This window comes from Lentzea sp. NPDC042327 (assembly GCF_040647275.1).
Classification (GTDB): domain Bacteria; phylum Actinomycetota; class Actinomycetes; order Mycobacteriales; family Pseudonocardiaceae; genus Lentzea.
In genome coordinates this window covers 632084-689754 of sequence record NZ_JBEZBX010000003.1, presented here as the reverse complement: position 1 = coordinate 689754, position 57671 = coordinate 632084, and the positions used below count along the sequence as shown (strand labels likewise).

General features: G+C 71.5%; 14 protein-coding genes (1 of these 14 cut by a window edge). 1 reads left to right on the top strand and 13 read right to left on the bottom strand.

Going from position 1 to position 57671, the window contains the following annotated elements:
• The 10 genes from AB0A63_RS10905 to AB0A63_RS10860 all read right to left on the bottom strand — a co-directional run.
• Positions 1-426, bottom strand: partial view of a hypothetical protein gene (locus AB0A63_RS10905; protein ID WP_360388242.1) — the 5' portion only. The gene continues 3564 nt to the left of window position 1, outside the view; only the first 426 of its 3990 coding nucleotides appear in the window; its start codon is at positions 424-426; its stop codon lies beyond the left edge, outside the window.
• An 89-nt stretch (positions 427-515) separates the two neighbouring features.
• Positions 516-1112 (bottom strand): hypothetical protein, encoded by a 597-nt coding sequence (locus AB0A63_RS10900; RefSeq protein WP_360388239.1) that lies wholly within the window; start codon positions 1110-1112, stop codon positions 516-518.
• A 78-nt stretch (positions 1113-1190) separates the two neighbouring features.
• Positions 1191-1493: a WXG100 family type VII secretion target gene (locus tag AB0A63_RS10895; RefSeq protein ID WP_143091682.1), complete on the bottom strand. Its 303-nt coding sequence runs from the start codon at positions 1491-1493 to the stop codon at positions 1191-1193.
• Between the two features lie 45 nt (positions 1494-1538).
• Complete coding sequence (locus tag AB0A63_RS10890; protein ID WP_360388235.1) at positions 1539-1859, bottom strand: WXG100 family type VII secretion target; 321 nt, start codon at positions 1857-1859, stop codon at positions 1539-1541.
• 367 nt (positions 1860-2226) lie between these two features.
• Complete coding sequence (locus AB0A63_RS10885) at positions 2227-2877, bottom strand: ESX secretion-associated protein EspG (protein ID WP_360388232.1); 651 nt, start codon at positions 2875-2877, stop codon at positions 2227-2229.
• A gap of 105 nt (positions 2878-2982) precedes the next feature.
• Complete coding sequence (locus AB0A63_RS10880; protein WP_360388229.1) at positions 2983-5214, bottom strand: NB-ARC domain-containing protein; 2232 nt, start codon at positions 5212-5214, stop codon at positions 2983-2985.
• Positions 5215-5264: 50 nt separating this feature from the next.
• A complete protein-coding gene (locus tag AB0A63_RS10875; RefSeq protein WP_360388226.1) occupies positions 5265-7559 on the bottom strand; it encodes an NB-ARC domain-containing protein in 2295 nt (764 codons plus the stop codon).
• Between the two features lie 271 nt (positions 7560-7830).
• On the bottom strand, positions 7831-19041 hold the full coding sequence (locus AB0A63_RS10870; RefSeq protein WP_360388223.1) for a protein-glutamine glutaminase family protein: 11211 nt from the start codon (positions 19039-19041) through the stop codon (positions 7831-7833).
• 49 nt (positions 19042-19090) lie between these two features.
• Entirely contained in the window at positions 19091-19558 is a 468-nt protein-coding gene (locus tag AB0A63_RS10865; RefSeq protein WP_360388220.1) for a hypothetical protein, read from the bottom strand.
• A 5-nt stretch (positions 19559-19563) separates the two neighbouring features.
• Complete coding sequence (locus AB0A63_RS10860) at positions 19564-19977, bottom strand: YbaB/EbfC family nucleoid-associated protein (protein ID WP_360388218.1); 414 nt, start codon at positions 19975-19977, stop codon at positions 19564-19566.
• A 377-nt stretch (positions 19978-20354) separates the two neighbouring features.
• Between AB0A63_RS10860 and AB0A63_RS10855 the strand changes: the two genes are divergently transcribed.
• Positions 20355-21014: a response regulator transcription factor gene (locus AB0A63_RS10855; RefSeq protein WP_089919718.1), complete on the top strand. Its 660-nt coding sequence runs from the start codon at positions 20355-20357 to the stop codon at positions 21012-21014.
• A gap of 33 nt (positions 21015-21047) precedes the next feature.
• On the opposite strand, the gene AB0A63_RS10850 is transcribed toward AB0A63_RS10855, so the two are convergent.
• The 3 genes from AB0A63_RS10850 to AB0A63_RS10840 form a co-directional block, all read right to left on the bottom strand.
• The gene (locus AB0A63_RS10850) at positions 21048-21548 is read right to left on the bottom strand and encodes a hypothetical protein (RefSeq protein ID WP_360388215.1); all 501 of its coding nucleotides are present in this window, start codon (positions 21546-21548) and stop codon (positions 21048-21050) included.
• 420 nt (positions 21549-21968) lie between these two features.
• Positions 21969-22673 carry a type VII secretion system-associated protein gene (locus AB0A63_RS10845; RefSeq protein WP_360388213.1) on the bottom strand — a complete coding sequence of 235 codons (705 nt, stop codon included), beginning with the start codon at positions 22671-22673 and terminating at the stop codon, positions 21969-21971.
• Between the two features lie 68 nt (positions 22674-22741).
• Positions 22742-57445, bottom strand: coding sequence for a hypothetical protein (locus tag AB0A63_RS10840; protein ID WP_360388210.1), 34704 nt, complete (start codon positions 57443-57445; stop codon positions 22742-22744).
• Between the last annotated feature and the right edge of the window lie 226 nt (positions 57446-57671).

The following is a 57671-nucleotide window of genomic DNA, read 5'->3' as shown; positions in this document are numbered from 1 at the left end:
CGGGGCGAGCCGGGCCGCGCCGCCGTCGATCTGCATGGCGTGGGCGGTGAACGACTTGGAGAACTCCTCCATCAACCCCATGAAGGCCTTGGACGCCTCGCCCTGCCACGGGCCGCCCTCGCCACCCAGCGCCTTGGCCTGCTCGGCGATGCTCCTGCCCGTGGAGGCGAGGATCTCCTTGACCATGCGGAAGCTCAGCGCGGCGTCCCACAGCGTCTGCGGGTCCGAGGCGGCGCTCGCCCCCAGCTCGGAGCGCTCCTCGGCACCGATCGCGGCCGACCCGGTGATGCGGGCCATGATCTCTTTCCAGCCCCACGAGTCGTAGTCCGATGTGGACGAACCCGACCCGTCGCCGGTCGCCACCACGGCACCGTTGTCCTTGACTTCGACTTCCTGGCCGCCGGGCTTGGGCGGATCTTCAGCCATGGTGGTGCCTTCGTGTTGCGCGGGTGCACTGCCCGCAGGGCCGACAGGGGTGGACGCGACGCCGGGGAGGCCGTTGCTCGGACGACGCCCTAGGAGGCGGGGGTGGCTCCGGAGATCGCCTTGCTGACCTCGGCCCTCGCACCCGCGATGTGCTCGTTGAGGTCCTTGCCGGTGGCGGCGTTGAGCTCCTCAGCGGTGTCGTAGGCGCGCGCGAGCTTCTCGAGCTCGTCGGCGACCGTCGTGATCGCGTCGATGCTCCTGCGGAGGAACTCGCGGGTCGTGGGCTGGATCGCCGTGCCCTCACCGCCGCTGACGACCTTCACCTGCAGCTGGTGCGCGTCGTAGAAGATGCCGGGAGCGACCTTGACCTTCTCGATCTGCTCCAGCGCGGTCTTGAGGGTCGGGATCAGCGAGCGGATGTTGGTGGCGAACGTCTTCAGCGCCTCGGTGCTGACGCGGATGCCGCGGCCGGAGTGGTCCTTGTTGCGCGGCACCTTGGGCGGCGGGTACTTGTTCGCGAAGTGCTCCCCCTCGGGACCGCCCCAGTCGCCGAGACCGTCCCTGGGCCCCTCGGCGTCGTACTCCTCGGGGTTCTTCTTGGCCTCCTCGTACGACTCCTTCTTCTCGATGCGGTCCGCGATCGTCTTCTTCTCGTCTTCGGTCAGCTGCCGCGTGGTACCCGGCATGGTCACAGCCCTTTCTCTTCGATCGGTGTCACAGCGGAACGGGGGCGTCGCCGGGACGTCCGGCGACGCCCCGGGGGTTTACTTCACGCTGTAGCCGCCCCAGGCGTTCATGCCGGTGTGCTCGATCTTGAGGTAGCCGCCGGTGATGTTGTTGAGGGCGACCTCGGCCGAGTTCAGGCTGTGCGGCATGCGCGCGGCGGCGGCGTCCCACTGGGACTTCGCCACCATGTACTGGTCCTTGGCGCCGTCCTGCCAGTCCCCCAGGCTCTGGAGGATCTGCTGGTGCATGCTCTCCAGCTCGGTCTGCAGGCGCTTGGTGACCGCGGCCATCTGGTCGCGGACCGAGTCCGCCATGCCGCGGTCAAAGGTGTAAGTGGGCAAAGCACTGTCCTTTCGATGGCTGAGCGGGGTGGGGTGTGGCGGCGATCAGAGGCCGGCCAGGCCCGGACCCACGGGGATGCTCGACGCGGTCTCGGTGTTGGAGCTCTCACCGGCGGTGATGACCTGCCGGTTGCCGTTCATGACCTCGATCATCTCGCCGAGCTTGTTCACGATGAACGTGCAGTCGTCCATCCAGGCCCGCATCGAGGTGTCGAAGGCCGCGGACGCGTCACCGGTCCAGGTCGACTTCAGCGTTCCGAGCGCGTCGCCGACGGTCTGGACACCGCTCTTGGCCACGTTCTGCGTGTTGCCGAGGTGGCCTGCCGCCGCCTGCATTCCCGGGGTAGTAGTTGACACTCCGGCCATTGGCTGTCTCCCTATGTGAACGAGCTAGTGGTCGCTGACAAACGAAGCTTGCTCAAGCAGCGCCCCGCCGCAGAAGAGCTTGCTCCCACTCGCCGGACCGATCAGCACTCTGCGGACGTTCTTTCCCTTCCACACACCTTTGGTGGCGCGTTCGCCCTCGCCTCCGGTGAACCGCAGGTGGCAGGCTTGTCCGGATTCGGACAACAGCGTTTGCGGTCAACCGACCGAGGCCACCGGACGCGCGACATCGCCATTCGCCGAAGATCGCCAATGCGAATGCGCGAAAGCAATGAGAACAACGAAAGATCACGCACGGCCGAAGAACGCCGAATCCGGCGCTCTTCTCACCGGACGCCCAGGACAGCGCCTAGGACGTCACCGGTGCGGGTTCGTCGACGTCGCACGACGCGAGCAGCTCACCGACCCTGCGCGTGACGTGGTCGTGCGCCATCAGCTCGGCCTCGCTCGACCCGGTCTCCGTCACGAGGTAGTGCTCGCCGTCCGTGCCGCACCACGTGAGAGCGGGGAGGGCGGAGGACCGGCCAGCCCCGGAGAACCCGATCCGGCCGGTCGCGGGAGGTCCGTCCGCGGCACCCGACCGAGCAGCGGACCAGCGGCCCTCCGACAACAGGTCGGTGATCGCCACGGCCAGCTCGTCGGGTCTGATCGAGGACAGCCACAGCTCGCCGCCGGCGAGCACGGCGAGGACGGCGTCGTCCGCACCGCGGGCGGCGAGCGCCTGCAGCGGATATCCCACGAAGGCGACCAGGTCGACGGCCTCGCGGTAGTTCCCGAGCAGGTGCAGCATCCGGGTGAGGCGGGCGTCCGCGCGGCGTCCGCGGTCGGCCAGACCCCGGTTGACCAGCTCTCGGTAGACCTCTTCGACCAGCACGGCGCCGCATTGGGACCGTCCCCCGGTCTTCGGCACCATCAGGGGGTACGGCATCGGGCCGGGGCAGACGTCCGCCCACAGCACCTCGAAGTCGTACGTCGACAGCGGGAACTGCGGCATGCGCATCCCCCGAGTCAACACCGCAGCGGGCCGCCGTGCAGCCCGCCGCCCGTGTTTGAGCCCGTTCGATCGCCCGGTCCTTCCCACTCGGTCAGAAAACGGGCGATGAGGTCACGAAATCCGGGCCAGCTCGATCTCCACGTTGGCGCAGCGGGTCGGCATCGCCATCTCGTCGAAGACGGTCCACGCGTACTCGAGCAGCTCGCGCGCCTCGTCGAGCGCACCCGCGTCGATGCAGCACCGGCCCTCCCACAGCGCCGCGTCGGCCGCGAGCCCCGTGGCCCCCACCTCCTGCTGCATGACGCGGGACCGCGCGAACAGCGGCACGGCCTGGTCGCACCGGCCCATCGCGTGCAGGCAGCGGGCCATCCCCTCGACGAGAATGGCCGTCAGGCGGTTGCGGGACTTCGTCTCCTCGCCCGCCTGGCCGCGGCGCACCGCTTCCTCGTGCAGCGCCTCCTTGAGAGCAAGCGCCTGCTCGTGCTGTCCGTCGAGCAACAGCAGCGCACCGAACCGGTATCGGACCGGCAGCTGCACGGCCCAGAAGTCGTAGGAGGCGGCGAGCTCCACGGACTCCCGTGCGTGCTCCATCGCCGTGGCGCGGTCGACCTGGGAGTACTCGAAGTAGGAGGCGTAGGCCAGCGCCCACATCCGTTCCAGCCGGTCGCCGGCCACCTCGGCGCGGCCCAGGGCGAGCAGGTGCTGTTCCAGCGCGGCCTTGGTGTCGGCCACCATGGAATGCGCCCACCCCAGGAAGTTGAGCTGCTGCGCCTCGGCGGTCACGTCGCCCAGCGCCCGTGCCGCCTCGACACCGGCGCCGAAGACCTCGACCCACTCGACCACCTGCCAGCGGTCGTCGGAGTACCAGTGCATCGCCTGCGCGAGCGTCAGCACCTCGCTGTGCCAGCCCGTGCGCACCGCTTGCCGGAACGCGGCCAGCCAGCTCGACCGCTCCTGCTCCAGCCACGACCGCGCCTCGTCCAGCGTGTCGAAGACCTCGTTCGCGGGTTCCTCCGGCGAGAACCTCCTCCCCGCCGCGATCGCCATGTCCAGCAGGTGCTCCACCACCGCTTCGGTCGTCAGCGCGCGGTCGGCCTCGTCGTGCTCGGCCTCCCAGCGCTCACGCGCGAACAGCCGCAGGAGGTCGTGGAAGCGGAACCGGCCCTCCGCCGGACCGGCCAGCACCATGCTCGCGTCCACCAGCTCGTCGAGCTGGCCGAAGGCCTCCGACTCCGTCAGGCTTCCGACGACCTGGGTCAGCTCCACGCCGAAGTCCGCGCCCGGCATCGCCGCCAGCCGCCGGAACAACATCCGGCCCTCCGGTGACAATCCCCGGTAGGACACCTCGAACGCCGATCGCACCTGCAGGTCTCCCGCGGACAACGACGACAGCCTCGTCCGCTCGTCCCGCAACTGGCCCACGAGGTACCTCAACGTCCAGTGCGGCCGGCTCGCCAGCCGGTTCGCCGCGATCCGCAACGCCAGCGGCAGGTTCCCGCACAGCTCGATCAGCTCACCAGCCACACCGGGCTCGGCCCGCACCCGGTCCGCCCCGACGACGGCCTCCAGCAACGCCTCCGCGTCCCCGTCGTCGAACGGTTCCAGGTGCAACCACCGCACACCCTCCAGGCCCGCCAGCGTCCGGCGGCACGTGACGAGCGTCCGGCAGCCCGGAGCCGCCGCGAGGAACGGCCGGACCTGCGCCTCCGAGGCCGCGTTGTCCAGCAGCACCAGCACCTTCCGCTTCTCCAGCAGCGCCCGGTACCGGCTCGACTGCTCGTCCACCACCGCGGGGACCTCCCCCGGTCCCACGCCCAGCGCTTGGAGCAGCCGGTCGAACACGACCTCCGCGGGCAACGGCAGCTCGTCCATCCCGCGCAGGTCGACGGCCAGGCACCCGTCGGGGAAGTCCTCGCGCCTGAGGTGCGCCGCGTACGCCGCCAGGACGGTCTTGCCCACGCCGGGCTGCCCCACGATCGCCACCGTCGGGTTCGCCTGCAACAGCCGTTGCAGCTCCGCGAGGTCCGCCACCCGCCCGACCGGGTGGGAGGGCAGCGGCGGCATCTCGGCCGAGCCTGCGGCCGACACCGCGGGCCGCCGCCTGCGCCCCTGTTCCGCGACCCGCAGGAACTCCTCGCGTTCCTCCGCGCCCAGCTCGAAGGCGTCCGCCAGCACCTCGGCCGACCGGCGCTGCGCCGCACGGGCCCGGCCCTGCTCCAGCTCCCGCAACGCCCGCACGCTGATGCCCGACCGCTCCGCCAGGCCCGCCTGGCTCAGCCCAGCGGCACGCCGGTACCCCAGCAACAGCTCACCGAAAGTCGTCTGGCCATCCGAGTCGCGCACGAGGCAAACGTAACCGCCCGCTCCGGGCCGATCGAGACAGCGACACCCGTTCAGCCCAATCCGTTTCCATCACACCCTGGTGCGTGGTGCTCCGCCAGGGCGGTCAGCGCGGCGTCCACCCGCTCGCGATCGGTGCGGTAGACCGGACCGTCCAGCAGCTCGCGCGCGGAGAGCAGGCAGCGCCGCGCCCGGTCCGGCTCCCCCGCCGCGCGCCACGCGAGCCCCTCCCTGACCGCCTGGTCCGCCTCGTGGTGGGCCGACTCGTTCTCGACGGCCAACCGGCGCGCCTCGTGGTGGCTCTCGGCCGCCTCCCGCCACCGGCCGAGACCGGCGAGGCAGAGGCCGATGTTCTCCGTCATCAGCATCATCACCCAGCGCACCACCTCCTGGCCGGCCTCGTGCCGGTGCTCGTGCGCCTCGGTGAGCAGGGTCTGGTGCACCGCCAGCGCGTCCTCGTAGCGGCCCGCTTCCTGGAGAGCCACACCGAGGGTGCTGCGCATCCAGTACCGCATCTCGAAGAAGCCGTACTCCGCCGACAGCTCGTGGGCCACGCGGAGGTGGGCCAGACCCTCCTCGGCCTTCCCGAGCCGCGTCAGCTCGACGCCGAGGTAGCAGTGCGCGAACGCCTTCCCGCGGTGGTCGCCGATCTCCTCCGCGAGCGCCAGCGCACGCGAGCTGGTGCGGAGGGCGAGCTCGTTGTCGTTGCGGCACATGTACTGCGCCCAGCCGAGCTGGTTGAGCATGTCCACCTCGGCCACCTGGTCGCCGAGCCGCCGCGCGGCCTCCAGACCGAGCCGGTAGACCTCGTCCCAGCGGTAGTCGAACTCCTGGCTGTCCGCGAACCAGTGCATGGCCTGCGCCAGACCGAGCACCTCGGCGTGCCGGCCGAGCGCCGCCGCCTCGCGCTGCGCGGCCGACCAGTTCGTGCCCTCCCGCACCAACCAGTCCCCCGCGCTTTCCTGCGAGGGGAACGGCGAGCCGTCCGCGTCGGCCGGGCTGCGGAACACGGACGCCCCCGCGGCCGTCGCCGTGTCCAGCAGGTACCGGAGGGTGTGGTCGCGCAGCTGCTCCCGCACGTCCTCCGGTTCCTCCTGGGCCAGTCGCTCGGCGGCGAAGAGCCGGAGCAGGTCGTGGAACCGCAGGCGTCCCGGCGACCGCGCGGTGTCCAGCAGGGACGCCTCGACCAGTTCGTCGAGCAGTGCGCCGACCTCCGGCCGCGGCGCACCCGTGGCCACCGCGGCGAGCGCCTCGTCGAAGTGCTCGCCGGGGATCACCGCGAGGCGCCGGAGCACCCGGCGTGCGAACGGGGACAGCCGCCGGAACGACACCTCGAACGCGGACCGCAGCTGGAGGTCGCCCGCCGACAGGGAGCTGAGCCGCATCCGTTCATCGCGCAGCTGCGACACGAGGTAGGACAGCGACCAGTGCGGGCGCGTGGCCAGCCGGTTGCCCGCGATGCGGATCGCCAGCGGCAGGTTTCCGCACAGCGCCACCAGCTCGGCGGCCACGTCCGGTTCCCCGCGCACGACGTCGTCGCCCACGATCGAGGCGAGCAGGGCCACCCCGCTCTCCGCCGTCAGCGGCGCGACCGAGATCCAGCTCGCGGTCGTCAGGCCGGCCAGGACCCGGCGGCAGGTCACCAGGGTCACGCCGCGGTGGCCCGTGCCGAGCAGCGGCCGCACGTGCGCCTCGTCGACCGCGTTGTCCAGCAGCACGAGCACCCGCCGGTCGCGCAGCAGTGCCCGGAACAGCTCGACGCGGTCCGCCTCGGCCTCGGGAACACCCCTGGCGGGCACGCCGAGGGCCCGCAGCATCCGCTCCAGCGCCTCGTCCGCCCCCATCGGCCGGTCGCCGGAACCACCCAGGTCGACCGCGAGGCAGCCGTCGGGGAAGTGGGCGGCCAGCCGGTGCGCCGCCGCGACGGCGAGCGAGGTCTTGCCGACACCGGGCGGTCCGGTGACCACGACGACGCCGGCGGGCTCCGCGGTGCCGAGGCCGATCAGCTCGCACAGCTCCCGTTCCCTGCCGACCAGCTCGGTGACCGCGGGCAGCGAGTGGAGCATGGTGGGGTCGACGGGCTTGGCCGTGCGGCGACGGCCCTCCCTGGCGAGCGTCAGGAAGACCTCCCGGTCCTCGCCGGTCAGGTCGAGGGCGTCCGCCAGCACCGCGGCCGAACGCTCCTGGGCGGAGCTCGCCCTGCCCCGTTCCAGGTCCCGCAGGGCGCGCACGCTCATCCCGGACGAACGGGCGAGATCGACCTGGGACAAACCGGACTCCCGCCGGAGTCTGAGCAGCACCTGACCGAAGGCGGGAATCGCATCATCCGGGACGCTCACGGTCAGCATTAGACCTAGAACAGCGGCTTGATAATTCCTTGATGTTCGCGCGGATGACGACTACCGGCGAGATCGGCACCGACTCGGGTCACGCTTCCCACCAGGCAAAACACCGCTGACGTCAGTTCCACGAGGGCACCGTGGCACCTCATGGGGTGAATTCACTCTGCACGTCCACACCATGATCGATGTACGTTCGGACACTCTTTCCAGCGCCGCGTTACTCCCTTTCAGTGAATTTCCCGGAAGACCACGCAGAATCTCCCCCGCCGTTCTCGGGTTACCGCCTGGGCTGCTGAACCGGAACAGCCGCGTCCTGCGGTGCGGGGAGCCCGAACCGCTCCGCGACCTCCTCCGGCACCTCCAGCGCACACGTGCCCGCCCTCTGCTTCCCGTCCGGCCAGTACCAGCGCCAGCCGTCGGCGGTGGGCCGGGTCACCACGACGCCGAGCCGCGCGGCGAGGTCGGCGGCATCGATGCCGGGGTTCACGTCGTCGTGCGCGGTGAAGAGCCGGACCGCCTCGTCGCCGTTCCACCCGGCGGCCCGCAGCACGCGGCGCACGTCGTCCGCGCCGAGCGCGACGCCGCGGTCGAGCACCAGCGCCACGACGTCGTCCTCGGCGGGCAGGTACCGGGCCGCGGTGGAGAGCGGGCCGTCCGGGTCGGCCCCGACGAACACGCCCGCGTCGACGCGGACCGCGCTCGCCGCGGGCAGGTCGACGCTGAGCCGCTCGTGCCGGTGGAACGCGGCGTCGCCGGCGAACACCGACTCGGGCGCGGACCAGCCGTGGCGGTGGGCGAGGTCGCCGAACTCGGGCAGCGCGTGCAGGCGCTGTTCCGCCCGCCGCGGGTCGCCGAGCGCCACCAGGTTCCTGCCGTCGAGCCGGACCGCCCTGATGTGCACGGCGCTGCTCCCGCCGTGCAGCACCTGCCCCGGTCCCGCGGCGAGCCACGACCAGAAGCCGTACTGCGACCGGGCGGTCGTGAGCTTCGTCGAGACCGGGACCATGCGCTCCCCCGCAGCCGCGGCGAACCCGCCCCCGAAGGCCGTTCCGCCCGGCTCGGGTGCGAGCACGGCGCCCAGCGCGGCGAGGTACCCCGCCAGCTCCGGCTGCTGCCTGCGGCGCACCGGCAGGTCGACGAGCTTCAGCGCGGCGCCGAGCCCGCTGACGTGCGGGCGACCGGGCGCGGCGGTGGGGGTGAGCACGGGCAGCCGGGGCCCGGTGAGGTCCGTGGCCGCGAGCTTCTGCATCGTCCTCGACCACCGGTCGGTCAGTTCGCGCCAGGCCGCCGGGTGCTGGTCCGCGGCGGCGGCGAGTTCCCCGGCGCGCGTCCGGATGCCCGCGAACTCCTCTCGCGCGAAGGCGATCCGGTCACGCACGCGGCTGCCCTGCACGCGGCCCAGTGGCCGGTCCCGGTGCGTGCGGAAGTCGACGGACGTGGCGGGCAGCGCGGCCGCCATGGCACTCACGACGGCGTCGCCGGCGTGCAGCATCGACACGATCGTCAGCGCCCGGTCCCGCACGGCGATGTTCACCGCGGCGGGACCGCCGGTCGTCTGGAAGTGCCGGGGCTCGTGCCCGGCCGAGGCGAACAGCGACTCCGCGAGCGCGTCCGGGTTGCCGAGCAACGCGGTGAACAGCGGGTCGCCGAGCACCTTCGCGCGGGCCGGGCCGGTGAGGTTCACCGTCGCGAGCACCGCCAGCCGTGACTGCACCGGGGCGCCCACCGGGTAGGAGATCCCGTGCAGGAGGGACCCCTCGGTGGTGAAGGGGTTGTGGCCCTGTTCGAGGTGCCGGGCCACGTCGGTCAGCAGGTGGACGAGCCGGTCGGGGCTGAGCGGCCGGACTGCCCGGTGGTCACCGGACCGGGCACCACCGGCACGGACCGGTACGACCGTGGCGGCGAGCACGGCGTCGTTGAGCACCGCGCGCACCTGGTCGCGCAGAGCCGTGCCGGACACGGTCCCCAGCGCGTCGTCCAGGTTCCGCAGCAGCTCCGCCGTGCCGTCCGCGAGGTCGTGCTGTTCGACCGCGCCGGACGACAGCGCGACCACCTCGCCGGCCCAGTCCGCCAGATCGGTCTCGGACAGGGACAACCGGGCACGTCCGCGGGTCGCGTTGCGGTACGCCGAGGTCAGCCTGGTCCGGTGCCGCGGGTCCGCGTCGGGCTGCGGGCGACTGGTCGCGGGCGAGATCTGACCGGCGGGCGGAGCGCTCTGGCCGGTGCCGGCGCCGGGTGGTGTGAAGCCGAGTGCGCGCGCTCCCGCCAGGTCGACCTGCAACCAGACCTCGCCGTCCACGCCGTCCACGCCGTCCACGCCGTTCTGCCCGGTCGCGACGGCGGAGGAGGTCCTCCCGTCCCGGTACCCGAGCGTGAGCGTGGGGCGCAGCTCCGCCAGCACGAGGTAGGCGCTGTCCTGCCGCACCTCGGCGGGAACCGGCTCGGCCTCGCGGGAGGCGTACCGCGAGGCGGCCAGCGTCCGCTCGACCTCTCCCGTGCCGATGAGGTTCTCCGCGATCGGACCGGCGAGCAGGGCGGCCTTCCCGGTCACGTCCTCCTCGGTCGTGACGACCGGGCCGGTCCCCTCCGCCGTCGTCTTGCGCAACGACGCACCGGGGATCGGGCCGAACAGCTGCCGCCTGCCCAGGTCGAAGGTGATCTTCGCCGTGGACACGGTCCTGCTGCCGACGTCGACCTGGTAGCCGTCGGGCGACAGGCCCGCCACGAAGCGGGCGGCCAGCTGGGTCGCGGTCGTGGACACGAGCAGCCCGTTCGCCCGGCCCGCGTTCAGCTCCGGCAACAGCTCCGCGAGCCGGGCGTGCAGCCCCTCGGCGTGGAACGGCGTGGCGTTGATCGTGGCGTCGACGGGCAGGCCGGTGCCGTGCGTCAGCTCGCTCAACGGGATGTCGATCGTCTCCAGCGGCGTCCTGGCGAGGTCCAGGACGGACGGCACCGGCGTCTGGACGGCCGACTCCAGCGTGAAGCCCGGCAGCACCTGCATGTCCCGCACCGGTGTCTGCCGCAGCCCGGGCAGGTGCCTGCGGTAGACACCCGACCGCGCCCAGGGCCGCACCTGCACGGTCACCCGCATGCCGTGGCCGTGCCGTCGCGCCTGACCGGACCACCGGTAGCCGATGGTGGTCCGGGACAGCACCCGGTCGTCCTGCCCGCGGCGGGCCGCCGCGGCCAGCTCGACCGCCGGGTTGACCAGGCCGCTGGTCACCACCGACCCGATCCACTTCGGAATGGACGGCGGCAGGGCCACGCCCGCGGACCCGGTCCACTCCGACCGCTCGCCCCCGCTCGACCGCCGGGTCGTCGTGACCTCGGAGTCGACCAGGAAGGCCTCCTCCACGCCCAGGTCCGCGCCGTCGACGCGCTGCGCGCTCACGACGACCAGCTGTTCGAGCTTGCCCGACTCCCCCAGCCGCTCGCCGAAGATCGGCGAACCACCGTTGAGGACGTTGGCCAGCACCTGGTCCCCGCCGAGCTCCAGCCGCCTGCCGAACGCCTGCACCATCTCGTCGTGCAGCCCGGCGAACTGCTTGCGCACCTTGGGATCGGTGATGGTCTGCTCGTAGTCGCGCAGCAGGTCCCGGAGGTCCCGCACCATCCGCAGGGCCAGGTCCGGCCGCAGCGGCTCCGGCATCCCCAGCTCGATGCCGGCCTCGCTCGTCGAGGTCGGCGGCGGCGTCACCGCGTCCGCGTTGCGCGCGGCCTCGTACGCCCGGAGGTCGTCGGGCAGCAGGACGTGGTCGAGGTCGTGCCGGCTGAGCTCACCGATCCTCGGCACCTCGCTCGCCGGAATCCACAGCGTGACGGCCCGCGGCACGTACTTTCGCCGGTCGCCGCCGGCCACCGGACCGTCGTGCTGATCGCCGAACGGACCGGTCCACGTGTGCCGGGCCGACGTCGTCAGCCGGTGCCGCGCGTCGAACTCGACCAGGTAGCCGCGCTCGACCCAGGCGACCTTCGTGCGCGCGTCCACGGTGGTGGTCTCGGTGGTCTCCGGTCCGCGCAGGTAGGAGGCCGCTGCTTTCGCCTCGGCCGTGGCCACCTCCCCCAGCTTCACCTTCGCGGTGAGCCCGGCGTTCGGTCCGGTGCGCCGCTGCCGGTGCGACTCGACCGTCGTGTGGGTGGCGTTCGAGCGGGTGAACTCGTGGGCTTCGTCCACACCGATGATCCGGGCGTTGCCGTAGGTGCTCGTCAACGTCGCCGTGCCGGTGATCCTGCGGCTGCCGAGCTCCAGCGGCGCGAACCCGCTGTCGCCGTTGTAGTTCTCCAGCCGCAGCTCGTCGCCGGGTCCTTCGGCGAGCCCCAGCCTGCCCTGCCGCGACTGCCAGCTCACCCACTGCTCCAGCGCCCGGCGCGACACGTCCTGCGCGTCGTCCTCGCCGGAGCTGCCCAGCTGTGCCGGACGCGCGCCGACGAGCCGGCGCTTCGCCAGCTCCTGGGCCCTGGCGCGGGAGCCCTCCGGTTCGGGAACCGCCAGCAGCCCGGCGGTCTCGGCGCCCAGGCGGGTGATCGCGGCCATCGAGTCGACCTCGAACCGCTTCGGCAGGTCCGCGGCCCGCTCGAACTCCGCGGCACCGCCCGGCCGGGTCCCGGCGTCGACCCAGTCGCTCTCGGTCCCTGGCTCGACCGGTCCGGCGTCCACCGCACGACCCGGTCGCTGGGCGACCGCGATCTCCAGCTCCGCCGCGATGCCCGTCCGGAGCTCCGCGTCGGCCGCGGGGTCCGGGCGCTCGGACCACGTCATCGGCGGGTCCAGGTCCGACCAGTCGGTGCCGGTCCGCACCTCGATCTCCGCCGGGTGCCGGTAGAGGTGGACCGGGACGTCCTCCCCTGTCCAGGCGCGCTCCTCCTCCATCGTCTCGCTGATCTGGCCACGCCGCTGCTCGGACCGCGTCACGCCGGCCGTGCCGCCGAGCTCGACCGGCCCGGCGTCGCCCTCGACCGCGACCTTGAAGCCCTTCGACCGCGTCCGCTCCGCCGTCAGCTTCGTCGTCTCGCTGGTCGCGACGAACCCCTGCAGCTCCTTCGTCGACGCCTTCTTCACGTACTCGCCACCACCAGGGGCGACCACGCCGCCGAGGAACAGGTCCTTCTCGGCCCCCGGCAAGGAGATCCGCTTCGGGTCGCCGCCGAAGAGCGCCCTCGGGTCGTCGACCAGGGCGTCGCGCAGACTCCGCTGAACGTCCCGTGCGTCCTGCGCGCCGGAGACCACCCCGTCGGCGTAGAGCCTCCGCACGACCCGGCTGATGACCGCCTCACGGGACACGTCGCTGAGCTTCCACCGGCTCCGCGCGTAGCCGGCGACCTCGTCCGCGCTCAGCCCGGACCGGTCCCGCGCGCCGGCGGCCCGAACCGTCCCCGCAGGCGCCGGCTCGTCACGGGCACCGACGTTGTTGCCGCTGTCACTGTCCACAGGGGAGAAGAGCAACACCGCAGCGGCTTCGACGTGCAACGCCACCAACGGTTTGTCCTCACGTCGGAGGAACCCGAACGAACGGTGCGCGTCGTCGGATGACAACGTTGCCAGCCGGTACCTCTTGCCCTCCTCCGCCATCACCACCAGGAACGGGAAGCTGATCGTGTCGTCGACGAAGTCGCCCTTGATCCGCTCGGTCAGCTCGTGCCGCACCTGCGACACCCGCTCGGAGAGGTTCTGGTTCACCCGGCTGCAGGACACACCGGCCCCGATCTTCACCCCGACCAGGCCGGCGAGCTCCTCACCGGCGTTCACCCCCAGCTCGAACCCGGCCTCGTGGGTGCCCGCCGCGACCACCGAGTGCCGGTGACCCGCCGCCACGGTGCGTCCCAGCGACCGCGCGGCCGTCTGCGCCAGACCGGTTGCGGACGACTGCCCCTCCAGCGCTTTCCCCTGGCGCACCACGATCTTCACGGGCTTGTGCCCCGGGAAGCCGAACGTCTCCTCGACCTGCTCGCCGGTGACGAGGCGCTTGCCCTGCTTCGGCCCGAGGTCGTCGAGCCACCTCTCCAGCCGGGTGATCTCCTGGTGCGACCCCGACAGCCGCAGCGCGGACTTGACCGCGCTGAAGACCGTGTCGATGCCGACGAACCGGACGTGTTCGAGCGCGTCGCGCGCACGTTCGAAATCAGCGTGGCTGCGCGCCCTCGCGAGGGCGTCGGGGGTGGCGGCGAGGTCCGGGTAGCTCAGCGCGGGGCTCGCCGTCAGCGGGCTCTCCGGCGGCGGCGGGTCGCTCTGCTCGCTCGGGGCGGAACCGAACTGCGGCCACGACAACGTCATCGTGACCGACTGCTTCCACTCCACCGGCTCCGGCCGCTCGCGGTGGAGGTGCCGCTTCGGTGGCTGGATCCGCAGGCGGTGGTGCACGTCGTGCGACGTCCGGGTCACCCTGGCGCCCGCCTGGGTGATCTCCACGGTCTCCCGTGTCGTCGCGGTCGTCGAGGTGCGCCGCTCCGACGCGGTGCCGAGCACGCCCTGCACCGAGAACGACACGGTCACCGGCCCGGCCGGCACCGATCCCTGCACCGGGTTCACCGGCGTCGAGACCACCTCGGCCGACGTGACGTCCTCCACCTGCCGGACCGTCTCGGACCTCGTCAGGTCCGCGGTCGTGCTGACGGCGTGGTGGTGGGGTGCTCCGATGCCGAGCGCGTGCACCTCGACCTCGAAGTCCTCCCACACCTCGCGGATGCCTTCGAGCGAGCGGTCCAGCTGCTTGAGCTTCGCGTCGGAGAACGTCACGTCGACCCACCGGCCCAGCTCAGCGGAGTCCTCGCCGAGCTCCCGCAGCTGGTCCCGCAGCGCGCTGCGCAGGTGAGCGAAGTCCGGTTCCCCGTCGACCTGCGGCTGGTCGACCTGCGCCCGCCAGGCGCGCGCCTCCTCCGCGGCCGTCACCCAGGAACCGGTCGTCGACAGGCTCGCGCCACGCCGGTGCCGCACCGACCTCCGCCTGCCCGGTCCCGCCGGACTGCCAGGACCACCGGGTGCCCGGTGCACCTCCGCGGGGCTGAGGAGGCTCGTTCCCCGCCGCGGCCTCGACGCTCCGCCTCTCAGCGCGGGCTTCAGCCCGGCCTCGCGCGCCAGCTGTTCGGCGAGTGCACGGACCGGTTGTCCCGGGGGCAGGCCCTCCTCCAGTTGGTACAGCCGGTACGCGACCAGCTCCACCACTTCGTCGTAGGCCAGCTGGAACCGCGACCCCGGCACCGCGAACTGGTTCACCGTCAGCGCCGCCAGGGTCCGCAGTGACGCGACCCGTTCCGGTGGCAGCTGCCGCCACTGCTGCGGCAAGCGGTCCACCTCGGCGACGCTCGACAGCACCGACGACGACGGGACGAGCGGGTGCGGTGCCGCGGTGTGGCCGCCCTGCTCGGGCAGGGCGCTGCGAAGTTCCGCGCCGGCATCCTCCCCTTCGGACTCCGGCCGCGGCGCCGCCGGGACGACGGTGTGCCGCGGCAGGCCGGCGACGGGGCGGTCGGGGAACACCGTGGCGAAGTCGTCCAGCGGCACGTCACCGATGAACAGGTCCAGCACGTCGGTGAACCGCCGCGGCATGCGCAGACCGCCTGCGGGCACCGCGTCCGGGCTCCACCGGCCCATCAGCGTTCCGCTGACGTCGAGCCCGCCACCCTGGTTCGTGGTCTCGTCGACGAGCCCCAGCATGTGGCCGAACTCGTGCGCGCTGTGCTCCTGCGACTGACCGGGGTGCCAGTTCGTCTGGTCGACCAGGCGGCCGGGGTCCATCGTCACCACGTGGTGGACCGCGGACGTCCCGTCGGCGGGCAGGAGGCGGAACCACAGCGGCTCACCGTCCGGTCTGCGCAGCGGCCCCCCGTCGCGTCCGCTGTTGAAGTAGCGGTCCACACCGGCCTGAGCGCTGCGCAGCAACGCCTCCCGCGTCGCCTCGTCGTGGCGCCCCTCGGGGTCGAGCGCGACGCGGACGGTGACCTCGGTGACCGGCCCGTCCCCGGTCGCGAACCGGCGCACCTCGAACGCCGACCTCTCGACCGCGTCGTGGCCGGGCAGTGCGCGGATGCGGCCCCGCTGCACCACGCCCGTGCGCTCCGGCTGCGCTCCGGCGTCGAGTGCCCCGCCGGGCGTCACCGCGTCCTCGATGGCGCCGGCGTGGTCGGGCAGCAGGTGGAGCAGTCGCCGCAGCGGCTCGGGTTCCCGGTCGAACAGACCGCTCACGCCGACGGGTTCGCGTTCCGCGAGAGCGGACAGGGCGTCGTGGACCAGGTCGATGGACACGCCGGCACCGGAGGCTGTCTCCAGGTCGACGCGTGCGGCGATGTCGGCGAGCGCGCGGTCCACCCGCCGTTCGGCGGCAAGGGCGTAGAACTCGCGCATCTCGACGATGGCGGCCCGCGACTCGGCGTCGGCGTGTGCCCACGAGGTGTCGTACGGGCCCACCAGGTCGGGGAAGCCGTACACGTGCGAGTCGGTGAGCACCAGCACCGGCACGTCGACGGGATAGCCGTCGTCCCACCTCGCCGGGAAGTTCCGCTGGTCGTCCATCAGCTGCTGCTGCACCGCCTCGGCGGTGCCCTGGTACCGCCGAACCCTGTCGGCGCCCGCGGCACGAGCCCAGTCGTCGATGCTCAACGGCCGTTCGGCGTTCACGGACGGGTCGAACACGACCCACTCGCGACTGTTCGGCGTCACCACGGCGACCGCGACGGCGATGTGGAAGTCCCACTCGACCTCGGCCGTGCCCAGCCCCGGTCCCCCGATGACGACCTTGCGCGGGTCGGCTCCCCGCTGCTGGAGCGCGACGGCCATCCGGTGGGCCCGGTAGGTGCAGCCGTCGTCCGCGTAGTCGTGGGGCAGGCGCCGCTCGCCGAAGAGGTGGTCGTCGAAGGTCAGCTCGCGCAGCTGCGCGAACCACGCGTCCGCCTGCTCCCGCGACACGGGGTCCGTGATCACGTCGCCCAGCAGGTGGTCGACGTAGGCGGACTCGTCCGGCCGCAGCCGGCGCAGCTCGGTGCCGAGGTCCTCGCGGAACTCGTCCCAGTAGGCGTCCTCGACGACCCTGACCGTCTGGGGGTCCCTGCCCAGACCGTCCAGCAAGGTCACCGCACCCTCGAAGTCCTGGCGCTGGACACGGGCGTCGACCTCCCGCACCAGCTCCCGCACCGACGGCAGCTCGGCCGGGTCGGCATCCGGGCCCACCGCGATCGAACCGAGGGGCATCTCGGCGGCGGGGTCGGCGAGGAACGTGGTCACCCGCCCCATGACCTGCAACGCGCGCTCGTAGTCGGCGCCGGGCAGCCGCCCGTCCTCGTGCGCGGCGGACAGCGCCTGCGCCAGCTGGTACGACCTGTCCTGCGCGCCCGGAACCTCCATGAGCCGGTGCAGCTCGACCAGCAACCGCCTGCCGTTGACGGCGGGCTGCTCCAGCGTGGAGACGACGGACCGGTGTGCGATGTCCGTGGCCTGCTCCGGTGCCACGGGCGTCTGGGCGCGCACGACTTGGCTGACGGCGTCCGGGGCCTGGCTGACGGCGTCCGGAGCCTGGCCCGGTGCCTGTGGCACCTCCGTGCTCGGAGGCAGTGCGGCGGTGACCCGGCCGCCGGAAGCCGTGGACGTTCCCCCGGCCTCGACGGGTGGTGTCTCGTTCGCGGAGACCTGCCCCGCGTCGACGCGGTGGTCGTCGCCTGGGCGCGACTCGTCGCTGTACTGCCGGGAGGGATCAGCACCTACCGCGACGCCGTCGCGTCCGCTGGGCCGGTCGTCGCTGGTCTGCTGGGCCGACGGCGCGGACTGCGGGTCGTTCACAGCCGCCGGGTGGGTGGCGGAGGAGTCCGCAGCCGGCTGCCCGGACGGCGGGGAGGCCGTGAGCCCGTGTTCGGCACGCGGCTGCGCTCCCAGCGGAGCGTCCTGACCACCGGTGATCGGTGCCGTCCGCACCTCGTCCCGCACGGCGGGCGACGTCTGCGGGGTGAACGGCACGTCCTTGGCGGAGGACTCGGCTGCCAGAGGCACGACCGCTGGAGAGGAACCCGCCGCCGGAACCACCGCCGGAGAAGACCCGGTTGCCGGAGCCACCACCCCCGCAGAGGGCCCGGCCATCAGAGGCACCACCGCCGGAGACGAACCCGCCGCCGGACGCACCACCGCCGCAGAAGAACCGGCCATCGGAGCCATCACCGCCGAAGGCGACCCGGTTGCCGGAGCCACCACCGCCGAAGACGACTCGGCCGAAGAAGACCCGCTGGCAGGTCCGGCCTGCGGCCCGTTCCCGGTCCCCGGCACGGCGGGAGGCCCACCGGCGGGAACGTCCCGCGGAACCTCGACCGCGGCGGGAACACCGCCTCGTACAGGCGCCACCCGCCCACCGAGCGGCACGTCGGCGCCACCGTTCCGCGCCGGCCCGGACCCCGGGCCCGTCACGGCACCCGGCCGACCGCCTCCGGACGCTCGCGCGCCTCCGTCCGCGTGAACGCCTCCCCCGGCAGACGTCCCGCCCTCCCGCCCCGGCGGAACCGCACCACGAGCCGCGCCTCCGCCTGCCCACGTCCCGGCCCCATCGGTCGCCGACAGGTTCCTTTCCGCCACAGAACCAGGCGCGCCCTCATCGGCGACGGGCCCGTTCGCCGGCGCACCTCCGACACCACCGATCGCCCCCGGCACGGGCACCTTCACCGCGTCCCCGTTGACCAGCCGGTCGATCGCGTCCCCGGCGTCGTGCGCCTTCTTCGCGGCGGCACCGCTGAAAGCACCGCCCACCGCACCGGCCCACAGGTCGTTCAGGCTGCCGCCGAGGACCCCCGCGGCACCGGCGCCCACCACGACGTCGGCGACCGCCTCCGCCGCGCCGTGGAACGCCGCCGTGTCCTCGACGCGCGGCTTCCACCGGCCCGCGCCCAGGTGCATGGCGCCGGCGAGGCCCTCCGCCGCGCCACCGGCCACGAAGCTGATCAGCGAGCTGGTGCCGTCCCAGCGGTGGCGGTTGCCCTCGGCGACCTGGGAGAGCTGTGCGATGGCGTCCTGCACGACCTCTTCGACGCCGCCCTCCACGGCCTCGCCGATCAACCGGATGGCCCAGTGCAGGCGCATCGAGATCTGCTGCACGGCGATGCGCGCCGAGGTGATGAACGACGGGACGAGCGGCGCGGTGAAAGGGCTCGACAGCGCCCACAGGATCGACGCGGCGAAGAAGGCGATCTCCACCATCATCGCGTAGACGGAGTGCTCGACGTTCAGCGCGAGGTCGAGCAGGCTGCTCGACTGCGCCCCGGCGATCAGCGCGATCCGGGGGACCTGGCCGACCACGCGGGTGACCTGCTCGCGGAACGCGCGTCCTGCGCGGCCACCGATGGCGTGCTCGACCGACCCCACCAGCTGCGCGACGCCGTCCGCCAGTTCCTGCAGCGTCCTGCCGCTGTCCAGCCAGTGCTGCGCGAGCGCACGCGTGGCCGCCACGTCGACCTTCGGCGCCTGCTGCCCTGCCACGAGGACCCAGAGCCAGTCGAACGACGGATCGAAGTGCAGGCTCACCGTTCCTCAGCAGACGTCCGTCGAAATCCTCGCAGCAGCAGCAGCGGTGTCAGCGGCGGCCGTCACCGTCCGGCTTCTGGCCGGGCGCGTTCCCGGGGCCCATTGCATCCTTGAGTTTCAGCGAGATGTCCGTGGCGTTCTCCTCCGTGCCCACGCAGAAGGCTCTGAACTGCTTCACGCTGCCGGCGATGACGCCGATGGCCTTCGCCAGGCTGGCGAGGCCGTTCAGGTACTCCTCCGAGCGCTTGTAGTACTTGGGGGCGAACGCGTTCCAGCTCTCGTCGCCCTGACCGGACGGCAACGGCGCGTAGGAGGCGAGCTCCCTGTTGCTGTTCGCGTAGTGGCGGAACCGGTCGGCAGCCGACTCGAAGCCCGCCGCACCCCGGTTCAGCTGGTCGGTGTCGACGGAGATCCGCCCCGACCCGTCTCCGAGGTTGAACGGGGCCGGCCTGCTGCTGCCGCCTCCGCTCTGCTCGTCACCGGAAGCGTCCTCGCCGGGGTTCTCCGACTTGATCATCGCGCTCAGTCCCTGATGTTCATGACGTCACGGGTGGTGGGGCGCAGCTCGGGCGTGGGAGGCAGCAGCGACTGCAGGTCCACGTCCCCGGAGAAGAGCTTGCGCGCGTCGACCCCGGGAGGGAGCGTCGGCGCGATCACGTCCGCGGCCTCGTCCGCCACCTGCTGCTGCGCGTCCGTGATGGTCTTCAGGACCGCGGACTCCAGTTCTGCCGGTGTCATGCGCTTGTAGGCGCCGCTCGGGAACTTCACGTCCTTCACCACGCCACCGTGCCCGACGGTCACCGCCACGACCCGGCGGGGAGCGGTAACGGTGCACGACAGCTCACTGAGCCGTCGCTGCGTCTCGCGCAGTTCGGCGAACTGCCGCTCGTACTGGCTCTTCAGCTGCTCGACCTGTTCGGACTGGGGATAGGACACCGCACGCCTCCCTCGGCCTGCTCGCCGTGACCGGACATCAGCAGTAAACGGGCACAAGCAGAGCGTCCGCCCCCGAACGGACCGGTTCCGAACCTGAAAGGAACCGCATGATGCCCAAACGCACCTGATGCGGCGGTACCGATTGAGACGCGGCCCTCAAGAAGGCAGAGTTCGAGTCGAGAGATCGATTACTTCCCGGTGATATGGCTGCAAACAGCCGTGTCCCCACCCGGTGGACCAGGGGTAAGTTCGAGCTTCCCGGCAGCCGCGTCCGGGCACCGGCAGGCACCGGCGGTCGACAGGCAGCTTTGTCGTTTCGCAAACCTGCCCCCCGTTCTCGCTGGCCTTCCACGTGGCTCGCACGGTCTCCTGTGAACATGACTTCGCAGACCGCCTGGCCGGACGGCCGGCGCCCCCTGGCACCAGGGCACGCAAGCCGCACGGCCATCCGGGTCTTGGTCCACGCCTCGGACCCGCTGATCGCATCGGGCCTGCTCGCGATGCTGCGGCCGACGCCCGGCATCGAGATCGTCACGGACCCGCAGAACGCCGACGTCACCGTGGCCGTCGCGGACGACTGCCTGCAGGAGGCGTTCCAGCCCGGCACGTCCCGCCTCGTCCTCATCGCGGACGAGCTCCGCCAGGCGGAGCTGTGGACGGCCATCGAGCACGGACTCGTCGTGCTGGTGCCGCGCGCGGAAGCCACGGCCAGGACGAGGCTGCTGCGCGCCATCACCGACGCCCGCGAGGGACGGGGCGACCTGCCCGCCGAGCAGCTGGGCAACGTCCTGCGAGGGCTCAAGCAGCTGCAGGAGACGACCCTCGGGCCGCGCGACCTCACCCTCGCCGGCCTGTCGCTGCGCGAGACCGAGGTGATCAGGCTCCTCGCGGACGGCCTCGACACCGCCGAGATCGCGGAGCGGCTCATCTACTCCGAGCGCACCGTGAAGAACGTCCTGCACAACCTGCTCAGCAGGCTCAACCTGCGCAACCGCGCCCACGCGGTCGCCTACGCGTTGCGCCACGGCCTCATCTGAGACCGGCCGCGGACGGCCTCCCGCCGTCCGCGGTCACAACGCCGTGACGCCGACCAGCAGTGGCCCCAGCAACGACTCGAGCCACGCCTGAGCGCTCGTGGGCCCGTCCTCGCAGCAGTCGCCGCACGGGTTGAGGGCGGCGAGCACGTCGCCGATCAGCCGGCACCAGGCGTCGACGTCCCGCGCGGTCTCGAGCAGCACCACGCCGCCGGACTCCGGCAGCGTGCGCAGGACGCGCCGTGCCGCCTCCGCGGTCTCCGCCAGGTGCACCGGCGCCCACCACGAGATCTCCCAGTCGGCAGCACCCGCGGGCACGTGCTCGCGCACGATCGCGGTGATGCGCTCGTCGTACACCGGTTCGTCGGCGACCAGGCGACCCGAGCCGCGGGTGCTGCCGTCCACCCACCGGCACCGGGCCAGCCACCGCTCCGCTATCAGGACGAGCCCGTCCGCGTGGGACCGCAGCAGTTCGACCTCACCCCCGGACAGCACACCGATCATGCCTTCGTCGCCACATCGGTCCCAACGGTTCACCGCTTCGTCTCCTCGCAGCGCGTGCTCTCACCTCTTCCGTCCGCCGCACGAGCTGACCGGGGTCTGCCGGGGCGCGGAAAGATCAAGCTAACGGGCGGCGAACGACCAAACGAGACCCGAAGTCGTGATCGGCCCCTCCAGCCTCCGAAAGCTGCACCGAAGGCCGCGCCGCGGGGCACGTGAGGAGAGGCTCGTCAGTGGACGGAGACACCGTGTCGCCCAGCGGAATCGACCCCCGGTTGCTCCGGCGCTGCGCCGCGGAGCAGCAGAAAGGCCCGCGAGCCGCACCCGTGGGCGAGCCGGCGGCGGAACCGGACGGGGCGGAGGTCGCCGAGCAGCCACCCGCCCGGCCGGGCACGCAGTCACCTCCTCGCGACCACGCGGAGCCGGCGAGCGGGAACCGGTCCTCCCGGACCCCGGTCACGACCGCCGCGCCTCCGGAGCGGCCGGTGCCTCCGCCTCCGTCCTGAACCGCGGTGCGGCGGAGTCCTGCTCGGCCGGCGTCTCGTCCTGCCCCGGCCCCCAGGGAACGACGCGCACGCCCGACTCCTGCCGGAACCTGTCGTGGACGGCGGACACCTCGTCGTCGCTCATCATGAACGTCTCGCGCATGAAGTCGCCGGTGAGCCGGACGGAGGCCGGGCCGCCGGGGTTGAACAGCACGTCCACACCGTCGGCCAGCAGCATCACGAGCTCGTCGAGGTCGATGCGCCGCCACTGCGGTGAGCTGACCCTCCTGCGGTGCGGCTCGGCGGTGGCCACGACGACGCAGGCGATGTCGTCCGGCGACTGCACGACCAGCGGCTTGCCGTCCCCGTTCAGCGCGATGTCGAACAGGCAGTCGCGCAGCATCAGCTGGATGTGCTCCACCTCCGCGCCGCCGTGCAGGACCAGCCTCAGCACGGCGTCCAGCGGGTCCGTCGGCGAGTGCTCGTCGGCGGGCACGTAGTCCGGGTTGGCCCGGAACCGGCCGACGCGGCCGTCGCCCTCCACCGGCCACAGCCCGACGACGGCCTGCGCCGGCGGCAGTTCGTCCTCTTCGGACGGAGCCCACGCCGGGTCCATGAGCAGGAACCAGTTCTCGAGCGGCCCGCTGTCCCTGGTGTCCTCGGTGCTCTCGGTCATGTTCTCCATCCTCGTCCCTCACGTCTTCGCCGGCAGTGCCGACGCCCTGTTCCCGGGAGCGCTCGTGCTCACTGGTCCTGCGGTTCTTGCTTGATCTTGGGGAACTCGTACTCGTCGGAGTAGTCGGCCAGCAGGATTCCGAAGGGGTTCGCGGCGGGGTCGACGGCGTTGTCGAACGCGACCTGGACGCCGCCACCGACCTGGAGGAGGCCCTCGGGGTGGTTCGGGTCCGGGAACACGGCTTCGATGCCGAGGAACACGACGTTGACGCGATCGTGGTCGATCTTGCCGTCAGGGGTGAGGACGGAGTTCGCGAAGGCGGTCGAGTTGCCTGCTCCTTCGGCGCTGATGAGGTTCTGCTTCGTCCTAGAACCTCCGTGGAACAGGTATCCCGGGTAGTGCGGGTGCAGTCCCCTCCACTGCGCTTCCTCCTCCAGCTGCCCGTCGTGGTCCTTGCGGAAGTCGAACATGCCACCGAGGTAGAACTCCAGGAACTTCGCCTGGCTGAGCAGCGGCTGCTGGTCGACCGGGACGCTGCCGGGTGGGTTGGCGAGCAGGAGCTGGTACTGGCCGACCAGGACCTCCTCCCGGGGCTGGACGTGCCGCTGCTTCACACGGCCGACGTAGATGAGGTCGGTCGGGTGCTGGGGCCGCGGGGGTGCGATGGTGATGCTCTCCGGAGTCGGGTTGACCGCGGTGGCCACGATGTGGCGCAGGCGCTCGGTCATGTTGTACTCGAACTCCTTCCACAGCGCGCGGAACTGTTCCGGGGTCATCGGGGGCAGGCGGTGGTCGTCGGGGTCGGCGGCGATGCGCTCGACCAGCTTCTTGCCCCTGGCGACCCGGACGGTGATCTGGTCGACCTCGGCGCGGATCACGGGGTGGATGTCGCCGTCGGGCCCGGCGAGCATCGGCGTGACCGCGTAGAGCGGGTTGGCCGGGTCGCGCCAGGGGAACTGCTGGTCCATCCCCATGATCGGCTGCAGGCTGTGGGTGATCGCGTGCGAGACGTACAGGTCCTGGGACAGCGCGGCCTCCTCGGCCGCGAAGGTCTGCTTTCGCCGTCCCTGGTCCAACCACGTCATGCCCTCGACGTCGGGCGGGGTGTCGTCGGCGATGTTGTAGAGGTGCGCGACCTGGTGCGTGGCGATCAGGCCGCCGGACAGCTCCGAGACCTGCGAGGGCGTGAACTTGGACGGGTGCTCCAGCATGGCCAGCACCCACTGCCCGATCACCCCGCGGGTGACGGGGTCGACCGGGGCCCCACCGGAGTCCCTCGTCAGGTCCAGGGCGGGGTGCACGTTGGCTTGGACGTGCTCCAACGCCTCCAGCAGCGTGGCCAGGCCGTGTGCGGGCGGCACCAGGGTGACGATCCGGTCGCGCACCTCGTCCGGCAGATCAGCACGCACCGGTGCGGCGGGTGCGGCGACGACGTCGGACGGGGTCTCGTGCGAGAGGGTGTGGACGTGCTCGGCCAGTGCTCCGGTGACCAGGCCGCCGGAGAGTTCCGCGACCTGCGCGGGCGTGAACCCGGACCGGTGCTTCAGCATGGTCGACGCCCATTGACCGACCAGTTCCCTGGTGGTGGGGTTGGTGGGGATGCCGCTGGAGTCCCTCGTCAGGTCCAGGGCGGGGTGCGCGTTGGCTTTGACGTCCTTCAGCGCGTCGAGCAACGTCCCCAACCCGTACGCGGGCGGCACGAAAGCGATCACCCGCTCACGCACCACGGCCGGCATGTCCGTGCCCATCGGCACAGCGGACTCCACAGGGCCGGCCGTGACATCGGCCGGGGTGTCGTCAGGGACGTCGTGCACGCGTTCGTCCTGCCGCACAACGATCAGGCCGCCGGACAGTTCCGCGATCTGCGCGGGCGTGAACCCGGACCGGTGCTTCAGCATGGTCGACGCCCACCGGTCCACCAGCTCACGGGTGGCGGGATCGGTCAGGACACCGCTGGGGTCCTTCTCCAACCCCAGGGCGGGGAACACCTTGGCTTTGACGTCCTTCAGCGCATCGAGCAACGTGCCCAACCCGTACGCGGGCGGCACGAACCCGATCAGCTGTTCACGCACCGCGGCCGGCATCTCCACGAGCTCGGTCGCTCGATAGTTGTCGTCACCGTCGAAAACGACGTAATGGGTGGGGACGTCTTCGCCAAAAGCGCTGTGGGTCGACAGCCGGCCGTCCTCGCGGATCGCCCTGAGGTTGCGGCCCAGCACCTCCATCACCAGCTGCGGAGCCAAGAAGGCGCTCTGCCTGTTCGAACGTCCCGGCGTGCGCAGACCGGTCTCGACCTCATCCGCCGGGAGCCCGAGCTCGTCCCGGCTCCGCCCGCCCCGCTCGGGCAGCTTCATGCGGCGGTAGGTGTCCGCCGTGGCGTTGCGCAGACCCGTCACGGACGGTTCCTGGCCGAGGCGCCCGAGCCGATCCGACAGCACGGCCCCGGGCACGGACCTGAGCACGGCTTCGTAGAAGGAGTCCGGACCGGTTGTGACGTCGACGATGCGCAGCCCGAGCCCCGCGGCGGCGACGGACTGCTCGGCGTTCTCGACCCGGGCTTCACCGGGGGCTTGCTGACGCGGGGCTTGCTGACGTGAGGGCTGGGTTTCCGGCGCCGGCCGGTTCCCGTCGTGCGAGCCGCTCTCCACCGCAGGGGGTGGTTCCGCGTGCGATGGGGCGGGGCCGGACGGTTCCGGCGGAGTGTGAACGGCGGAGATCCCATCATCGATCACGGTCACACGCGGCAGGTCCGGTGCGTGGACCGAGCCACCACCCTGGACGACGGCGAGCGGGGCGGTCGCGCGGTAGTGATCGGCACCGACGTGAACGACGTAATAGGTGGGGAGGATGCGACCGAGGGCGAGGGTGGTCGCCAACCGGCCGTTCTTGCGGATCGTCTTGACGTCGACGCCCAGCACTTCGGCGATCAACCGCGGGACCAGGTCGTGACCCGGAACGGGCGAACGCTCCAGGACGAGCAGTCCTTCCTCCACCTCGCCCGCCGGGAGCCAGATGCGGCGGTAGGCGTCCGCCATGGCGTGGCGCAGACCCAGCGCTGTCGCTTCTCTGCCGAGTTGCGTGAGCCGGCGCGACCACACGTCCTCGGGCACGGACCTGAGCACGGCTTCGTAGAAGGAGTCCGGGCCGGGAGCGACCTCGACAACGCCCAAGCCGAACCCAGCGGCAGCGACGGACTGCTGGACCCTGTGGATCAGATCCGCCAACCGCGCTTTCCTGGTGGCCACACCCGACACGCGAAGAGCCAGGACGATCACCTTGTCGGTGTCGTCGGGGTACTCGGCGAGGTGCACGCGGATCAACTCCCCGATCCGCTCATCATCGAGGTTCTTGACGGGTACCGACGCTGTGACGACCTCGTAGACCAGGGCACGCACCCGATCGGGGTCGACCTCGGAAACCTGACCGCTGACAGCGTTCACGATTTCCCGGACCGCGCTACCAGGATGGCCGCCGTGGTACTCCTTGATCAGATCCTTGATCTGGTCGTCGGTCCGCACGCCGTGATCCCGGCTTCCCGCGTTCTCCTGAGCGGGTGCCGGGGCGTCCGGCGCCGACCAGCTCCCGCTGCCCGTCGCCTCGTCGTTCCGCGGGGCGGCTTCGAGCCGGATGGTGGCTCGGTAGTGGCCGCTACCGTCGCGAACGACGTAGAAGGTCGGGAGCTCGTCGTTGATCAGGACGTTCTCGGCCGCCAGCCGGCCACGTTTGAGAGTCATCGTCTTGACGTTGACGCCCAGCACCGCGGGCATCAACGTCGAGACCCAATGGCTGTTCCGCACGTCCCGAGGCCCCGGGTTGCGCACGCCTTGCTCCACCTCGTCCGCCGGGAGCCCCAGCTCGTTCAGGCTTCGTGACTCCAGGTGGGGCAACGGCATGTTCCGGTAGGCGTCCGCCGTGGCCTGGCGCAAACCCAGCGCCGTCGCTTCCCTGCCGAGTTGCCCGAGCCGGCGCGACCACACGTCCTCGGGTACGGACCTGAGCACCGCTTCGTAGAAGGCGTGCGGGCCGGTGGTGACCTCGACGACGTCCAGCCCGAGCTCAGCGGCGGCGATGGACTGCTGGACCAGGCGGAGCAGGTTGAGCATCTCCTCGTTGTCGAGGGAGACGCCTTGCTTGCGAACGGCTGCGGCAGTCGAGACCTGGTCGGCACCGGGATGCTGCTCGAGGTGCTTGCGGATCAAACCCAGGACGTGGGTTCGAGTGAACTTGTTGCGATGCCGGACCGGGGTTCCCATGACGTCGCGGAGCAGGGCGGCCACTCGCGCGCGGGAAGCTGCGACACCCTGAGCGAGGACAGCGTCCACGGTGTTCGTGATGCTGATCTTGGGGTGGGCCTCGTGGTAGTCCTTGAGCACGTCCTTGATCTGGCTCGGACTCCACGCGCTGTCGTCCTGCTCACCGGTGAGCTGGAAGAGCAGGAGTCGCAACTTCCCTTCTGTGCCGGTGGCGTGCGGACCGACAGCCTTGAAGATCGCCGCGAAGTCGTCTCCGGGATGCTCGGCGAGATGCCTGCGGATCAGGTCCCCGTCCCGCGCGTCATCCGCGTTCTCCTGAGCGGGAGCCCGGGTTTCCGACATCGGCCGGTTCTCGTCGTGCGAGCTGCCCTGGACACCGGCGGACGATCCCGCAGCGGTCACGAGCGGTCCCGGTGCGCCGACCGGCGCCTGGGCCGAGGCATCCGGGACGGTCGCCTGGTAGCTGACGCCACTGTCGTGAACGATGTAGTGGGTGTCCCGGTTGTCGGAGAAGGCGTCGCTGGTCGACAGTTTGCCTTCTCTGTTGATCGTCTTGAGGTTGATGTTCAGCACGTCGACCATCAACTGTGGAGCCAGGTCGTGGATGCGCGCGTCCCAGCGCCCTGGAGTGCGCAGGTCGGTCTCGAGTTGATCCACCTCCAGCGCATCCGGGTGCTGCTCGCCCAGCACGCGCAACCTCAGGCGGCGGTAGGCATCCGCCGTGGCGTGACGCAAACCCCGCACGGACGCTTCCCGGCGGACTTGCCAGAACCGAGTCCACCACACGTCCTCGGGCACGGACGCGAGAACGGCTTCGAAGAAGGCGTCGTTGCCGGGCGCGACGCGGACGATGCGCAGCCCGAGCGCAGCGGCAAGGGCAGACCGCCTGACCTCCCAGATCAGATCCGAAAACCGCGATGTCTGAACGGCAACACCGTGCGCACGAGCAGCAAGATTGATCATCTTGTTGGTGTCTTCGAAGTACTCGTCAACGTGCTTGCGGATGAAGTCCTTGATCTGGTCGTCACGGAACTGCCGGCGCCGGACCGAACTCGCCATGACCTCGTAGATCAAAGCGCGCAGGTAGTTGTCGTTGGGCACACGGCCACGTCGGGCAACGGCACGCGCGATGGCCTTGACACCGCTGCCGGGATCACCGTCGCGATACTCCTTGATCCAATCCTTGATCTGGTCGTCACTCGGCGGTTCCACAGCCACCTGTGCAGCGGATGGGGCCGGCACGGCGGGTGTCACAGGCGCGGCGGGTGTCACAGGCGCGGTGCCGCCGGAAGCACGGTGGATGCGCTCGACCACGTCCGCCGTGACCAAGCCGCCGGAAAGTTCCGCTACCTCCGCGAGTGTGAACGCACGCCGACTCCCCAACATGGCCTCCACCCACTGGCCGACCAGTTGCTGGGTGGCGGGGTCGACCGGGACACCGCCGGCGTTCCTCGTCAGGTCGAGAGCGGGGTGCTCGTGGGTTTGGACGTACTCCAAGGCATCGAGCAGCGTGTTCCAGCCGCGGTCAGGCGGCACAAAGGCGATCACCCGTTCACGCACGGCGGTCGGCAGGTCCTTGTGCTCGGTCGCCTGGTACTTGTCGTCATCGCGATGAACGACGTAATAGGTGGGAAGTTCGTCATCGAAACCGACATGGGTCGACACCCAGCCGCTCTTGCGGATCGTCTTGAGGTTGACGCCCAGCACGTCGGCCACCAACTGCGGAGCCCAGTGGCCGCTGTGCGCGTTCTGATGCTCCGAAGTGCGCAGTCCCTCCTCGACCTGGTCCGCCTCCAGCTCATCCGGGCGTTGCTCGCCGGGCTCGCGCGACCTCTGGCGCCGGTAGGCATCGGCCGTGGCCTGACGCAACGCCGCCACAGGTCCTTCCTGCCCGAACCGGTCGAGCTTGGCGGACCACACGCCCCTGGGCACGGACCTGAGCACGGCTTCGTAGAAGGAGTCCCGGCCGGCCGCGACGTCGACGATCCGCAGCCCGAGCCCGTCGGCGGCAATGGACAGCCTGGTGTCGTCGATCAGCCTCGTCAACCACGTGCTTCCGAGGAGGACCCCCTGCTCACGAACAGCCCGAGCAGTCGACTCGGTGTCGTCGAGGGGGTTCTCGACGAGGTGCTGGTGGATCACACGCTCAGCGGCGCGCTGTTCCTCGACCGTTCCCGGCTCATCCGACCCGTGCCTGACGAAGTGCGTCAGACGCTGCAACCGTTCGTTCCTGACCTCGCCGACCAGCCTGTGCAGGTGGTCGTCAGAACCGGTGACGCCCCATCCGCGAACCGTGGCGACAACCGCAGCGTCGCCGTCGTCGGGATGACGGGCGACGTGCTCGCGGATCAGGTCCACGTCCCGCTCGTCAGCCGACTTCTCCTGAGCGGGTGCCCGGGTTGCCGGTGCCGGCTGGGTCTCGTCGTGCGAGCGGTCCTCGGTACCGGCTGTCGCAAGGGGTTCCGCGCGCGACGGCCCCGGTTCGCCGACCGGTGCGTGGATCGAGGCGTCCTGGGCGGCGTCGAGCGGCGCGGTCGCCCGGTAGTGGTTGATGCCGTCGTGAACGACGTAATAGGTGCGGAGGCCGGGGTCGATGTCGACGCCGTTGGTCGACAGCCCGCCGTCGTTCGTGATCGTCTTGAGGTTGATCTTCAGCACTCCGGGCACCAACTGCGGGGCGAAGTCACCGCTTTCGCTTGCCCAGTGCCCCTGGGTGCGCAGCCCGATCTCGATCGCGTCCGCCGGCAGGCCCAGGTCGTCCGGGCTCTGCCAACCCAGCTCCAGCCTCCTCAGGCCGCGGTAGGCGTCCGCCGTGGCGTGGCGCAAACCCAGCACCGTCGCATTCCTGCCGAGTTGCGTGAGCCGGCGCGACCACACGTCCTGGGGCACGGACCTGAGCACGGCTTCGTAGAAGCAGTCCCCGTCGCGTTCGATGTCGACGACTCGCAGCCCCAGCCGAGCAGCGGCCGCAGCGGACTGCGCGGAAGGGCCGTGCTCCTCCGCTGACGAAGTTCCCAGCCCCTCCTCCACCGCACCCGCCGCGATGCCGTGCTCCCCGGTCGCCCTCGGCGTGGCCCGCTCGTCCCGAACAGCTTTGATCAGCTTCATCATCTTGTTGGTGCCGCCGGCGCCGTTACGCTGACGAACAGCCTTGACGATCGCCTTGACGTTGTCGCGGGGATGGTCGGCGATGTGCTCGCGGATCAAGTCCTTGACCTGATCCTCCTCCGACCCGCCCTGGATTTCCGTGACCTGGCTGACCAGGAGCCGCAACCTCTCCTCGGTGCCGATGGCGCCCCGCGCGGTGACAGCATCGACGATCGCCTTGAAGTCGTCTTCGGGATGCTCGGCAACGTGCTCACGGATCAACCCGGTGTTCCGCTCATCAACGACCTGGCGAACCAGGTCCCCCAACCGCTTGTCGCCGCCACTGGCGCCCCGCGAACGAACAGCCTTGACAGTCGTCCAGACACCCGCATCAGGCGTCTCGGCGAAATACTCGCGGATCAACTCGATGACCTGACTGTCACTCGACTTGTTACGGGCCTCGGCCTGGGTTCCCCTGGCGTCGTGAACCAACGATGACAAATACAGGTCGGCGCCAGTGGCGCCCTGCCTGCGAACAGCCTTGATGATGTCTTTGACGCGCTCGCCAGGATTTTCGTCAAGACGCTTCCGGATCAAATCACTGATTTGATCTTCACTCAACCCACCATAGGCCTGGACCTGGGTTCCCCTGACCAGGTGAACCAGGTTCCGCAACTTCCCGTCGCCGCCGATGGCACCTCGCAGACGAATGGCGTCCCTGACCGCCACGACGCCGGCATCGGGATTCTCGGCAAGGTGCTCCCGGATCAAACCTTCGATTTCCTCGTCACTCGAGACACCAGAAGACTGGGCCTCGGTTCCCCTCGCCTTGTGAACCAGGTGCCGCAGCAGCTCCTCGCCGCCGGTGGCGCCCCGCTGACGTACGGCCTCGACGAGCAGCATGATGCCGGCATCAGGATTCTCGGCAAGGTACTCCCGAGCCGCAGCGATGACCTGATCGTCGCTCAACCCCCTGCGGGGACGGGACGGTGTTCCCGGTACCGGCGGGTTCTCGCCGTGCGAGCCGTCCTCGGCGCCCGGCAGCACCGGCGCTGGTTCCGTGGGCGACGAGGCGGGGCCGGACCGCACCGGCAGCTCCCGATCGGCGAGCGGCCCGACGGCGAGCTCGCTCGGACGTGGCCGGTCCGGGTCGCCGACCGGTGCGTGGATCAAGGCGTCCTGGGCGGCAGAGAACCCGGCGGTCGCCCGGCGGTGCCCGGTATCCGGGATCATGTCCTTGAGCCGGTCGTCACTCGGCAGGTCCGCATCCCCCGGCACCGCAGGCGCAGCGGGTGCGGCAGGCGTGGTGTCGCGAGCGGCACGGTGGATGCGCTCGACCGCCTCCGCGGTGACCAGACCGCCGGAGAGCCGCGCGATCTCCACGGGCGTCAACGCAGGCCGGTTCTCCCGCATGGCCGACACCCACTCGCCGACCAGCTCCGCGGTGACGGGACTGACCGGGACGCCACTGGGCCCCCTCGTCAAGTTCAGAGCGGGGTACTGGCGGGCTTGGACGTGCTTCAACGCATCGAGCAGCGTGTCCCTGCTGTGAACGGCCGGCACGAAAGCGACGACCCGCTCGCGCACCTCGTCCGGCAGAGTCGCGCGCTCGGTCGCCTGGTAGTCGTTCCCATCACGGTGGACGACGTGATAGGCGGGAAGTCCGTCGTCGAAGCCGGGATGGGTCGAGACCCAGCCGTTCTCGTGGATCGTCTTGAGGTTGACGCCCAGCACGTCGACCACCAGCTGCGGAGCCCATTGACCGCTTTGCGCGTTCTGGTGCCTCGACGTGCGCAGACCGTTCTCGACCTCGTCCGGCGCCAGTTCGTCCGGGTGCCGCACGCCGAACTCGCGCGCCTTGAGCCGACGATAGGCATCCGCCGTGGCGTGGCGCAACGCGGTCACGGACCCTTCCTGACCGAGCTTGGCGGACAACACATCGCCGGGCACGGACTTGAGCACGGCTTCGTAGAAGGAGTCCTTGCCGGGTGGGACGTCGACGACGCGCAGCCCGAGGTCGCTTGCGACGGTGGCGAGCCTGATGTCGTTGATCAGTTTCACCAGTCCCGAGGTCCCGAGGACGACACCCCGGTCACGAAGGGCCTGAACGATCGACTCGTTGTCGGCGAGAGGATCCTCGACGAGGCGTTCGTGGATCGAACGCGTGATGGCGCCGTGGTCCTTGACCGCCCTCGGCTCGTCCGCCCGCCGCCTGACAGCGCGCATCAGACTCTGCAAGCGTTCTTTCCGCACCTCGCCGATCAGCTCGTGCAGCCGGTGGTCGGAACTCGTGGCGCCCCCTGCGCGAACCATCGCAAGGATCGTGCTGTCGTCGTCATCGGGATGACCGGCAATGCGCTCACGAACGAGTTCGAGGTCCCGCTCGTCGTCCGACGGCTCGTGGGCGGGGACGTTCGAGGCGTCGTCGAGCGAGGTGGTTGCCTGATAGTGGTCCACATCGTCGTGGACCACGTAATACGTGTCGAGGCTGTCGTCGATGACGACGCCGTTGGTCGACAGCCGACCGTCGTGGGCGATCGTCTTGAGGTTGATCTTCAACACTCCGGGCACCAACCGCGGAGCGACGTCAACGCTCTCGCCGTCCCACTGTCCTGAAGTGCGCAGACCTTCCTCGACCGCATCCGCCGGGAGCCTCATGCCCTCCAGGCTCCGTCCGCCCAGCTCGGGCAGCTTCACGCGGCGGTAGGCATCCGCCGTGGCCTGGCGCAACCCCGCCACGGACACGTCCACGCCGAGCTCGGCGAGCCGGGCCGACCACACCCGCTCAGGCACGGAAGCGAGCACGGCGGCGTAGAAGTGGTCGCCGTCGGGTGCGATGTCGACGACACGCAACCCAAGCGCAGCAGCAGTGGCAGTGGGGCTGTTCTCCTCCAGGGACAGGGCCACCAGCTCGTTCGCCACCGCGCCGGCGACCGATGGCCTGCTTCGCTTGTGCTGTGAGGTCACCACACCTTCGACGGAGGAAACCGGACGTTTCGCCGAGGAGCCGGACGCGCCCGGCTCGTGCCGCCTCTCCCCGCTGCGGTCCTGGTTCACCCTTTCTTCCGCCTGGCGGTACAGGGCCTGCCACTTCTCGTGGGTGGCCGCCATGCCGATCAGGCCAGCCGCCTCGATGGCGGTCTCGAAAGTCCCACCCGCGAGGATCTGCCTCTGCAAGAACTCGGCTTTCTCCTCGTCGGACCCGAACAGGTACGGCCGGGATTCGGTTCCCGTAACCCTGTGGTACGCGTTCAGGAACCGCTCGTTCCTGACCCGGACGCCCTCCGCGCGAAGTGCTTCACGAACCTCCTCGGCGGTGCTGTGACCGAAGAGGTGTTTCCGGATGAGATCCTCGATCTGCTTGTCGGTCCAGGTTTGCTTCTTCCTGGGGACGACACCCGTGGCCTTGTAGTAGAGCTTCAGGAGCCGCGTGTCGCTGCCCGTGACACCCTGCAGACGCAGAGCGTTGAGGGTGTCCTTCTGCGTTTCGCGAGGATGCTCGGCATGCCGCCTCCGGATCTTGTCCTCGATCTCCTCGTCGCTGAACCTGCTGCCCACGTAGGCCTCGCCCCCCGTGGGTAGCGGTTGCGCGCTCGACGAGGAGGCATCGGGTCGTACCGGGAGGTCCTGATCGCCGGGCGCTCCACCACGGGGCCCGCGCGGGCTCGTAAGTCCCAGGTCCTTCGCCAGTGTGCGCACCAAATCGTCCGGGCTCAGGGCCGGAACCGCCGACACCCCCTGGTCCGTGGTGTAGAGGTGGTGGGCAACCACCTCCACGGCGAGCTCGTGCTTGTTCCGCTGCTCCACCTGCTGCGCACTGGGCTCTCCCAGGGACATGGGCGGCACCGAGTGGCGTTCCACGATCTTGCGCGCCTGGTCGTGGAACGCGCTCAACGCGTGGGCGGGCATCTTCTGCCACCACACCGGAGCCGGCTGCCGCGGATCCGTCCACTCCGGCCGCTGCTCAGGCCCGGCCGGAACGGTCCGCGGTGAACCGCTGCGGGCAGCGTCCAGGTCGTCAAGGCCCGCGAAGGACGTGGTGCCCGACTCCGTCCTGATCGGTTCGCCCGAGACCTCGACGACCGCCTCCTCCGGCGGAGCCGCTGAGTCGGCACGCGTGGACACACCGTCGCGGACGGTGGCCGTCGAGTCGACCTCCGGCTTCGGCTCCGGGTCCACAGTGGAGGGAGTGTCGCCGGCCGGGTCGGTGTCCGCGGTGTCCGCGACCTCAGCGGCGGGCGCGGCGTCATCGGCGGGCGCGGCGTCATCGGCGGGCGCGGCGAGCGGCCGGGGTGGCGGAGTGGAGCCGTCCTCGTGCGAGGCGGGTGGTGCGTCGTCCGGGACCGGTGGTGCGTCGTCCGGCGTCGGCGGCACGTCCTCCGCAACCGGCACCTCAGCCAGAACCGGTGGGGCGTCGTCCGACATCGGCGACACATCACCTGACACCGGTGTTGCGTCGTCCGACAATGGCGACACGTCACCCGACACCAGCGGCAAATCCTCCGACAACGGCGACACATCACCCGACACCAGCGACAGATCCTCCGATGACAACGACGACACGTCGTCCGGCACCGGCAGCACGTCGTCCGACAACGACGACACGTCGTCCGAGAAGGGCGGCAACTCCACCGACAACGGCGGCAGCTCCACCGAAGCCGGCCGCACCTCCTCCGGACTCGGCGGCACATCACCACGGACGGGCGGTGCGTCGTCCGCAGCGAGCACGGCCCGCAACTCCACCCGGACGTCCCCGGCCTCCGCGACGTGCCTCATCTCCACCTGGACGGGCGGGCGCGGCGCCGTTCCCGCACCGCGCCGGGCGGAGCGCGTGATCTCCGCCATCACCGCCGACACCGCGGCGGCCGGTGCCGGACCGGTGAGGTCGCCGTGGGCGACGATCTCCAGACCGGTGGCGGAGAGCTCGCCCGCCCGTCCGAGGACCCGGCCGACGCGAACCCGGTCGGCGGGGGTCAGCCGGGGCGCTGCCGGGGACAGGCGGATCTCCGCGGTGGGGTTCGGGCCGGGACGCGGTGCGGGCACCCGTGCACCGGACTCGTCCACGGCAACGGGCGTCTCCATCGTGTCGTCGAGGAGGTCCCGCAGCTCGGCCGGTGTGTCGCGGGGGCCGAGGTCGAGCGGCGGCAACAGGTGCTCGTCAGCGGGTTCGGTGAGCGTGCCGACCTGAGCCTCATGCGCGTGCAGGGCGTCCCACCAGGCGTCGAGCGCGTCGGCGTGGGCGTTCTCCGCCCGCGCCAACGCTTCCGCCGAACCCTCGACGTCGCGTTGAGCGGCGTCGAGCGCTCCCGTGAGGGCGGACGCTGCGGCCACGAGCGTCGCGTCGGCCGCCGCGAGGGTGCGGGCGGTGTCGGCGAGCTCGGCGGGGATGCGGTCCTGGTGGTCGTCGTCGACGAGCACGACCGCGTCGCGGACCTCGAAGTCCACCACGGCGGCGCGGTCGCGGTGCCCCCTGCGGCCCTTGGTCCTGGCGACGAACCGCACCTCGATGTCGTTGAGCCACAGCCCCGCCAGGCCCGTCGAGCTCGACGCGGGAACGGACTCGCCGTCGTGGTGGTGCTCGGCCTCGGCCTCACCTTCGGAGCCGGTGCCGCCCACCACCCGCAGCGGCACCGCGAACGCCGCGCCGCCGCCGAGGGTCTTCTGCTCGCCGAACTTCTCGTGGCCCGGCGGCTGCGTGCCGCCCGGACCGAGCAGGGGGCCGGCGGCCATGCCGAACTCGGCGGCCGACTCCTCCGCCACGGTCTCGGTGCCGGAGCTGTTGCCCTGCGTCGAGACGGTGGTGCGCGCCGAGACGCCGGTCAGCGTCGGGGTGCCGGTCCTGCGCGCGTGCAGTTCGAGTGACCGGCCGCCGCCGAGCGGGATCTCCAGGGGCGTCCCGGTGGTGGCGTGCAACGGGAGCAACGCCTTGAAGCGCGGCCCGGTGAGGGTGGTGCGCAGGGCGCTGCGGACGTCCGCGGGGACCTCGCGGAGTCCCGTTCCCTCGCGGTGGGCGAGCTCGGCCGCGGCGACCAGGTCACCGACGTCGAACCTGAGGTGCCCGGCCCAGCCGCGGCCCAGGCCGGTGTCGCCGCGCCAGCGCGTGAGCGCATCCGGTTCCGCTTCCTCCTCCGGCTGCACGACGGGGGCCACGACCGCGGCGGGGCGTGCGGGGACCGTGTCCTCCGGCAGGTGCAGGATCGAGACGTCGTGCGCGGCACCGGCCTCCGCCACCCGCCGGCCGTGCCGTTCGATCGCGACGGTGAACTCGACGGGAACGTGGAACCTGGCGAATGTGCCGGACGTCTCGGCGCTGCTCTCACGCACGACCTTGTGCGTCTTCTTGGTCGTCTTCTTCTTGCGTCCCAGCAGGACGTCGCCGATGACGCCGCCGCCCATCATCGCGTACGGGTTGCTGCGCGAGACGTTCTCGTCCGGCGCCGGGCCGCCGGCCTGGAGTGCGGGCAGCACCACCGGCTCCAGCCGCAGCAACGTCCTGGTGAAGGTGCGGACCCGGGAACCGAGCGTCGTCGTGCCCCTGGTCTGCTTGACGCCGCCGTGTTCGAGGCCGGCGAACACCGGCCGGTCCAGCAGCTCGTTGGTCATGACGACGTCGTAGGTCTCACCGGTGGTCCGGTCCTCCAGGCGCAACGGCTGGGGAACGCCGCCGCGCGCGGAGTCCTCCAGCGTGGTCTGCGCGTCGGAGAGCCACGAGCTGATGGCCGCGTAGTTGTCGTGGCCCGTGCTCAACGGTGAGAGCGGGATGAGGCGGCGGGCGCGCTTGGGGCCGAGCGAGCGTTCGAGGTCGCGGCGCAGCTCGGGCAGCACGGACCGCAGGTCCACCACGCCGTCCACCACGCCCAGGCCCACCGACAGCGGTTCGCCGGGACGCAGGAACGCGGGAGGTGCGACGACCCGGTCCCCTGCCGTCTCCCCGGTCTCGTCGTCCACTGCGGCGGCCGGGTCGTCCGCGAACGCGTCGGCGACGGCGGAGGGAGCGGCCGGTGCCGTGCCGGCCAGCGTGGTCACCGCGAGCGCCGCGAGCGCGGACGTGGCGGGATCGCTCCTCGTGGCCAGGTCGCGGACGCGGGCGTCCTCTTCGGCCTGCTTCGTGCGGATGGCGTCCAGCTGCGCGGTGGTCACCCAGGCCGTGACGGCACGCGGGAGGTCGAACTGCTCGTTGGCCGTCGCCGGAGCCGCGGGCCGCAGCACGCCCCAGGCGTTGCGCCAGCGGCGCGACCGCACCTCCGCGACGACCGTGGTCCGCACACCGAACCGCACGAGGTGCAGGCGCTCGGGCTGCCGCGCGGTGGAGGTGCCGGTCGCGACGTCCGTGGCGACGTCCTCGGTGCTGGACTTCTCCAGCACCATCGGGTCGCCCTCGATCACCAGCAGCGCACCGGGTTTGACGGTCGCGCCCTCCTTGCCGTCGGTCGTGACGTCCTTGTAGAAGGCGAACGCCGTCAGGTCGGCCGCGGCGGTCACCGCCGCGGTGAACTCCTTGCCGGCACCGACACCCGTCTCGACCGCGGTGGACGTCACCGCCTGCCGCCAGCCCTCGCCCAGCACCTCGACGTTGCGGGGCTGGAAGGAGACCTCGGCCGCCGCGAACCGCTTGACCCGGCGCCGCGCCCACTGCAGTCCGCGGACACCGGTGGTGCGGCTGAAGACGCGCTGGTCGGCCATGACCGAGTCGGGCGACAGCACGGTGTCGACCAGCACGCTGTTGTCCGACTCGGCGAACGAGAAGGCAGGGTCTCCCGAAGCGCGGGTGAGGGCGTCCTTCACGGCGGCGCGCACGTGCGCCAACCCCTCGAAGCTCAGCACCCTGATGCCGTCGAGGTCACGGGAGAGGCCGCGGCGCAACGGGTCGGCGGACACCGGGGCGTCCGGTTCCGGTCGCAACCGGACGTGCGGCTGGTCCTGGCGCCCGAAGGTGCGCTCCACGACGACCGGGTCGGGCCGCATGCGCGACACGTGCGCCTCGGGAACCCACACGTCGGCTTCGACGCGGAACGTCGTCTCCTCCGAGGTGGCGCCCGATTCCGGGTCGACCAGGGTGACCGGCTCCGTCCGCGGCACGTGCAGGCCGGGCCGGCCGATGCTCAGGCCGCGCACCATCGCGTTGTGGCGCTTGTAGGTCTGGCCGCTGAGCGTCCAGTCGACCGTGGCGGTGAAGCGGTGCTTCGGCTCGGCGACGACGGCACCGGTGTCGTCGAGCGCGCCGCCCTCGCGCCGTTCCTCGCCCCGCTTCGCGGTGACGCCGGAGAGCCCGGACCTGGTCCAGGCGAAGGCGCTGTAGAGCGACGCCACGACGACGACGGCGCGTTCGGTGATCGTGGCGGTGACGCGGCCCGCCGCGCCGATGCCGGTCGACTTGGTGCGGGACTTGGTGTGCTGGGTCGCCTGCGTGTCGGAGGTGGTGACCACGGCGGGGTCGGCGGCGGTGCGCACCTCCCCGGTGTCGCGCAGGTCCGACATCGACGCCTTGAGCGTGAACGACACGTGGTAGTCGTGGCCCCAGCCGTGCTTGGGCTGCACCGGGATGCGCAGACCGTCCGCCGACAGCGCCCGGTCCGCGAGCAGACCGAGCTCGCGGTCGGTGAGCAGGCTGCGCAGGGCGTCCCTGCGGCTCAGCGCCTCCTGGAGCTTGCGGCCGATCGTCCTGCCCGCGGAGGGGTCGTCGAACTGGGACAGGAACCGGTCGCTGCTGAGGTACCACCGCTTGTGGCCGGGAACGGTGCGAATGGAGTTCTCGATCAGGCCGAGGACCTGGGACGCGACCTGCGACACCTCCAGCGACGCTCCCGCGAGGGCCCGGCCGGACTCCAGCGCCTCGGGCCCGTAGAGGCGGCGCGGCGGCACGGCGTCCGTCTCCGGTGCGACTTCGGCCGTGACCTCACGCCACTCCACCGCGCGCACATCGCCGGCGAAGGTCATCGCGGGCTTGCCCGGCACCCGCACCTGGAGGTCGAAGACGCGTTCGACCTGCTGCGCGCGCCCACGCCGGGTGCTCGTGTGCTTGACCTCGCCGGAACGGCTGATGGACTGCTTGTGCGCGCTTTCCACCCCGCCCATGACCACCGGACCGGCGACCAGGCCTGCGACGCCGAGGTCGAACCCGGGGCCGGCCATCATCTTCGAGTTGGCGCCGTGGCTGGCGGTGCCCGAGTCGGAGACCTCCGCACCGATCGACTCGACGTCGGTGAACGTGACGTCGTCGAGCGTGCGGAGCACCACCGGTTCCTCGCGCTCGACCAGGCGCATCTCGACGGCGCTCGGCGTGTGCAGCCACGCGACGAACGGGTGCTTGCCGGTGAACAGCATCTCGGACCGGACCCAGCCGTGCCCGCGTTCGGCCTGCTCGGCGGTCACGGCCATGTCCTGGTAGCGCTTCTTGAACGTGCTGTCGTCGAGGAACTCCCTCAGGTTGCTGCGTCCGGGACGGCCCGGCTTCACCAGCGAGCCCGGCAGCGCGGAGACGACCTTGTCGAACAGCCGGTGCTCGCCGTCCGCGTCCGGCGGCAGCGGCCTGCCCCGGTAGCTGCCCGGCGCGTTCCGTCCGATGTGGACCGACTCGACGAAGGCCGGGCCGTCCGCGAGAACGCCTCCCGGCTCCCCGCCCGGCACGTCGGGCACCGAGAGGTCGGCGACGACGTCACCGACCTCGACGGGGTCGCCGACGACCCGGCCGCGGGCGTCGCGCAGGGTCAGCTCGATCCACACCGGCACCGACACGTCCCGCGTCGGGAACGCCACGGCCACCTGCCGGCCGCCGCTCGCCGTCGCACTGGCACCCACCGCGACCGAGTTGCTGGCGTCGGTGGAGGCCCCGACGGTGCCGACCGCGGTGAACCCCGGGGTGGCGGGGATGAGGACCAGCGCCAGCGCGGAGTTGGCCTGGGCCGCGCTCGACGCCGCCGAGAGCGTCGCGCTGCCGGTGGGACCGTCGAGCCCGACCGACCGCGACGCCGTTCCGCTCTCCGTCGCGCCGTCCCAGAGGTAGCGCGTCCTGGCGTGCAGCTCGTAGTGCTTGCCGCCGATCTCGACGTCCTCCGACCGCCCGTCGCCGAGGAACCCGCCGACACCGGTCTTCAACGCCGTCACGAAGTGCTCGACACCCTTGCGCTCGCCTTCGGGCAGCAGCGCGTCGATCGCGGCGTCCACCGCCGCGCCGCCCGCGATCTCACCGCGCTGGGTGACGAGCCCCGAGGACCGGTCGCCGGGGAGGTCGAGGCCTCCGGCGGTTGAGGACTCCTCCGCGGAGGGTGCGCCGTCCTCGACCGCAGCACCGTCCACTTCGGACCTCACCAGGGTGACGAGCGGGATGTCCTCGACCGCGGGATCCGGCAGGAGAGAGGCCGCGTCCTCCCGCGTGCCGCTCAGGTCCGGCTCTGCCTCGCGACCGTGCACCGCGTCGGCCACCACGTCGCCGGTGAAGGGCTTCGGTGGCATCGGCACGAAGGACGTCGCGGGCAGGGCCTCGTCGTTCACGGAGCCCCCGGCAACGCGCAGCGCGGCCTCCAGGCGGTCCGTGCCGGTGCCCGAAGGCTCGTTCGCGAGGGTGAACTCGACCCACTCGACGGGACCGTTCTCCCCCACCGCCACCAGGTCACCGGCCGAGTCGAACCGCACGTCCCCCGTGGTGGCGAGCACCGGCGCGCCGATCCGGTTCGCCAGGTGCTGCGCGAGCCCGGTGCCTCCTGAGGTCAGCAGGACGACGCGACCGGCGGGCGTCCCACCCTGCCAGTCGACGCTCTGCCGCTCACCGATCCCGCGTTCCTCGGCAGCGGCCGCGAAGTCCGCGACCGACCGGGTCTGACCGTTCCACAGCCGCACGTGCCGGCCGTCCGGTGTCAGGCTCACGGACAGCAGCAGGTCGTCGCGTCGGCGGGGCAACCGGTCCAGCAGGGCGAGCACCTGGCGCAGCTCGGTTTCGGGTGCGGGGAAGACGATCGCGTCCTTCCTGCCGACCTCCTGCGAACGCAGCGTGGCGTCGACCTCGGGGCTGAAGTGCCAGGGGCCGCTCATCGCCGCGCGCTTGACCAGCTCCTGCTGCGCCACCGGGCTCAACGGCAGGAGCTCCGCGAAGGACAGCAGGCGGTCCAACCAGAACTCGCGGTTCTCCACCCGGCCGCCCGGCGCGAGCAGGAGCGGTTCGCGCATCATCGCGGCGATCCGGTCGTGCGTGCTCGCGTCCGTCGCCGCCCGGTACATCGCAGCGCTGATCTCCGACTGGACCTGCCACGTCGCCGGGTCGAGGCTGCCCGTCCAGAACCGGAACTCGACGCGGCGCAGCGCCTCGTCGGGCTCGCCGAGGTGTTCGAAGTTGACGGCCTCGTTCCTGTTCGCGTTCAACGACCACACGACGCGCTGGTCGTGGCTCTCCGCCCGCATGCCGTCCGCGTACTCGTCGACGGAGTGCGGTGGCACCGGGTTCGGCCCCAGCAGGTCGATCCTGCGGTCCTGGCCGTCCGCCTCGACGCGGTTCCCCAGCCAGAACAGGACCTCCTCGTTGGCCTTGGCCAGCTGGGCAAGGCGCACCGCCTGCTCCGCGGTGAGACCGCCGGGGAGGCTGACGTTGACGTGGCCGCCCATCGCGCTCGCGTCGGGCGTGTCACCGTCCGCGTCGGTCTGCCGCCGCACGGTGCTGAGCACGGTGCGAAGGCCCTCCCACGCTTCCCTGCCACCGCGCAGCACCGGTGACACCAGCTCGGCACCGTCATCGTCCGAGTGTTCCGCCACCAACCGGTAGAGCCCATCGGGCGCGGAGGGAACCTCGTCGTAGAAGCGGACGCCGTCGTCCCACCTCAGGAAGCCCTGCTCCTCCAGGCGGCGACCGATCTTCTCCGGCACACCCGTCTCGAACTCGACCTCCAGCCCGAACCTCGTCTCCGGCGCCGCGGTCAGGCCGCCCGGGATGCCGGCGGGGTGGAAGCCGAGAGGGTTGCCGCCCCGCTCGACCACGGCTCGTGCGCGGTCGTAGATGCCGGTGATGTGGCGCAGCCGCACGGCTCGGGCACGGGTGAGCAGGGCGTCGAGGGCATCCAGCCGGTCCTGCAACGCATCGGCCACCGTCGGGGGGAACGTCTCCGCCGGCCGGGCCGCGACCTGCCGCCAGTGCACGGCCCGGTCGCGCAGCTCGGCGCCGAACGCGCCGGGCAACGCGGTCAGGTGCCGGTCCAGCTGAGCGAGTCCGTCGGAGATCGACCGGAGCAGCTCGGGCACCGACCTGTTCCTGGGCAGCGGTGCGTCCGCGGTCCGCGCGGCCGGGTCCACCAGCGGCGAGGTCCGGTCGGGCCGCACGGGGTTCCAGCCCTCGACGGGCCCGAGCTGGCTGACCATCGTCCGCTCGATCATCCAGGCGTGCCGCGGCTTGAGCACCGGCAGTCCATCGTGGACAGCCGGTCCCATCGGGCCGTCGTCTGCCACGACGCGGCTGCGCGAGTCGTCGGCGAGGAACACCCGGTGCGGGTCGACGTGCTCGTCCACCAGCCCGACGAAGTGCAGGACCTCGTGGGCGAGCGCCTCGCGGTCGTCGGAACGCCACCGCGTCTGGCGGCTGGCGTCGTCGTCACCACGCGGCCGGATGTCGACGTCGGAGTGCGCGAGCTCGTGCGGTCCCGCGAACTCGACCCGGACGTGCAGCTGGTCGCCGCCGGGAAGCCGGTACCCCGCGTTCGCGATGGTGTCGAGGCCGCGCTGGACGTCGGCCTCCACTTCCAGCCGGAGGTCCGGGGCGATGTCGCCGACCGGCCGCAACCGGACGGTGAGCTCGCGGACGTGCCGGTCCCCCACCTCGATCCGGCGCACGTCGTACCGCACGCGCTGGACGTACCCCGCCGGTCCGCTGCGGGAGAGCCAGCCGCGGGCCGGGTCGAACAGCTCCGTGTCGACGGTGCGGACCCCGGCACCCGCACGCAGGTGCTCCCAGTCCGACGGCCGCAGTGGCGCGTCCTGGGGGTCGAACCACGGCGCCCGCTCGGCACGGGAATGCCGCCAGCGCTCGTCCTCGACCACCGGACGCGGGCGGGCGGGTTCGACCTGATGCGCGAGGTCGACCGGTGACGCGGTCTGTTCCGATCGCGTCGCCACCTCGTGGTGGGACGGGTTCTCGTCCACCGCCGGACCGCGCCGGACGGGCTGCGCCTGAGCACCGGAGCCGAGTCCGACCGGCTGCGGGGACTGCACGGTCGCCGAACCACGGCGAGCGAGCGGCGCGAACGCCTCGTTCATGTCGTGGATCGCCTGCGGGAAGCCGGGTCTCGCCTCCACGGCTGCCAGCTGCCGCGCGCCGAGGATTTCAGGTGGGAGTGTCACGATGACGCGGGCGGGCGGCTCCGAGCCGGGTGTCGCGACGTCGACGGTCACGCTGACCCCGATGACCCAGGGGTCCACGCCCAGGCCGAGCCGGTCGAGCTGCGCGCTCTCCGCAGCCACCGCCGCGCGGAACATCCGCTCGATGCCCTCGGCACGCGCTTCCGCCAGCGCGCGGTCCACGCCGTCGAGAGGCATCTCGTGCACGATGATCTCCACCGCGGGGAGACCGGCCTGCTTGAGAGCCCGCCACGCTGCCGCGCGCGTCACCAGGCGCGCCGTCTCCCGGACGTCCGCGGCCTGCAGGTACGACAGGTAGGTCTGGCCGGGGTCGAACTGCACGGTGGTGTCGTCGATCCGGTACGCCACGAGATCGGACAGCGGTACCTCGGGGATCGGCGCCAGCGGGTCGGCCGCGGTGAAGCTCCCCTCGTTCTTGACTGCCCTGACCGCGTTGTTCGTGTGCACGCTGACGACGTTCGTGGCGGCGAAGACCTGGGACCCGTGGTTCCGGTCCAACTCCCGCTGGAACAGCTCCGCGGCGGTGGGGGTCGTGGGCGAGATCGAGGAGTTGAGCCAGCACTGCACCAACGCGACCGGCGTGTCGGAATCCGGAGCCGCCGCGGCGAAGAGCGTCGTCCCCGCCACCACCGCAGCGCTGTCGACACCGTTCAACGTCTGCGTGTCGCCGAAGACGAAAGGACGATCGGTCTGAAGACCGAACATGAGCCCACGAGGGGCACCGTGCCCGTCGACGAGCCACGGGACACGACTGGAGCCCGCCCACGGTGCGACGTAGGCCTTCATCACGGCGGTGCCGCCCGGTCCGGTCATGACCTCGCGGAGGTAGTACTGCAGCTCCACCTCGTCGCTGTGCCGCGCGGCGGCGGACATGTGGTGGTCATCGACCAGGGTGAGCGGGAAGTACTGGCCGTGCTCGCCCAGCCGGTCGCTCACCAGGGGACGGGTGATCACGTCGGCGGAGGACGCCTTCGACGGCGGAGAGGAGAGGAACTCCCCGCTCTGCAGGGAGATCGTCCCGTCCTGGTGCAACGTGGCGACACCGCTGGGCGAGTACGTCCACCTGGAGTACCCACCAGCCGCGAAGACGCTGGAGAACGCGTCGAAGTCACCGGCCACGCCGTTCAGCGCGAGCAGCACGACACCTCGGCCGTTCTGCTCGCCGGTGTCGGTGGTCAGCGCGGCGCGCAGCTCGTCGTCCGCGCGCATGACCTTGGCCAGAGCCGCGGGGGTCAGGTCCACAGCTGCCTGGTCACGGCGCACCGCCTGGACCCCGCGCCTGCCGGAGCTCGCGATCAGGAAGACCGGGAGCCGGTCCAGCCACGGTGACTGCTCGCTGCCCTGGGCCACGCGGAACGACTGCACGGTGTCCGCGGTGACGTTCTCCGCCCACTGGCTCGCCCGTTCGAACTCGGTCTCGTCTCCGGGAGCCCTGAGGTAGACGGCCACGGCGACCTCGTCGCGGTTGCGCAGCACCACCGACTGGAGATCACCGGCGCGCAGGGGGGACACGAGGGGGAACTCGGTGGCGGGGTCGTGGGTGACCGAGTCGTCCCTGATTTCGACCGCACCGTCGGGGGCGTAGACGTCGGTGAAGAAACCCGCCTCGTGCAACGCTCCGGCGAAGTCGAACCCCAGCTGGCCGAAGTTCGCCTCGGTGCCGGCGAAATTCGCGAGCAGCACCACGGGACGGCTCGGATCGGCCTCCAGCGCGGCCCGGGAACCGCTGTCGGACAGCCACAACCGGCCCAGGTCCCCGCCTCCGAGCTCCAGCACCGCTCCGGCCTTGGACCGCACGCGCACGAACGTGCCGTCGGGAGAGTCCACCACGACGACCAGGGGCGAGCCGGGTGCCCACGGACCCGTCGGCCCTTCCGTGCGGCCCGTCCGCAGGGCGTCCGCGAAGTCCTGGATCGTCGCGGCTTCCAGGCCCGCCACGGGGAACCCGGTCACCGGGCCGCCTGCGACACTCACCACGTCGCTGGCGGTCGGCGTCCCGCTCTCCTCGACCCGTGCGTCATGGGGGATCACCAGCGCGCCCTCGTCGGAGAACTTGAGCCTGCCCCCGAAGTCGTGGCCCTGCACGGGTCCGGTGAGGTCGCGGAGGGTGGCCAGCAGCTTCGCGTTCGCTCCGCTCACCGAGCCGGTCGGCAGTGACTCGTCATGGGTGAACAGCAGCAACTGCGGGCGCACCGGACCGGCCGTCGCCTGGCGGAACAACGCCGATCCCGCCAGCATGTGCGCCGCCACCTCGGCGTCCACGGGCAGGGTGGAACCGTCCACCAGGGGCAGGGTGTACCCGTTCTGGCCGTGTTCGCCCACCAGCGTCACCGGGCGGGTCCGGGCGCCCGTCGTCGCGGGAGCCCACTTCCCGGCGCGGTAGTGGTGCACCACGTGACCGTCCGCGTCCTTGAGCTCCTCGGCCACCAGTCGCTGGGACTGGTCGGTGGACAGGGCCATCGACCGCAGCACGTCCCCGTCGAGGACGCCGGGGGTGGCGAACCCGATGCCCACCAGGCCGCCGTCGTTCCTCCTGAACGAAACCCAGCCGACATCACTCGGCCGGACCTGGGAGACGGGCTCGTAGTAGCCGTCGTTGATCACCACGGTGCTGTTGGACGGGCCGAGCCCGAGCGGATCGGTGGCCGCGCTCACGAGGTGGCGCGATCCGGCGTGCCACAACGCTTCCGCGAACTCCTGCGCCGCGCGCCGGGACGCCTCGGGACGGTCGGGGTCGGCACCGACGAGCCGGATCGGCGTGGCGGGGGTGACCCAGCGCCGGTAGGCGGGCGAGTTCCGGACGCGGAACGCGAGGGTCGCCGGCGTGACCGGCACGCCCCGGACGAGGAACCGGTCCCCCACGAGCGTCGCGTAGACGTAGAACGACTTGCGCGCTCGCGGGTTGACCGGCTGCCGCGCGTGCAGGAACACCCAGGGCGGCTCGTCCGGCAAGCCGGAGCCGAAGCTCAGGCCTCCCGCCGCGGCCGTGGTCGGTGCGTGCTCGTGGCCCTGGGGCCAGTCCGGCAGGTCCACGACGACGCTCACCGCGGTCGACGGAACCGCCAGCTGCAGCACGTCCGGCGCCGGCTGGGAGGGGTCCACCGCCTGGCCGTCCCGCAGCAGGGCCGCGACGACGGTCGTCTGCTCGGGCCTGCCGGAGATCAGGACGACCGGCATCGCCGAGCCGGAGTCCTGCTGGAGCGTCACGGCGGTGGCGAGCCTGGACCTGAGCACCGCCAGGTCCGCCTGTTCGGCGGGGTCGGAGAGCTGGTTCGACACCGGGTCGACGTGGAAGAGGCTCGCCTGCGCCAGCTGCTCTTTGACGACGTCGCGCAGTGCGGGCGTGACCGGTGGCTGCACCAGTTCGAACCCGGCCGGGATGGAGCCCGCGTCGCTCGCGGTGTCCGAACCGGAGTCGTCGCTCTCCGCGCCGGGGACCGGCGTGGCGGGCCGGGGCAGGAGGGCGACCGGCGGTGCGGTGTCACCTCCACGCGTCGTGCGGACACCGTCCGAACGGTCCACCGTCCTCGACGGACCGTCGAACGCCGCGCGCGAGACCGCGACGGTGGCCCGCCCGCTGCCGGAGTTGCTCATCGCGGGGAAGGCCGCGCCGATCGCGGTACCCCGCCGGTCGCGGAACAGCTCCCGGATGCTCTCGTGGTTCCCGGTGCTGACGACGTCCGAGTCGGCTCGTGCCTCCAGCGCCACCTCGATCCTGACCTCGTGCGGCCCGACGCCGTGGTCGCCCTGCGGCCCCCTGGTCGTGATCCGGACGTGGTCGACGTCCACGGGCATACCGCGGTCGGCCATGTCCTGCGCCTCGTCGGCCAGCGCCGCGCGGAACCGGCGCTCGACCTCGACCACCCGCGCGGACGAGAGCAGCCCACCGGTCTGCGGGTGCACCGGACCGCGGCTCGTCCCGCCGCCCACGATGGTCACCGCCGGCATCGCCGTGACCCAGTGCTCCTGCGCAAGCCTCAGCTGCCGCCACGCGGCGGCCCGCACCACGGCACGAGCAGTCGTCTCGATCTCGGCGTCCGAACCGGCGAGGACGTCCGTTCCGGCCGGGTCGAACGCGGCGGTGACCGCGGGAACGTCGTTGGCCGCCAGTTCCCGCAGTTCGACGGGCGGGCGTGCGCGGCCGCCGGGAGGGACGACCTCCACGATGTCGCCGCCGTCCTCGACCACGTAGTTGTCGCCCTTGCCGGGCAAGAGTTCCCGGGTGGCCGCGAACATCCTCGGGACCGCCCGCTGCGGCGCGACCGACCGCCACGCCCGCAGGATCGCGCTGGCCATGCTCTCGCCGCTGTCACCGGGTTCGACACCACCCACGAAGCACATCTCGAGCATCAGGGCCGGGGTGGTGTTCGGATGCGCCTGTGCGAACAGGTGGTGGCCGCTGAGAACGGCAGCCGCCGCTCGCGGGTCCAGCGGGACCGCGTCACCCAGCAGGTAGGGCCGATTTCCCGGCAGCGCCGCGTACACGGCCGACCGGTTCCCGTGCGCCCCGGCGTACCAGGTCTCAAGCCCGAAGAAGGGACTGAGCTTCGGCACCAGGGTGTTCGCTCCGGTGCCGGACGAGTCCTGGAGCACGCGGCTGGAGAAGTAGAAGTCGCGGTAGCCGGCGCTTGCTCTGCCCGCGTCGTTCACGTCGTCGACCAGATCGAAGTCTGCTGACGGGAAGATCACACCGTGAAGACCGTGGAGGTCGTTCTTCTTGGGGTAGGAGACGAGGCTGGAGATCTCGACGGGTGGCGTGGCCGCACTGTCGAACCGGGGCACCTCCACGACGACTGAACCGTCGGACGAGAACCCCATCCGTCCACCGGACCAGTGGATCCTGCGCGAGTAGCCGCCTCCGGCGAGGCCCGTCGCCAACTCGTCCGGCCCCACCACGGGACCGTCGATCGCGGCGAACACGACCGACGGTTCCACCAGGCCCGTACCGTCGGCCTCCGTCGGTCCGCTGCCGAGGAGGAACCGCAGCCTCAGGTCGTTCCGCAGCACCGTCATCATGACCTGCGGGGTGACGTCGAGATCGCGCAGTCCTCGCAAGGAGGCGCGATAGCCGACCGGACCGGTCCGCACGAGGACGAACCCCGGCGTGCTGTCCTCGTTCGACCAGCTCGCCGTGACCGGAGTGCCGTCCGGAAGCCTCGGGAACCACAGCGAGTCGTCCTCCGCTGCGGCGGCCCACGCCTGGACCTGGGCGAAGAAGTCGTCGTCGCCCAGGGTGCGCACGACCAGGGCCCTGGGGTCGCCCTCCCGGTCCAGCACCAGCGTCACGTCGAGGTCACCGGCTCGCAGCCCCGACACGTCGGTGTAGCCGGTTCCCGGATCAGCGATCGTCGTGAGGTCGCCGCCGCCCCGCAACGCGTACACCGTCGGGAACAAGCCGGACTCGTGCAGCCGTGTGACGAGGTCGAAGGCGAAGGTGCCGAAGTCCTGCTCACCGGACAGGTGCGGTTTGACGATCACCACGGGACGGGTGGGATCGGCCGTCAGCGCCGAGAAGAAGCCCTGGTCGGACAACAGGGCCGTTCCGCCCCAGGCACCATCCACGTCGACCTGCGCGCCGTCGCCGAGAGTCGCGCGGGCGGCACCCGCGGCATCACCGGGGGCGGCGACGAAGAACGGCCGTGCGGCGCCCCACGGCCCAGGAACCACGAAACGGCCGCTTTCCACGGCGTCGGAGAACGCTTGCAACGTGTCACGTGACCACGGGCCCGTCTGCTCCGCGCCGGGAAGACCGAACACCGAACCGGAGCGGAACACCGACGTCGCGTCGACCGGCAGCGGGTGGTGGCCGAAGAGAACGCCGGTCGCCACTATCGTGACGCCGTCCGTCCTCATCCCGATCTCGCCGGCGGCGGTGTGGGTTTCGAACGTCTTCCCGGTGGCTCTGGAGAGTTCGGCAGCCAGTTCAGCGGTGAGGCCGAGCGCCTGTTGCGGGTCCCCCCAGACGTTCCGGTTCAGCAGCACCAGGGCCGGTTGCTCGGGTCCCGTGACCGCGGTGAGGAACTCCGGCCTGTTCACCAGGAACTCGGCGGTCTCCCGCGGGGTCGACAGCAGCATCCTGCCGTCTTGACCGACCGCGAGGTCGAAGTGCCCTGGTTCCGGGGTCGACGACAGTGCCACCACCAGGGGGCGCACCCGCCCCGGTTCGGTGAGCACCGCCCACGGAAGTGGCAGTTCACGTCCCTCCGCCCTGGGCCGGCCCGGAGGAACCACCGCCGAGACCCGTTCCGCGTGCACTGTCGGGACGGTTCCCGGTAGAGGGGTGAACCAGCGTGCTCTGGAGACGTCGAACCCGATCAGAGCGCCGGTCGAGTTCGTGATGGGACCGGAGACGACGTTTTCGGAGGTGGTCAGGTATTCCCGGTCGAACAGCAGGTCGGCCGGCTCCAGCAGGGTGCGGAGATCGTCCGGTTGGTCCTGATCGACCCTGGTCCACACCGGTCGGTTCGGCGCGTCCGCCAGAACCACCTCGGCGAACCGGTGGACGAAGTCCTCGGCGGCACGCACCTCGCCAGCCGGATCTTTGGTCAACGCGTCGGGCGAGCTGAACAGGAGGATGACGCGAAGGGGCAGCTCCCGGTCGAGCGAGCGGAAGGTGTCCGAGTCGCGCACCACCTGGCCGGCGGTGTCCGCGTCGAGCAGGTGGTCACCGGCGACAGCGTGACCGTCCTCGAACTCCAGCAGGACGAACGCCGATGAGGTCGCCGTCCAGTCGCCCTCCCCGAGCCACTCGTGCACCCGCTGCGGCCACCCGTCCGATTCCGACTCGTCGGACACCAGGGCGATCGCTTCGCGTGCGTTTTTCGTCGGTGGGTAGGTGACAACGGCGTACGGGGATGTCGAGGGGCTTCCGGCGGTACCGGCCGGACCGGCGGGAGAAGCGCCGCCGGGCAGTCCCTCGCGCTCGCGCTCGACCACCTGGGTCCCGGTCTCGGCGGCCAGGTGCGCCGCCAGGTCCTCCGGCCTGTCCCCGTCGCCGACCAGACCGCGGAGCTCCTGGTACCTGCGGTAGGCCACCAGCGTGACGATGGCGTCGTGGTCGAGGTTCTCCTGCGCGGGGACCTCGATGAACAACGGAGGCCTGCGCACGTGCCGGTCGACGATCCGGCGCGCCTCCTGCCGCAGCGCGTCCACCTCGCGTTGCGGCGCCTTGCCCCAGCGGCGGTCCACCTCTCCCACCTGGTCCAGGCGCGAGAGCAGGTCCGGGGCCGCGGTGCGGGGAGCCTCCTGCTCCTCGACCTCCGGTGCCGGATCGGGGGTGACCTCCTCCTCGGCGACCTCTTCGGCGACCTCCTCTTCGGCGACCTCCTCGTCAGAGACCTCCTCGGCGATCTCCTCGTCGGCTTCCCGGCGTTGCTCGGCGGCGATCTCGCGGTCGTGCTCGGCCTTGGCGGCCCACCACTCCTGCTTCGCCTTCTCCTCCTCGCGCACGGCCGCGCGTTCCGCCTCGACGGTGGCGGCGTGGGCGGCGGTGACCGCACCGGACTGCGCGATGACGCGGGCGAGTCGCGTTTCCTGGTCCACGAGCCTGCGCAGAGCCGCGTCGGCGGCCGCCCACTCACCGCGCCGCCGCTTCACCTCCTCGCGGTGGTGCTCCCTGGACTCGGCGGGTGCGTTCTTCCACTCCTCGCGCGCCCGCGTGAACTCGTCGCGACGCTCACGTGCCAGCTCCCGCTGGGCCTGGACGAGGGGCCGGATCTCCTGCCGGTCCACGATCGCGGTGGAGCGCCGCTGGTCGGCGGCCTCCAGCGGCCGGGCGGCGACCTCCACCCGGTCGGACGCGGCGATCCGGGCCCGCTCGGCCTTCAGCCAGGCCTCGGCCTTCTCCGCGAGCACCGTCGTGGAGTCCACCAGCTGGTCGGGCAGCTCCCTGCCCGTCAGTTGCGTGGCGTTCGTGTCGTACATTCGCACGGCGAACGCGTCGTGCACGCGGCGGTCCTTGTAGGCGACCGCTTCCGTCTTGCCGTGCTGCGTGCGGGGACGGGCGACGACACGGGTGTCCACGCTGGTGACCAGTGCCCGGGTGAGCTTCTCGTCCGTCCTGGTCTCGGAGCTCATCGGCTCGGCGCTCCTGGACTCGTCCGTCCGGGAGAGCTCGCTCTCCTCCAGCTCGGGACCGAGCGCGGTGTGCGTGGTCCTCGTCGTGGAGGCGCCCTTCGCGTCGAACGGGCTGCGGAACGGCTTCGTCCCGGACTCGGTGCCCTTGCCGGAGCCGGTCGAGGTCGCCTGGCCCAGCGCGCCGAACGGGGCCGTGTTGAGCAGCTCCGCCTCGTTGCCGCTGGTGAAGCCGACCTCGGTCTCCTCGGACCGCACCCGCTGGGCGTCGATCCGCACACCCGCGCTCGTGCTGGCGAACCTCGGCGTGCGCGACGGCCGGAAGTGGATCTCCACGTCGTGGTCGAGGCCGTCGTGCAGGGAGAGCACGAACCGGCCGTCCAGCGCGGCCTGGAACGCGGCGCGCACGCTCGTGGGGGTGATCGCGGTCCGGAGCACGCGCAGGACCTTCGGAGTGATGTCGACGCCCGCGGCGCGCAGCACGTCCACCGCGTCGCGGCGCAGGACGTCGATGTCTCCGAAGTAGTGCTCCGCCCAGTGGGCGCCGAGGTCCTTCATCGGCGGAACGGGCGTGCCGTCGGGCAGCGTCGTCCGCCACGCCGCCATGTCCTCGTCGCTCAGCGGGCCGGTGCGGACACCGCTGTCCGCCTCGGCCGAGCCGAACCGGCCTCCCCGCACCGGCGGGGGGAACGCCTCCTCCGCGAGCTTGGTGACCTCGGCCTCCTCGGTCACCTCGACCGAGCCGTAGTCACGTCCGTGGCGCTGGACCCGCAGCGTGACGTCCAGGCGTCCGGTGTGGACGGCGACAGGGCCCTCGACGGTGGCCGACTGGCTGTACTTGGTCCGTTCCTCCGTGGACTTCTTCAGCTCCCTGCGGCCGAAGATCCCTTCGAGACCGGGCCCCGCGCCCGCCTGTCCCTCGGTCCGCTTGGGCTTGGCGTTCTCGTCCTGCCCACTGCTCGGGTCGGTCGTGCCGGGGTTGCGCACGACGACGGCCGCGCGGGACGACGCGATGGCGGTGAACAGGGTCCGCACCCGGCTCGTGACGCCCTTCGCGCCGAGCTCCGCGCTCACCCCGGCCTTGAGCTTCGCGACGTTCCGCACCGCGCCCTGGGAGGGTTCCTCGGTGAACGACGCGTCGATCACGAGCTCGTAGGTTTCGCCGTGGAAGCGGTCCTCCAGCCTGTTCGGGGCCACCTGCCCGCCGTTGATCAGGCTGTTGACCATGCGGTTGGCGTCCGACAGGAAGTTCTTGACGCTCGCGATGTTGACGTTGTTCGGGTCGAGGGTGGAGTCCGGCAGCAGCCTGCGGGCCTTGTCCGCGCCGATGGCGGGGTGGCGTGCCAGCTCGTCGCGCAGGGCGTCGACGTGCTGCTGGAGGTCGATCGGCCGGCTGATGCCGCCGAGGCCGACCGACTGGCCCTCGGTCCGTCCTGGGCTGAGCCCCGGCGGCACGGCGAGCGTCCCGTCGGGGCGGGACGCGGCAGGAGGGGTGCCGGTCGCGAGCTCCGCGAGCTGGTCCGCCGTCACCCAGGCGAGCACGGACTCCGGCAGGTGGACCACCTCACCGGCCCTGGTGAGCGGTTTCGGGTCGGTCAGGCCGAAGGTGAGGTTGTTCTTGTGGACGGCCTCCGCGACGACGGTCGCGTCGACGTCCAGGCGGACCAGGAACATCTTCTGCGGCAGCTCGCTGATCGAGAGCTTCTCCGCGGTCTCGACGTAGCCGGAGTCCGACCTGCTGTCGCTGCCGCTGTACGGCGATCCGAGGAGGACAAGGATGCCGCGGGGCATCGCGTGCGTGCCCTGCTCGCCGGCCGTCAGGCTCCTGTCGGTCAGCACGGGGACCCCGACGACGTACCCGCCGAAGGTGTCCGTGGGGCCGCTGACACCGGTGACCTTCGACGTGCCCTGGACCTCGCGCACGACCTGCTGGTACTCGTGCGCGGTGACGGGTGTCGCCGACAGGCGCGGTGCGAAGGTGACGCCCCAGCTGCCGAACAGGTCGTGCACCCGGCGGCCGTGCAGCTTCTTGGCGGAGTCGATCACCAAGGTGTCGCTGAACAGGCGCAGGTCCTGCGTCAGCTTCTCGGAGGCGAGCTCCTCGCTGACCGTCTGCGCGATGACGCCGGTGCGGCTGCGCACCACGGGGTCGTGACCGGAGGCGGCGCTCATCACCTCCAGCGCGGCCTGCTGGAGCTTCTCCGCGCCGTGGAACGACACGATCTCGACGTCGTCGAAGCGGTGCGACATCGGCGGGCGCAACGCGTGCGGTGCGGGCGGGTCGGGCAGCGTGCGCGTGGGCGTGGGCACGACCGGCGCGGCGGGCTCGGCGTCGAACGGGTTCCCCGGTGCCAGCAAGACTTCGGGGACCAGCGTGCGCATCTCGACCGAGATCTCGCCGGGCACGCGGGGCATCTCCGCGTGCGTGGGCAGCTGACGACCGCTGCGGCCGGGGATGATCCTGCGCACGGCCTCGGCGTGGCGGCGCTCCGAGTCGACCCTGAAGTCGATCGTCAGCGTGGACTTGAACTGGCGGACCGCCCGGTCGCCGATCTTGCCCTCCTCGGTGAGCGAGTCGCCCTTGCGCCGTTCGACCCTGCGCTTCGCCTTCGAGCCGAAGGTCGTCTCCTTCGACCAGTTCCGCGCTCCGCGCACGCCGAACAGCAGGACGCCGAACGCGGTGGTCGAGGGCCCCGAGCCGGGAAGGAGGCCCATGAACCGCAGCTGGGGTCCGCCGCCGACCTCGGCCGACCTGGAACCACCGCTCTCGATGCCGTCGGTGGCCTTGCCGACGTAGACCTCCTCGAGCTCGTCGGCGGTGAGCGGGTCGCCCTCCTCGATGTCGCTGACCCGTGCCGTCACGGTCACCGTCGTGCGGTAGTCGTGGAACCAGCCCTTGCGCCGCACCGGAATCAGCAGCCCGCCGTCGCTCAGGCGCCGGGTGAGACGGGCGATCTCGTTCTCGTCCAGCGCTTCCGCGAGCGATCGGCCCCGCTGGATCGCCTCGACCGCCTTCGCGGTGAGCCGCCCGTCCTCGACGTCGCCGTCGGTGAACTGCCGGACGAACATCGAACTGCTGACGTACCACCGCCTTTGCAGCGGGACGTCGTGCAGCAGCGGCACCAGCGCCTGTTCGAGCAGCCGGCCGCTGTCGACCTCCTCCACCACACCGAGGATCGCCTTGCCCCGCTCGAACTCCGGCGGCCCCTGCACGGTCCGGTCGGCACCACCGCGGAACCCGCCGTCCTCCGGGTCGGGCCCGGCGAGCCCGACCCGTGCCGCGTTGCGCCGCGAGGTCCAGTGCAGTGCGGTGACGTTGCCGTCCAGCTTCCAGGGCCGCTGCCCCTCCTTGCCGACCTGGCGGACCTCGATGTCGTAGACCATCTCGTAGCGGACGGCGTCGCCCGTGATCTTCAGCGCCTGCTTGCCCGCGGTCGAGCCGGAGACCTTCCCCGACGCGTTCCGCTCGACGCTCGCGCTGCCCGTGAGGCCACCCGCCGCCATGACACCGGGGATCGGCTCGCCGCCACCACCGATGAAGCCGGACAACGCGAACTTCCGCTTCACGGCGTACTTGCCGGAGTGCTCGAAGTGCGCGTGCGTCCGCTCGGTGATCTTGACCTTGTCCCTGACCTGGTCGACGCGCACCCACCGCGCGACGGCGCGCATCTCCAGCTGCGTGCTGCGCGGACGCCACTCGAACCCGCGCCCACGTCCCTTGAAGATCGGCGGTGAGGCGACCCACCCCTTCTCCGGGTCGGCTTCGCCGTCGTAGACGGCCATCTTCGGCAGGTTCTCCGCGATCGTGCTCTCGCTGAAGAACTCCTCCACGACCTCGCGGCCGTCCGAACCGAGCGCGGTCGCCTTCGCGAAACGCGGCTGCAGGCGGGACAGGACCTGCTCGGCGAAGGTGGCCGTGCCGGGGTTGTTGACCACGGCCGACTCGGTGGCGACGCCGCGCGGCAGGCCGGTCAGCTCCGGCAGGCGGGTGGTCTCGTCCCCCTGCTTCTCCTGCCACACCGGGTCGTCGGCGACGAGCCGCTCGCGGTCCGCCCTGGTGACCGGGGCGATGTCCGCTCCGACGACGTCGCCGATCCGCGGCCCGATCTCCTCGTGGAGCACCGCGCGGCCCGCGTCGTCCTTCGTCGGGAGGTCGGTCGGCACCGTCAGGGTCACCCGGCCGCTGACCTCGACCTCCTGCTCCCCCTCCGGTGACATGACCCTGCGGCCGTCCTCGTCGAAGAGCCGGAACGACAGGGTGACCGGGACGTCGGCCTTCACCGCCGGGGTGTGCTCGACCTTCGTCGACCTGCCCAGCTCCTTCTTCTGCTCGCTGCTCACCTGCTCGACGGGCGCGGCGGGGATCGTGGGCATGACCTGGACCACGACGCCGGGCAGACCGGTGAACTGCAGGGGCGGCGAGAGGTTGTTCTGCCGCGTGCCGTCCTCCTCGACCGAGGACGACGTCTTGGTCTTCGACGAGGCGACCTGCTTGTTCTCGGCCTCGCCGAGGACCACCACGCGGTCCCAGTGCGCCGTGGCCTTGACCTCCAGGCTGTGGAACCGGTCGTCACCCTTGACGGTGGGACGGCTGCCGTGCTCCTGGAACGCGCCGGCGACCGCGTGCTCAAGCCCCTCGGACAGCTCGGCGGCACCGTCCCACTTCTGCACGCCGGGTGCGAGGCGCCTCAGCGCCTGCTCGACCTCGACGCGCGCTCCGTCGTCCCCGCGGAGCACGTCGATCTGCTCGGCGGCACCGAGCCCGCGGCTGTCCCGGAGGTACTGCGGGAGGCTGTCGCGCAGCCGTTGCTCCGCCGACTCGGGTGTCTGCTCTTCCGGTGTTGTGCCGCTGTCCTGTTCCTTGTCGGGTTTCTTGCCGGGTCGCTTGTCGGGTTCCTTGTCGGGCAGGGCGAACCGCACCCGGCGGCCGCCGGCCCCCTTCGCGTCCGTGCCCCGGTACAGCCTCGGCTCCGCGGCACCCGCGGGCAGATCGGCCGTGACCCGTCCACGCGGGACGTCGGCGAGCAGGTCGACCGGCCCGATCACCCGCGACAGCACGGACAGATACCGCGAGGGCACCTCGACCTTCGTGACCGCCCGCGGCACCCCGTCCGGCCCGGTCCGCTGGTGGCGCCCCATCAGCGTGCCCTCGACCGTCGGCCGGTTCGCGCCACCGGTCTCGTCCACGAGCCCGAACATGTGCCCGACCTCGTGCGCGGAGGCCAACGGCCCCTGCCCCGGCGTCCAGTGCGTCTGGTCGACGTCGTGCTCGGGGTCCAGGTGCACCACGTGGTGCACCACCGGCGAGCTCCCGTCGTGCGGAACAACCCGGAACCGCAGCAGGTCCCCGTTGTCCGTGCGCAGGTCCGGCCCGTTGAGGTACTGGTCCACCCCGTCCTGGGCGTCCCGCAACACCTCCCGCCGCACGTCCTCGCTGAAGCGGCCTTCGGGGTCGATGTCGACGACGACGGTCAGCTCCGTCGTCCACACACCGTCCTGCACCGCCCTGCGCACCTCGAACGCCGACCGTTGCACCTCCGGTTGGCCGGGCAGGCCGCGGAGGGTTCCCCGCTGGTGGGCGGGGGCTTGTTCCAGTGCGTCACGGCGGTACTGCTGTGCGGGTGTGGCTGGGGTGGGCTGCGCTTCCAGGTCTGGCTCCGACTCCACGTCGGAGTCGTCGGTCAGCGTGTCGTCGAAGACGGATTCGGTGTCGGTTTCGCGGTCGGAGTCGTGGTCGGTTTCGCGACCGGTCTCGCGGTCGGTCTCGCGACCAGCCTCACGGTCCGTCTCGCGGTCGGAGGCGCGATCGGTCTCGCGGTGGGAGTCGCGGTCGGGATCGCGGTCGGTCGCGCGATCGGAGTCGCGGTCGGTCGCGCGGTCAGAGTCGTGGTCGGAGACCGTGTCCACCTCGGCCGCGTGTGGCGTCGGGGTGTGGGAGACCTCCGGATTCTGGATCTCCGTTGTCCCGCGGTCCACTCCGAGCTCGCTCGGCGCCTCGACCACCGGGAGCACGTCCGGCCTCACCGGCACGTGCTGGGGTGCGGGTGTTTCGACCGACGAAGGCAGGGGCGGTGCCACGACATCGTCCCGGCCAGGTCGGCCCGTGGGCTGCCCGGTCTGCGGCTGTCCTTGCTGGGGTTGCCCCGTCTGCGGCTGCCCCGTCTGCGGCTGCCCCGTCTGCGGCTGCCCCGTCTGCGGCTGCCCCGTCTGCGGCTGCCCCGTCTGCGGCTGCCCCGTCTGCGGCTGCCCA

Coding starts and splice junctions, on each gene's coding strand:
- AB0A63_RS10885 (WP_360388232.1), bottom strand. CDS start 2,877: ATGCGCATGCCGCAGTTCCCGCTGTCGACGTACGACTTCGAGGTGCTG.
- AB0A63_RS10855 (WP_089919718.1), top strand. CDS start 20,355: ATGACTTCGCAGACCGCCTGGCCGGACGGCCGGCGCCCCCTGGCACCA.
- AB0A63_RS10875 (WP_360388226.1), bottom strand. CDS start 7,559: ATGCTGACCGTGAGCGTCCCGGATGATGCGATTCCCGCCTTCGGTCAG.
- AB0A63_RS10845 (WP_360388213.1), bottom strand. CDS start 22,673: ATGACCGAGAGCACCGAGGACACCAGGGACAGCGGGCCGCTCGAGAAC.
- AB0A63_RS10865 (WP_360388220.1), bottom strand. CDS start 19,558: ATGATCAAGTCGGAGAACCCCGGCGAGGACGCTTCCGGTGACGAGCAG.
- AB0A63_RS10890 (WP_360388235.1), bottom strand. CDS start 1,859: ATGGCCGGAGTGTCAACTACTACCCCGGGAATGCAGGCGGCGGCAGGC.
- AB0A63_RS10900 (WP_360388239.1), bottom strand. CDS start 1,112: ATGCCGGGTACCACGCGGCAGCTGACCGAAGACGAGAAGAAGACGATC.